At 52.5% G+C, this 47,547-nt stretch carries 42 protein-coding genes and 1 riboswitch; all 42 genes read right to left on the bottom strand.

Annotated features, from left to right (window positions below; all coding sequences use genetic code 11):
- Positions 1 to 576: 576 nt before the first annotated feature.
- Positions 577 to 1,971, bottom strand: coding sequence for a UDP-N-acetylglucosamine 1-carboxyvinyltransferase (gene murA / locus ACFVTB_RS09800; protein WP_387747901.1), 1,395 nt, complete (start codon positions 1,969 to 1,971; stop codon positions 577 to 579).
- A gap of 325 nt (positions 1,972 to 2,296) precedes the next feature.
- Positions 2,297 to 2,560, bottom strand: a complete 264-nt coding sequence (locus ACFVTB_RS09795; protein WP_387747899.1) for a DUF1146 domain-containing protein — start codon at positions 2,558 to 2,560, stop codon at positions 2,297 to 2,299.
- Between the two features lie 65 nt (positions 2,561 to 2,625).
- Positions 2,626 to 5,559 (bottom strand): S8 family peptidase, encoded by a 2,934-nt coding sequence (locus ACFVTB_RS09790; RefSeq protein WP_387747897.1) that lies wholly within the window; start codon positions 5,557 to 5,559, stop codon positions 2,626 to 2,628.
- A 628-nt stretch (positions 5,560 to 6,187) separates the two neighbouring features.
- Positions 6,188 to 7,738 carry an NADH-quinone oxidoreductase subunit N gene (locus ACFVTB_RS09785; protein ID WP_387747895.1) on the bottom strand — a complete coding sequence of 517 codons (1,551 nt, stop codon included), beginning with the start codon at positions 7,736 to 7,738 and terminating at the stop codon, positions 6,188 to 6,190.
- A 3-nt stretch (positions 7,739 to 7,741) separates the two neighbouring features.
- The gene (locus ACFVTB_RS09780; protein ID WP_387747893.1) at positions 7,742 to 9,376 is read right to left on the bottom strand and encodes a complex I subunit 4 family protein; all 1,635 of its coding nucleotides are present in this window, start codon (positions 9,374 to 9,376) and stop codon (positions 7,742 to 7,744) included.
- 1 nt (position 9,377) lies between these two features.
- Positions 9,378 to 11,243: an NADH-quinone oxidoreductase subunit L gene (nuoL, locus tag ACFVTB_RS09775; RefSeq protein WP_387747891.1), complete on the bottom strand. Its 1,866-nt coding sequence runs from the start codon at positions 11,241 to 11,243 to the stop codon at positions 9,378 to 9,380.
- A gap of 6 nt (positions 11,244 to 11,249) precedes the next feature.
- A complete protein-coding gene (nuoK, locus tag ACFVTB_RS09770) occupies positions 11,250 to 11,552 on the bottom strand; it encodes an NADH-quinone oxidoreductase subunit NuoK (RefSeq protein ID WP_387747888.1) in 303 nt (100 codons plus the stop codon).
- 1 nt (position 11,553) lies between these two features.
- Positions 11,554 to 12,255 (bottom strand): NADH-quinone oxidoreductase subunit J, encoded by a 702-nt coding sequence (locus ACFVTB_RS09765; RefSeq protein ID WP_387747886.1) that lies wholly within the window; start codon positions 12,253 to 12,255, stop codon positions 11,554 to 11,556.
- Positions 12,256 to 12,705, bottom strand: coding sequence for an NADH-quinone oxidoreductase subunit NuoI (nuoI, locus tag ACFVTB_RS09760; RefSeq protein WP_387747884.1), 450 nt, complete (start codon positions 12,703 to 12,705; stop codon positions 12,256 to 12,258).
- 422 nt (positions 12,706 to 13,127) lie between these two features.
- Positions 13,128 to 14,141: an NADH-quinone oxidoreductase subunit NuoH gene (gene nuoH / locus ACFVTB_RS09755; protein ID WP_387747882.1), complete on the bottom strand. Its 1,014-nt coding sequence runs from the start codon at positions 14,139 to 14,141 to the stop codon at positions 13,128 to 13,130.
- Positions 14,141 to 15,241 (bottom strand): NADH-quinone oxidoreductase subunit D, encoded by a 1,101-nt coding sequence (locus ACFVTB_RS09750; RefSeq protein ID WP_387747880.1) that lies wholly within the window; start codon positions 15,239 to 15,241, stop codon positions 14,141 to 14,143. Before ACFVTB_RS09750 ends, nuoH begins: the two co-directional genes overlap by 1 nt.
- An 8-nt stretch (positions 15,242 to 15,249) precedes the next feature.
- Complete coding sequence (locus ACFVTB_RS09745; RefSeq protein ID WP_387747878.1) at positions 15,250 to 16,182, bottom strand: NADH-quinone oxidoreductase subunit C; 933 nt, start codon at positions 16,180 to 16,182, stop codon at positions 15,250 to 15,252.
- The gene (locus tag ACFVTB_RS09740; RefSeq protein ID WP_387747876.1) at positions 16,179 to 16,697 is read right to left on the bottom strand and encodes a NuoB/complex I 20 kDa subunit family protein; all 519 of its coding nucleotides are present in this window, start codon (positions 16,695 to 16,697) and stop codon (positions 16,179 to 16,181) included. The genes ACFVTB_RS09745 and ACFVTB_RS09740 overlap by 4 nt, the downstream gene beginning before the upstream one ends.
- On the bottom strand, positions 16,682 to 17,053 hold the full coding sequence (locus ACFVTB_RS09735) for an NADH-quinone oxidoreductase subunit A (protein ID WP_387747874.1): 372 nt from the start codon (positions 17,051 to 17,053) through the stop codon (positions 16,682 to 16,684). Before ACFVTB_RS09735 ends, ACFVTB_RS09740 begins: the two co-directional genes overlap by 16 nt.
- 307 nt (positions 17,054 to 17,360) lie before the next feature.
- A complete protein-coding gene (locus ACFVTB_RS09730; RefSeq protein ID WP_387747872.1) occupies positions 17,361 to 19,586 on the bottom strand; it encodes a methyl-accepting chemotaxis protein in 2,226 nt (741 codons plus the stop codon).
- Positions 19,587 to 19,784: 198 nt separating this feature from the next.
- Positions 19,785 to 20,657, bottom strand: a complete 873-nt coding sequence (locus ACFVTB_RS09725; protein WP_387747870.1) for a tyrosine-protein phosphatase — start codon at positions 20,655 to 20,657, stop codon at positions 19,785 to 19,787.
- A gap of 143 nt (positions 20,658 to 20,800) precedes the next feature.
- Entirely contained in the window at positions 20,801 to 21,199 is a 399-nt protein-coding gene (locus ACFVTB_RS09720) for a F0F1 ATP synthase subunit epsilon (protein ID WP_387747868.1), read from the bottom strand.
- 17 nt (positions 21,200 to 21,216) lie between these two features.
- Positions 21,217 to 22,623, bottom strand: coding sequence for a F0F1 ATP synthase subunit beta (gene atpD, locus ACFVTB_RS09715; protein WP_387747866.1), 1,407 nt, complete (start codon positions 22,621 to 22,623; stop codon positions 21,217 to 21,219).
- A 79-nt stretch (positions 22,624 to 22,702) separates the two neighbouring features.
- Positions 22,703 to 23,563, bottom strand: a complete 861-nt coding sequence (gene atpG, locus ACFVTB_RS09710) for an ATP synthase F1 subunit gamma (protein WP_387747864.1) — start codon at positions 23,561 to 23,563, stop codon at positions 22,703 to 22,705.
- A gap of 116 nt (positions 23,564 to 23,679) precedes the next feature.
- Positions 23,680 to 25,197, bottom strand: coding sequence for a F0F1 ATP synthase subunit alpha (gene atpA, locus ACFVTB_RS09705; protein WP_387747862.1), 1,518 nt, complete (start codon positions 25,195 to 25,197; stop codon positions 23,680 to 23,682).
- A 25-nt stretch (positions 25,198 to 25,222) separates the two neighbouring features.
- A complete protein-coding gene (locus tag ACFVTB_RS09700) occupies positions 25,223 to 25,762 on the bottom strand; it encodes a F0F1 ATP synthase subunit delta (RefSeq protein WP_387747860.1) in 540 nt (179 codons plus the stop codon).
- Positions 25,759 to 26,241, bottom strand: coding sequence for a F0F1 ATP synthase subunit B (atpF, locus tag ACFVTB_RS09695; protein ID WP_387747858.1), 483 nt, complete (start codon positions 26,239 to 26,241; stop codon positions 25,759 to 25,761). Before atpF ends, ACFVTB_RS09700 begins: the two co-directional genes overlap by 4 nt.
- A gap of 92 nt (positions 26,242 to 26,333) precedes the next feature.
- Positions 26,334 to 26,546, bottom strand: coding sequence for a F0F1 ATP synthase subunit C (gene atpE, locus ACFVTB_RS09690; RefSeq protein ID WP_387747856.1), 213 nt, complete (start codon positions 26,544 to 26,546; stop codon positions 26,334 to 26,336).
- 106 nt (positions 26,547 to 26,652) lie between these two features.
- Positions 26,653 to 27,411, bottom strand: a complete 759-nt coding sequence (gene atpB / locus ACFVTB_RS09685) for a F0F1 ATP synthase subunit A (protein WP_387747854.1) — start codon at positions 27,409 to 27,411, stop codon at positions 26,653 to 26,655.
- A 9-nt stretch (positions 27,412 to 27,420) separates the two neighbouring features.
- A complete protein-coding gene (locus ACFVTB_RS09680; protein WP_387747852.1) occupies positions 27,421 to 27,804 on the bottom strand; it encodes an ATP synthase subunit I in 384 nt (127 codons plus the stop codon).
- Positions 27,797 to 28,030, bottom strand: coding sequence for an AtpZ/AtpI family protein (locus ACFVTB_RS09675; protein ID WP_387747850.1), 234 nt, complete (start codon positions 28,028 to 28,030; stop codon positions 27,797 to 27,799). Before ACFVTB_RS09675 ends, ACFVTB_RS09680 begins: the two co-directional genes overlap by 8 nt.
- Positions 28,031 to 28,218: 188 nt before the next feature.
- On the bottom strand, positions 28,219 to 29,367 hold the full coding sequence (wecB, locus tag ACFVTB_RS09670; protein ID WP_387747848.1) for a non-hydrolyzing UDP-N-acetylglucosamine 2-epimerase: 1,149 nt from the start codon (positions 29,365 to 29,367) through the stop codon (positions 28,219 to 28,221).
- Positions 29,368 to 29,397: 30 nt separating this feature from the next.
- The gene (upp, locus tag ACFVTB_RS09665) at positions 29,398 to 30,027 is read right to left on the bottom strand and encodes a uracil phosphoribosyltransferase (protein ID WP_387747846.1); all 630 of its coding nucleotides are present in this window, start codon (positions 30,025 to 30,027) and stop codon (positions 29,398 to 29,400) included.
- Between the two features lie 175 nt (positions 30,028 to 30,202).
- Positions 30,203 to 31,225 (bottom strand): glycine-rich domain-containing protein, encoded by a 1,023-nt coding sequence (locus ACFVTB_RS09660; protein WP_387747844.1) that lies wholly within the window; start codon positions 31,223 to 31,225, stop codon positions 30,203 to 30,205.
- A 200-nt stretch (positions 31,226 to 31,425) separates the two neighbouring features.
- On the bottom strand, positions 31,426 to 32,388 hold the full coding sequence (locus tag ACFVTB_RS09655) for an ABC transporter ATP-binding protein (RefSeq protein WP_387747842.1): 963 nt from the start codon (positions 32,386 to 32,388) through the stop codon (positions 31,426 to 31,428).
- On the bottom strand, positions 32,385 to 33,386 hold the full coding sequence (locus tag ACFVTB_RS09650; RefSeq protein WP_387747840.1) for an ABC transporter ATP-binding protein: 1,002 nt from the start codon (positions 33,384 to 33,386) through the stop codon (positions 32,385 to 32,387). Before ACFVTB_RS09650 ends, ACFVTB_RS09655 begins: the two co-directional genes overlap by 4 nt.
- Before the next feature lie 15 nt (positions 33,387 to 33,401).
- The gene (locus ACFVTB_RS09645; RefSeq protein WP_387747943.1) at positions 33,402 to 34,352 is read right to left on the bottom strand and encodes an ABC transporter permease; all 951 of its coding nucleotides are present in this window, start codon (positions 34,350 to 34,352) and stop codon (positions 33,402 to 33,404) included.
- Positions 34,331 to 35,260, bottom strand: coding sequence for an ABC transporter permease (locus ACFVTB_RS09640; RefSeq protein ID WP_387747838.1), 930 nt, complete (start codon positions 35,258 to 35,260; stop codon positions 34,331 to 34,333). Before ACFVTB_RS09640 ends, ACFVTB_RS09645 begins: the two co-directional genes overlap by 22 nt.
- A gap of 111 nt (positions 35,261 to 35,371) precedes the next feature.
- The gene (locus tag ACFVTB_RS09635; RefSeq protein WP_387747836.1) at positions 35,372 to 37,051 is read right to left on the bottom strand and encodes a peptide ABC transporter substrate-binding protein; all 1,680 of its coding nucleotides are present in this window, start codon (positions 37,049 to 37,051) and stop codon (positions 35,372 to 35,374) included.
- 443 nt (positions 37,052 to 37,494) lie between these two features.
- Entirely contained in the window at positions 37,495 to 38,742 is a 1,248-nt protein-coding gene (locus ACFVTB_RS09630) for a serine hydroxymethyltransferase (protein ID WP_387747834.1), read from the bottom strand.
- 80 nt (positions 38,743 to 38,822) lie between these two features.
- Positions 38,823 to 39,428, bottom strand: a complete 606-nt coding sequence (locus ACFVTB_RS09625; RefSeq protein ID WP_387747832.1) for a TIGR01440 family protein — start codon at positions 39,426 to 39,428, stop codon at positions 38,823 to 38,825.
- Between the two features lie 26 nt (positions 39,429 to 39,454).
- The gene (gene rpiB, locus ACFVTB_RS09620; RefSeq protein ID WP_387747830.1) at positions 39,455 to 39,913 is read right to left on the bottom strand and encodes a ribose 5-phosphate isomerase B; all 459 of its coding nucleotides are present in this window, start codon (positions 39,911 to 39,913) and stop codon (positions 39,455 to 39,457) included.
- Between the two features lie 220 nt (positions 39,914 to 40,133).
- Positions 40,134 to 40,214: riboswitch (ZMP/ZTP riboswitch) on the bottom strand.
- A 71-nt stretch (positions 40,215 to 40,285) separates the two neighbouring features.
- Positions 40,286 to 40,864, bottom strand: coding sequence for a low molecular weight protein arginine phosphatase (locus ACFVTB_RS09615; protein WP_387747828.1), 579 nt, complete (start codon positions 40,862 to 40,864; stop codon positions 40,286 to 40,288).
- A 36-nt stretch (positions 40,865 to 40,900) separates the two neighbouring features.
- The gene (locus ACFVTB_RS09610) at positions 40,901 to 41,413 is read right to left on the bottom strand and encodes a manganese efflux pump MntP (protein WP_387747941.1); all 513 of its coding nucleotides are present in this window, start codon (positions 41,411 to 41,413) and stop codon (positions 40,901 to 40,903) included.
- A 114-nt stretch (positions 41,414 to 41,527) separates the two neighbouring features.
- A complete protein-coding gene (locus ACFVTB_RS09605) occupies positions 41,528 to 42,646 on the bottom strand; it encodes an L-threonylcarbamoyladenylate synthase (protein WP_387747826.1) in 1,119 nt (372 codons plus the stop codon).
- 148 nt (positions 42,647 to 42,794) lie between these two features.
- Positions 42,795 to 45,698: a discoidin domain-containing protein gene (locus ACFVTB_RS09600; RefSeq protein ID WP_387747824.1), complete on the bottom strand. Its 2,904-nt coding sequence runs from the start codon at positions 45,696 to 45,698 to the stop codon at positions 42,795 to 42,797.
- Positions 45,699 to 46,010: 312 nt separating this feature from the next.
- Positions 46,011 to 46,808 (bottom strand): stage II sporulation protein R, encoded by a 798-nt coding sequence (gene spoIIR, locus ACFVTB_RS09595; protein WP_387747822.1) that lies wholly within the window; start codon positions 46,806 to 46,808, stop codon positions 46,011 to 46,013.
- Positions 46,809 to 47,547: the final 739 nt, after the last annotated feature.

Below are 47,547 nucleotides of genomic sequence, written 5' to 3'. Positions count from 1 at the left end.
TTCGAGCCTTACAGCACGGTCGCAGGCTCATTTTCTCCTCTGTAAGGCGCTTTCGAGCCTTACAGCACGGTCGCAGGCTCATTTTCTCCTCTGTAAGGCTCTTTCGAGCCTTACAGCACGGTCACAGGCTCATTTTCTCCTCTGTAAGGCTCTTTCGAGCCTTACAGCACAGTCGCAGGATCATTTTCTCCTCTGTAAGGCTCTTTCGAGCCTTACAGCACGGTAGCAGGCTCATTTTCTCCTCTGTAAGGCGCTTTCGAGCCTTACAGCACGGCCGCAGGCTCATTTTTTCCTCTGTAAGGCTCTTTCGAGCCTTACAGCACGGCAATTTGCGGCGCACTGGCCTCTGTAAGACTTAAAAGCGTCTTACAGATACGCTTTTTCGGTGTGCTGCCCTCTGCAAAGACCGGAACTCCGGCCTAACAAAAACCAGCACACTCCAGACTGCCAGGCACAACACACCCACTCCAAATGAAAAAACCTCCAAACCCGCTGTCCTAGCAGGTTTGGAGGTTTTTCACAAAATACAAGCTGTCGAGACAGCCCTTTTCCATCAAGCCTGTTGTACACGAAAGCTTAAGCCCAAGTAGGCTGCACTTTCAATACAACTTCTTTCTCGCGTTTGTAGCCGGCAGCCGAATCCGTCTCACTGGCAACCGCACTGATCGACGCAACAGCCGCAACAGACTCTTTCGCCGCAACAGCAGGCTTTTCCGCTTCCACCCGGCTAACGTCTGCGCCAAGAGAGGCGAGTTTGCCGGTAATGTTGACATATCCGCGGTCGACATGGTGAATGCCGCCGATTTCCGTCTCTCCATCAGCGCGCAAGGCTGCGCAAATAAGTGCAGCGCCGGCCCGCAGGTCGGTCGCGCTTACTTTTGCGCCTGTAAGCGAGCTGTTGCCGCTGACAATAGCTGAGCGTCCATCCACCTTAATTTGCGCATTCATTTTCCGGAACTCGTCGACATGCATGAAGCGGTTCTCAAATACCGTTTCAGTCACGACGGACGTTCCTTCCGATACGAGCAACAGCGCCATCATTTGCGACTGCATGTCGGTTGGGAAGCCTGGATGCGGCAACGTTTTGACGTCCACCGATTTCAAGTTCCGATCCGCCACGACTCGAATGCCGTTGTCCGACTCCTGCACGCCTACGCCCATCTCTTGCAGCTTCGAAATGACCGGAGTCAGGTGATCCGCGATCGCTCCTTCAATAAACACGTCTCCACCGGTAATAGCCGCGGCAATCATAAACGTACCCGCTTCCACACGATCGGGAATGACGTTGTGATGAGCGCCGTGCATACGGTCTACACCCTCAATTCGGATCAAGCCCGTTCCAGCTCCGCGTACTTTTCCGCCCATTGCATTCAAATAGTTGGCAAGATCGACGATTTCCGGTTCTTTCGCCGCATTCTCGATCGTCGTCGTGCCTTCAGCCAACACGGCAGCCATCATAATATTCTCGGTTGCTCCGACGCTGGCCACGTCCAAATAAATTTTCGCGCCCTTCAAACGGGACTTTACACTCGCTTCGATAAAGCCGTGTCCGAACGTAATATCGGCCCCCATCGCCTCGAAGCCCTTCAAATGCTGGTCGATCGGTCTTGTGCCGATTGCACAGCCGCCAGGAAGCGAAATACGCACTTTCCCGATTCTCGCCAGCAATGGCCCCATTACCAAGAAAGAAGCCCGCATTTTCCGAATAAGCTCGTAAGGAGCTTCGAAAGAATGAATGGAAGCAGCGTTCACTTTCATTGTTTCGTTATCGTAAACCAGTTCTGCGCCAAGAGACGCAAGCACCTGCTGAATAGTCATCACATCATCGAGGAGGGGGACGTCACAGATGACGCTTTCTCCTTCCGCTGCTAGTAAAGAGGCCGCCAATATTGGAAGTACTGCATTTTTAGCGCCGCTGACACGAACCGTTCCGGTCAAGCGCTGGCCTCCGCGGACGATAATTTTGGTCATCTTATAGTTCCCTCCGCGAACTGAATTCGTCGTTTAGCATGTTTCCGCTCCTTCTTAGCTCATTAAGCTTCGAACGGCAGCGGATTATTCATCCAAATTTCATCATAACATCCATTTACACAAATCGACAAGCATTAAATTATTGACAACTTTTACCTAGGCCATTGGACTTTAAAAGTGGCCGGAAACGGGAGCAGATTTGTCGACACCTGCCGAAGGATACGGGAATTTTGCGGTCGAAAACGCTGGCGCTATACAAGGTTCGCAGCTTATTGCGCTTTTCGTACCGTCATATACTATCCATTGTTAACTTAATCGGCGCAGGTTATTCGATAAAGCCCCTTAGCAACACCGTCCACGACCAGTAATCGAGCACAAAAGAAGCGAGGCCGTGCCCAATAACGATGGCTAAAATAACTTGAAAAAGCCTTGCCTTCGGGCTGCGCGGAAATTTAAAAAAGACATCCAGCTTTATTTCCTGCAGGATATACCAGACCAGAATAATGCACAGCAGTGTAACGACAATGGAGAACAGACCGGTCATACCGGACGTCATCGCGATGTTTCTCCATATTTGATCTGTTTCCATCTTATTCTCTCCTTACCATTATTGCTTCACGCTGGGCAAAAAAACTTGGCGCACGCCCAAACGGGCTAGCGTTTGCCATATACGCGATAAAGCAGCATCGCATACTCGGCGCGGCTCGCCTTATCGCCTGGTGCGTAACGATTGCCTTTCCTGCCATTCACATAGCCTTTTTTCTGCATCGCGTAAAGCATCGGCGCCGCCCAATGCGTTCTGTGCACATCGGAAAAGGGCGAAGTGGACGGCTCGATCGGCTTAAGCCCTTCCGCATAACCGATCATAACCGCCATCTCCGCCCGCGTCACAGGCCGATCAGGCTGAAATTGTTGATCCGGAAAACCCTTTACCCACCCATTTGCATTCGCTTTGCGCACAGCCGGATAAGCCCAATGCTTCGCATCCATATCTGTGAACGGGGAACCGCTGGCCGTGCTGACAGACGACGGCTCGTAGGCCTTGACCGCCATGGCAACCGCTTCGGCGCGCGTTATCGAACGGTCCGGCTCAAAGGCGTATTTTCCTGTACCGGACGCTATTCCACTAGAACTCAATTGTACGACCGCATCTCTTGCCCAATGATCGCCGATATCGCGGAAGCCGGCAACGAGCTCGTTGGTATCCACTCGGAATCGGTAGTACTGCTGATCGAAAGGGCGGTTAGATGTAAGTTTAACATAATAAACGCCTGGTTGAAAAAGCTTACTCGTTAGCGCAGCAGACCCTTTATCGTCGGACGATTGGACAAACAGCTGCTTTTGCTTTTTATCGTATACTTCCATTCGCATTCGTACGCCTGCAGGCACACCCGTAAGCTTCATGTCGACGAAGCTCTGTCTCGACAAACGCAGCTGGAACCAATCGACATCGCCGCTTTTGCCGATGAGGCCGATATACTCCGTGCCGGGACTCACCGACAGCGCTTCGTAATATTTATCGTTTGGCTCGTTCGGATCGTCGTATTTCGGCGTGTACTCCAATTTCAACGTATACGTTCCCGTTACCGGGCTAGCTTCGGAAGATATGGCGTTATGAACGCGGAAATAATATCGCCCTGGGGTAACGGTAAGCAGCGGCGACTGCTCCGTCTCCCCTTCATGCAAGTCATCGTAAACAATCAGCTGCTGACCGGCCCTTTGAATGGCAAGAGCCGGATCAATCCGTACCGTATTCGTGCTGAGCCTTGCCCGAAGCGTGCCGCCGGACGTAAATTGAATGGCATACCAGTCCTGATCGGCCGTTTGATGGAAAGTGCCGTAGACGGATTGGCTTTTCGGCTGAAGCAAAAACGCCTGAATGCTTTTATCGTTCGGTTCATGGACATCCGCTGCCATGCGGAAAGAAACCTCGATCAAGTAAGGCGTATCTGTTTTGAAATCCAGATTGAGCGGCTCGATCAACAGCAATTGACGGCCCGCTCCAACCGAAAATTCGAATGTCTTGCTGCCCAGCTTCGTTTCGTCGGCTTGAACAAGCTTATTGTTTTTATAATACGACACTTTGATCGGCGGAGCCGTCCTTCCGCTTGGCACCAGAGCCTCGTAAGCTACGGTAAGCTTACCGTCATATGGTGCTTTAACGGCATACCAGTCCTTGTCGCCGTTTTTGCCGAAAACAGCAGGTACTTGCTTATCGAGTGGCAGAAAAGCCGCTTGTGAAGCTTTGTCGTTCGGCTCGAAGCGATCGGGCGACAATGCCGTTTTTAGCGCCCGGTCTACGCGGAGCAAGCCGTATCCGGTACGGTTGTCAAAGCCGGGTGTCCCCGTATCATTCGTTGTTTGACGCAACAACTCACGGACCTGATAGGGTTTCATATTCGGGTAACGCGCCCATATGAGAGCTGCCGCGGCCGCCACTTGCGGAGCGGCCATTGAAGTCCCTTCCTCTTTCTTGTAACGGCCGCCAATCGCCGTCGTGAATACGTTCCATGGCGCCGCCAGATCGATTTCCGGACCGGAATTAGAGCGCGGGTCCGGTTTATTGTCCGGCCGAACGCCCCCGACCGCCAGAACGGTCGAATAGGCAGCCGGGTATTTAACCGCTGTTTTCTCGCCGAGAGAGAGACCGTCGTTGCCCGCCGCGGCGACGAGCAAAACACCCTTGCTCTCCGCGTATTCTACGATGTCCCGCATGTACGGCGAATAGCGGTAAAGCCCGACGGACAATACAATAATTTTCGCCTCTTTACGGACCGCATACAGAATGGCTTCCCCCAGGTCCTGCTCTGTCCCGTCTCCGCGATAGTCGAGCGCTTTAATTGGCATCAGCTTCGCCTTCCACAAGACACCCGACACGCCTTTGCCGTTATTGCCAACCGCGGCCAGCACTCCGGCAACGCTAGTGCCGTGTCCGTTATCGTCATCCGGCTGTTTGCCGTGCTGCACTAGATTCGTACCTGGCACTAAATTGTCTTTTAGATCAGGGTGGTCGAGATCGATCCCCGTATCGATGACCGCAATCGTCAGATCGGTCTGGTCATGAGCCGTCTTCCACGCTTCTATCGCTCCGATTTGACGAAGATGATTTTGCTTACCCAGTTCCGGATCGTTCGCCTCGGACGCGGCTGGAGCCAGTGCCTGCGCCTTGCTTGCCGATTCATCGGCCTGAGCGGCTGCTCCGGACTGCTCGTTAGTTTCTGGCAAGGCCAATATGCTGACGCGACCGTTCGGTTCCACGTATTCGACGCCGGATTCACTGTGCAGTCTCCCCAGCCAGGCGCAAAGATCGGCATCTGCTTCTTCCGGCTGAACAAGCCAAACAGCCGTCTCGTGCTGACGGCGAATCACCTGGGTCCCGATAAGCTCATGCGCTTCGGCCGGGTCATGCCATTTGAGAAGCCAGCCGTGCGGCTGCGGCTCCTCCTTGCAAGCCATTTCGAGCAAAGCAGCCTCCGTTTGTTCTTCCGCTGCGGACGCGGCCATACTAGCAGAAAACGGTATGCTTCCGCACAGCAGAACCGCAACTAAACAGGCGGCGATAATGATGTTATAGCGGCGATTTGTCATAAGTATCCTCATATTTTTTGCTTCGAATTAGGATGATGGGCTGTACGAGAGGCAGTCGCTGATTCGATTTTGAAGCCCCTCTGTACTAAACTTTGCAACGTCATGCGACTCCAACAAACTGACTCGTCAACGTTAAAAAGTTTCCAAATAGTAGTACGTATGGATACCTATAAAGTTCGCCTTCCATTCGAAAATTTCCTTTCATTTTACAAATTCGGGTCAAAAGACCCAGCGCAAATCGCTCTGTTTTTGTCGACTTATCCCCCTTGCCTCCTGTACCGAGTTTCCTGTGCGCCCTAGACAGCTCCCAGCGCGCAAAGCTGTGAAGCCTAAGACGGATAACGTTTCATTTTTACTCTTAACGATGATGTGCGGACCGCCTCCGTCGCGCTTCGCCCTGACCACGGCGCCTTAGGCGCCATAACACGCGCCAAGAGAGACTTGCAACGGTCACCACGACGAAAAAAATTCTCCACTCGGTATATATGCGAATGCATTCTCATTTTGAACTGATTTTACAGATTTGACATACGTGGACGTGGGGAGAACGTTACGCGACGGCAAAAAAGCGGCGCCTCCATTCTCAGCGCCGCTTCCATTTGTGCGATTCCGCCTATTTTTCGTTTCGTCAGCCCGGCATCAAGAACAAGTCGCCGCGAATCGTAAAGACCGCTTCGATCCAGTTCAGCAACGGCTCCGGCCATAAACCGAGCGCCACTGTAGCAATAGCGCACAGCCATATGACCGTACCGATCGCCGCCGGCACTCTTACCGGTTTATCCTCGCTGCTTGAACGCATAAACATCTGACGAATAACCGCAAAGTAAAAATAATAAGAAATGACGCTGCTGATCGCCATGATGGCAACCATCCAATACGCTTTCGCGCTGGCCGCTCCGAATAAAATAAACAGCTTGCCGAAAAATCCTGCGCTGATCGGAAGCCCGGCTAAGGACAGCAGGAAGACGACCATCGCCGCTGCCGTCCAAGGCGCCCGGTAATACAAACCGGAGAAACCACTCAATTCCTCGTTCCCTTCCGCTTGCCCAATTACGGTCACGACTGCGAAAGCGCCGATATTCATTAGCAGATAGGCAACGAGATAGAATATAAACTCCGCTACATTGTTGCTGTGCAGCACTGTAAAGTTAAGCGCGATCGGCACCAGCAAATAACCCGCATTCGCGACGCCGGACAAGGCCAGCAGCCGTTTCATTTGATACTGTCTAAGCGCGGCGATGTTGCCTATAATCATGGCGGCTGCAGCAATCGCCATCAAAGCGGTAAAAACATCATCGCCGACCTTCAGTCCGCTTCCTCCCGACGCGCTGAAGGCGGTGTTATATACAATCCGCAGCAGCGCGGCCAAGGCTGCGCCTTTAACAACAACGGCTAGAAAAGCCGATACCGGTGCAGGCGCACCCTGATAAACGTCTGGAGCCCAGGCGTGAAACGGAGCTGCGGCGATTTTAACCGCAAAGCCTGTCAGCAGCATGAAAAACCCGACATAGACAAGCGCCGGATAGCTCGAAGCCGCCTCTGGAAGCGCCGTCCGAAAGACGCTAAGGTCGACGGTGCCTGTCACTCCGTACAAGTAGGAAATACCGAACAGGATGAAAGCCGAAGAAATGCCGCCCGTTACCACATATTTGAATGCTGCTTCCGCAGATTGCGAGGACCGCTTGCGCAGCGCTACAAGAACGTAACTCGTAATGCTGAGCAGTTCCAGGCCGATGTACAAAGTAACGAGATTGCCCGAGGAAGCCATAATCATAGCTCCCGCAGCAGCCGGCAAAAGCAAATAATACAATTCTCCTTTTGCCGTTATCGTATCGTCCCGTTTAACCGAGGAAAGGGCCATCAGGACAATCAGCGACGTCGCTCCTAAAAAGGCGAGCTTCAGCAGACTGCCGAAATCGTCCACTACATAGCTGTAGTTCAGCCATTGATAGGAATGAGCCGCGGCCTCCCCGGCAGGATTCATCTCGACGATACGATAAATGGTCAATCCAGCCGCCGCAAGCAGTCCAAGCAAAGCGCCCCAGCCGATTACTTGACGGCTCTCGCTTTTCAAAAACAGATCAATCACGACCAGTACGAGGAAAAAAGCAGCTAAACACAGCTCAGGCGAGAGCAGCATATCCGTCCAAGTCATAGGAACTGTCGTCCATAGGCTCATCGCTTATCCCCCCGTCCTAGTCGCTAGAATAGATTGGATCATCGTTCCCGTGCTATAACCGAGCGCATCCGTTAGAATCGACGGGAAGCAGCCAAGCAGCACAATGCAAGCAAGCAGGAGGATCATCGGAATCGCCTCAATTAGACGAGCATCCTTAAGAGCTGCATATTTTTCATCCAGAGGACCGAAGGTCGTTCGCAATACGCTGCGTAAAATATAGACGGCCGCTAAAATAATCCCGATTACAGATGCGGCTGCAATGCCCGGATAGGCATCGAACAAACCGAGCAGCGATAAAAACTCTCCGACAAAGCCCGATAGACCCGGAAGTCCGAGAGAAGCCAAACCAGCCGCCAGCATGACGCCTGCGATAAATGGCAACGGACGGGCAAGACCGCCGAGCTCTTTCAGATCGGTCGTTTTCGTCCTTTCGTACAAGCTGCCGACAATAAGGAACAACAAAGCTGAGATGAGACCGTGCGATACGAGCTGAAAGACTGCCCCTTGCAACCCCGTCTCGTTAAAAGCCGCAAGCCCCAGCAGCGCGATTCCCATATGACTGATCGAGGAATACGCCAGCACAAGCTTTAGTTCCGTTTGCCTGAAAGCAATGACGGCACCGTACAGCAAATTGATAAGTCCAAGAACGGCCAGCACTGCCGCCCAGCTCTTTGCCTGCTCCGGGAATAGCAAGATGCCGAAACGGATCATCCCGTAAGCGCCCATTTTCAACAAAATGCCGGAGTGGATCATCACGATCGACGGCGGAGCTTCCGCATGCACTTTTAACATCCACGTATGGAACGGAAACAACGGAAGCTTGATCGCAAAAGTCGTCATGAGCAAAATAAACAGCGTCCAGCCCATTGCGTCTGACATTAGAAACGGGTTGACCCCTCCCGTAAGCTCGGGCGATAGGTTCACCCATGCCGAAGGGTCGGCGAGATTTCGCGTTATGTCGCTGTAGCTTCCGCTATAAATAAACGACAGTGCGTCCCCTGACTGCTCGATGCGAAATCCGGCCGTATTTATGAGAATCACGAAAGCGATTAGCATCAATGCCGAGCCAAGACCGTTATAAAGCAGGAACTGATTGGCGGCCCTTTCCCGATTGTAAAAGCCCCATATTCCGATTAAAAAATACATCGCAATGATCGTCAGCTCGAAACCGACGAAAAATAGCATGAGATCTCGGGCTAGAAAAACGGCTAGCATGCCGGTTTCCAATACTAGAAACCATGCATAAAACGCCTTCCATCTCTTTTTGACAAAAACCGAAGCCAGTGCGGCCATCGCCGTAATAAGCGAAGTGAGAAGGACAAGCGCCAGCGACAAACCGTCTATGCCGAGCGCGTATTGCAATATCAGCTTATACTCCGTCGGATTGCTTTGCTGGGCCTCCTTATTTAAAGGCATCTCGACCCAAGTCGCTTGCTCTTCGTAAGACGAATCTCCGTGATGATTCAAAAAATCGGCGTAAAGCCAGCAAGAAAGAACAAGCGGGATAAGCGTCGTCACGACGGCCGCCGTTTGCAGCCAGCGATTTCGTTGTTTGGGCAGCAGCATGACGATCAATAGACCGACAAGCGGCGATAATAATATGATCGATAAAATAGGAAACGCGGAGGGGATCGCCATTTTACCAGAACCTCCTTCCGACGAACGCGACAATCAAAACGATACAACCGATCAACGCAGCAAGGCCATACGTCTGAACCTGTCCGTTGCTCAGCCTGGCGGCAGCGCGACCGGAGGCTCGTACCGCGCCGCCGACAAGCCGTACTGCACCACCTACGACAAACTCGTCAAACACGGCCAGCGAGGAAGCAAGACCACGGAGCGGTTTTACTATGACCAAGCGATAGAACGCGTCGACATAATAGCCGTTCTCCAATAATCGCGGCAGCCAAGCCTCTTTTCTGTTTCCGCTTCCTCTCGCATATAGCCGCCAACCGAAAAACAGCCCGAGCGCTCCCGCTGCGATAGATGCAACAATGATGACCGCATTAACGTGCGCTTCCGCCGTCCCGCCTGCCCCGAGCCATTCGTTCAGCCACCCTTTCCACGGCGTCTCTATAAACCCGGCTAGTACGGACACGGCCGCTAGCGCAACGAGCGGAATCGTCATGCTAATCGGCGCTTTAGGCTTAGGCGAGTCTGCCAACGAAGCACGTGGCTTGCCCAGAAAGACGAGAATATAAAGCCTCGCCATATAGAGCGCTGTGCAGAAAGCAGCCGCCAGCCCGATCGCAAACAGAAGCGGATTGGCCTCCCATGCAGCCGATAAAATAACATCCTTCGACCAGAAGCCCGAGAAAGGCGGTATGCCGGCAAGCGCCAGCGCCCCAATCCCGAACGTCCAGGACGTCAAGCGCATCCTGCCGTGCAGGCCTCCCATTTGGCGAATATCTTGCGTATGTACAGCGTGTATAACAGCTCCCGCTCCCAAGAACAGCAGCGCCTTGAAGAAAGCGTGAGTAAACAGATGGAACAAGCTGCCGGTTACCGAGCCCAGACCGATTGCCATCACCATGTAACCAAGCTGGCTTATCGTAGAGTAAGCGAGTATTCGCTTTATGTCGTGCTGAGCGAGTGCGATTGTAGCAGCAAAGATAGCTGTAAAGCCGCCGACGTACGCGACCGTGTGCATTGCAGTCTCGGATGCGCTAAAAATATCGAAAGTGCGGGCCAGCAGGAAGACGCCAGCCGCCACCATCGTTGCCGCATGAATCAACGCACTGATCGGCGTAGGTCCTTCCATCGCGTCGGGAAGCCATACATGAAGCGGGAATTGACCCGATTTGCCCATCGCGCCCAGAAAGAGAAGAAGCGCGATCAACGTCGTAATGCCAGCAGCCATAGCGCCGGTCTGGCCTTCGTGGAACACATTGTGGATCGTCGTGAAGTCCAGTGCATGCCCTGGCATATACCAGAATAAGAGAAAGATCGCGATCAGCAGGCCAACGTCCCCGATCCGGGTGACGATGAACGCTTTTTTAGCCGCTGCCTTCGCTTCGGGTTTCGCGTACCAGAAACCAATTAAGAGGAAGGAGCATACCCCGACAAGCTCCCAGAACAAGTACAGCGAGAGCATATTGTCGGACAAAACGAGTCCAAGCATGGAAAACGAAAATAAAGAAATATAGCTATAAAATACCGTTATTCTTTCGTCGTTCTTCATATATCCGGCCGAATAGACGTGAACGGCAAAACTGACAGCCGTTACAATAACGAGCATAAGCGTCGTCAGGTTGGTGACCTCGAAGCCTATCCGCAGTGTATAATCGCCGATGGAAATCCATTTAAAGCTGTTGCTGTAATCCACCGCTTCGGCGCTAAGCCGCTCGAACAGCACGAGCAGCGACATGATGAGCGACGCCAGCGAGCCTAGCGAGCCGATCAGCACAGCCGTGTTTCGATAGCTTCGGCCTAACGCAAGAAGCACGAGGAAAGCCGCTAACGGAAAGATCGGAATCAGCCATGCCGATTGGGTGTACATATCCATGTCGCGCTACCTCCTCATTTCATCATATTCGTCCACGTTCACCGTACCTCGCGCGCGGAACAGTGCGATCAGCACGGCAACGCCGACTGCCGCTTCGGCAGCCGCTACTGTAATGGCGAACAGTGAAAACAGCTGTCCTGTCAGCGAGGGGATGACGCCATACTTAGAAAAAGCGATCAAGTTCAAATTGACCGCATTCAGCATAAGCTCGATCGACAGTAATACGACCACTGCATTTCGTTTGACCAACGCCCCATACAAACCAAGGCAAAACAAAATCGCGGCCATCGTCAAATAAGAGGGAAGCATCTTATTTCGCCTCCTTGTCATCTTGATCCGGCACTTGTTCCTCATGCCCTGCAGGGTTCTCGCCTTGGCGGCCTGATGCCCGCTCCGGTTCAGCCGCATCGGACGCTTGAGGCACTTCTTCCGGGACTGCCAGACTATTGCCAGCGGTATGTGCGGAAACCGCCGTTTCGAGTCCCGGCTTGTCGCGACCTTCACTGCGCTTAGCAATTGCGATCGCGCCGATAAAAGCGACAGTTAGCAGAACCGAAAGCAGTTCGAACGGCACCACGTAATCGGTGTACAACAACTTACCGATTTGCATCGTATTGTCGTCTCCGCCTTGGAACGGCTGTGGATCAGGAAACTCGGTCGTCCGAATCGCGAAAAACAACAAGCCAAACAAGGCGAGCGCCGCCACAGCGGCCAGTCCTTCATGGAGCGGTTTGACCTTCTCGTCCTTGCCGTCTTCACGGTGATTGGTCATCATAATCCCGAAAACCATCAAAATTGAGACCGCACCGGCATAGATCAGCACTTGTACGAAGGCGACGAACTCTGCCTCCAACAACACGAACATGCCGGCCAGCCCAAGAAATACACCGGCCATCGACAATACCATATGCACGACCCGCTGAAGACTGATCATCAGTACCGCGCCGCAAATAATAATGGCAGCGAAAAAAAAGAAAGCGACAAACTCGCCGGTAAAATCAATCTTAAACAATTATTTGGCGCCCCCTTTAGCCGGTGCCCCGATGTTATTGTTATCCTTTCGAACGAGCGTATTGTTGTCGGTCAGCCAGCCGGCATCCTTGAATAAATCGTCGCGGCTATATGCCGACAGCTCGAAATGATTCGTCATGACGATCGCCTCGGTCGGACATACCTCTGTACATAGATCGCATAATATACAAATTTCAAAGTTGATATCGAACGTATCGATTACTTTTCCTTTTTTGTCCGGATCGGGATTGGGCTTGCCCGTAAGCGTTATGCAATCGGTCGGACAAATTCTGGCGCATTGATTGCAAACGATGCATAGATCGGGAATGAAATGCTGGATGCCCCGGAAACGGTCCGGCATTTCGAACGGCACATCGGGATAGGAAGTGGTTACTTTTTCCGACGTCAATGATTTGAGCGTAACACCTAAACCACGGAACAGTCCATTCATTTCTGATTCCTCCTAAGAGTTTTACGAAGTAAAACTTACTTCGAAAGCATAAGCTTAAAGTTTTGCGAAGCAAAACTTACTTCGAAAGCATAAGCTTAAATTTTTGTGGGCTCCAATCAGTGCATGACTTGAAGTGAGGGGAAGCGCTGCGGGTCAGAGGGTTCTTCCGATCGCCATTAAAGCCTGATTCCTTTCTTTTATAGTTGTCTGCGGGAGGAATCATGCTTTAAAAGCGACCACTTTCGTTTCTCCAGAATCCCTCTGACCCTCCACTTTTTCTCCTTTCCGCCAAGCACTGATTTAAGTGGAGCCGAAAAATCATATATATTGAAACCACACATCGAATGAGAAGAAACAAATCCGTCGTTATTGAAATCGACGAGTGTTCTTCAACAAATCTGAGTTTTGCAGAGCCAGACTCCTCATTTTACGAATACCTCAAGATAAACGGCCGTCAGAAATACGTTGAGCAGAGACACGGGCAGCAGCACCTTCCAGCCCAGCCCCATGAGCTGATCGACCCTGATGCGCGGGAACGTCGCCCGAATCCAGAACAGAAAGAAAACGATAAACGCGAATTTGAGCATGAACCAAATAATGCCCGGCACAAAATCGAGAAACGGCGCGGGAGCATGCCAGCCGCCTAGAAACAACACCGTCGTCAATGCGGCGATCGCATACACGTACACATATTCGGTGAGCATGAAGAACGCGAAACGGAAGCCGCTGTACTCGACATGATAACCGGCCACTAGTTCCGATTCAGCCTCCGGCAAATCGAAAGGCGTCCGATTCAACTCGGATACCGCCGCGATTATGAACACGACAAAGCCGATAATTTGCGGGAGGAAGTTCCAGTTCCAGAACCATCCGCCATCCTGGGCCGCAACGATGTCGCGCAGGTTGAGACTGCCGCTGAGCAGAATGACGCCGACAACCGAGATGACAAGCGGCACCTCGTAGCTAATCATTTGCGCAGCCGAGCGCATGCCTCCGAGCAGCGCGTATTTATTGTTGGACGCCCATCCGCCAATCACGATCGCAAGCGTCGAAATGCCGGACAAGGCCACGTAATACAACAACCCGACGTTCAGGTCGGCAAAATACAGCTTTTGCGTATAGGGGATTACGGCGAGCACAGTGAATGCCGGTATGTAAGCCAATACGGGAGCGAGAACGAACAGCGCCCGATCAGCCTTCCGCGGAATGGTGTCTTCCTTGATCAGCAGCTTGAAAATATCGGCCACAGTCTGCAGCAGCCCAAGCGGCCCAACCCGGTTAGGCCCTTGACGAAGCTGCATCCATCCAATGACTTTTCGCTCGAAATAAATCGCATAAGTCACGAAGCCCAGCACGATTACGAGAAACAAAACGCCCCATAAAAAAAGGATCAGTGCGTTCCCCCAAGTCATCGGTCCGTTCAGCCAAGCTCCCATCAGCAATCGACCTCCCCGACCACAATATCGACCCCGCCGAGTATCGTAATTAGATTCGTCATCGTTTCTCCGACAAGCAGCTTGGGCAGTATTTGCAAATTGACGAATGAAGGCCTTCGGAATTTAAGCCGGTATGGCTCCGCCTTGCCCTTCGAGACAATATGGCAGCCGATCTCGCCGCGCGGCGACTCAATTCGGACGTACACCTCGCCTGCTGGCGGGCGAATGACGCGCGGCGCTTTGCCCATCGTCTCGCCGCCTTGAGGAAACTGTTCCAACGCCTGCTTCAATATCCGCAAGCTTTGCTGGATCTCCTCCAGCCGAATGCGGTAACGGTCGTAGCAATCGCCGTTTTTTCCCAGCGGGACGTCGAATTCGAACCGGTCATATAAGCTGTATGGCTCGGCCTTCCGCAAGTCCCAATCGACGCCAGTGCAGCGAAGATTTGCGCCTGACAGCCCATAGTCGATCGCCGTCTCCGCATCGTATTGGCCGATTCCTTTTATTCTGGCGAGAAAGATTTCGTTGCCGCTGACCAGTTTGTCGTATTCCTTCAACTTGCTTTCCATATAAGGGATGAACTCTCGTACTTTATCGAGCCAGCCGGGAGGCGCATCCCACTTCACGCCGCCCACCCGCATATAGTTGTAGGTAAGCCGGGCGCCGCACAGCTCGTTAAATAAGTTAATAATCGTTTCTCTGTCGCGAAACGCGTACAGAAACGGACTCATCGCGCCAATATCAAGCAAATAAGTACCCCACCAGACTAGATGGCTCGCCACTCTCTGAAGCTCCATCACGACTAATCGCAAAAACTCCGCCCTTTCGGGCACTTCGAGCCCCATCATCGTCTCTACGGCATGAACGAGCACATAATTGTTTGTCATGGCGGACACATAGTCCATTCGGTCGGTATAAGGAATAATTTGCGTATAATTCAAGTCTTCGGCGAGCTTCTCGGTACCGCGATGCAAGTAGCCCATGACCGGCTTCGCTTCGGTTATCACTTCTCCATCCAGCTTGACGACCAGCCGAAAGACGCCGTGCGTGCTAGGATGCTGGGGTCCGACATTAAGCAGCAGTTCTTCTGTACGAATCACGGCGCAGCTTACACCTCCGAGTCCAACGGTTCGTAATCTTTGCGCAGCGGGTGTCCAACCCAATCGTCGGGCATCATGATGCGGCGCAAATCGGGATGTCCCGTAAACGTAATTCCGAGCAAATCGTATATTTCGCGCTCATTCCAGTTGGCCGTCGACCATACGGATGTGACGGAGTCGAGCGCCGGCGCTTCGCGCTCTACTTTTACTTTGACCGCCAGCTCTTTTCGGCTTGTCAGCGATACTAGATGATAGACGGTTTCCAGATGAGTCTCGTAATCGACGCCGGATACGTTTCGCAAATAATGAAACCCAAACGCTTCATGTCCCTTCAACGCTTTTGCAGTCGACAGCCAAGCATCCTTCTTTATAACCAGCGTTGGCATATGTCCGTTCAGCTCGTTAATATAAGCTTCCTCGACCGCTTCTGAGCCGACAAGCTGTTTCAGGAGCGCAGCCGCAGCTTCCACCTCCGGCTGCTTCGGGGACGGCTCCGGCGGAGCAGCCTGCGCCGCTTCCGCATCCGCCTTCTCCTTCGCCGCCTGCCGTGCTGCGCGCGCTTCTGCCGCCGCTTTCAGCTTCGCTTCGCGCTCCGGGTCGGCTGCGGCTCCTTCTGGCGCGACGCTTCCGACCGCTTCCGCCTTCGCTGCCTGCCGCGCCGCTCGTGCTTCTGCCGCCGCTTTCAGCTTCGCTTCGCGCTCCGAGTCGGCTGCGGTCCCTTCCGGCGCAACGCCTCCGACCGCTTCCGCCTTCGCCGCCTGCCTCGCCGCTCGCGCTTCTGCCGCCGCTTTCAGCTTCGCTTCGCGCTCCGGGTCTGCTGCGGTCCCTTCCAGCGCAACGCCTCCGACCGCTTCCGCCTTTGCTGCCTGCTCTTCCTCTTGCCCTCGTTCTTCTCTCTGCTCTTCCCCCTGCCTCAGATCCTTCTTTTCTTCCTCGCTCATCGCCCAGTCACCCGCTTCCCGGTTTTCGCCTCGTAGCGGATCTTCTCCTGCAGCTTGTTGATGCCGTAGATTAATGCGGCCGGGTTTGGCGGGCAGCCTGGGATGTAGACATCCACCGGTACGATTTGATCAACGCCCTTAATAACGGCGTACGATTTCACGTACGGACCGCCTGCTGTTGCACAGGAGCCCATCGCGATCACCCATTTCGGCTCCGGCATTTGATCGTATAGTCTGCGCAGCAGCGGGCCCATTTTCTTCGTCACCGTGCCCGCTACGATCATAACGTCGGATTGTCTGGGCGACGTACGGAACATGACGCCAAACCGGTCCAAATCGTAATGCGACGCTCCGGTTCCCATCATCTCGATGGCGCAGCAAGCCAGTCCGAACGTCAGCGGCCACAATGAATTGCTTCTCGCCCACGCCTTCAACTGTTCCAGCGTACCCATAAATACGTTCCGTTCCAGCTCGCGGCGTTCCTCCAGCGTAATTGATTCTAAACCGAATTCCATTGCAGCACCTTCTTCTTCCAGGCATATAGAAGACCGATTAGCAGCATGCCGGCAAAAATAAGCATTTCGACCAGCACAAAAAGGCCGAGCTTGTTATACGCAACGGCCCAAGGGTATAAGAAAACGGTTTCCACATCAAAAATGACAAACATCAGCGCGAAAATATAATACCGGATGTTAAAACGAACTTGCCCTTCTCCGACCGGCTCATTGCCGCTCTCGTAGGTTGTCTGCTTCGGGTCGGTCGGTTTGTGCGGCCTGAGCAGCCGGCCGGCGGTCAAAGCCGCGACAGGCAGCAAAATGCCAAGCACAATAAAAATAGCCACAACGACATACTGGTTAACGTAGTGATCCACGCAATCGCCTCCGTCATTTGTGAGGATGGGCTGACCCTTTTGCTTGTTTAATTTTCCTCACAATTATAACAAATGCTTCCACACTCGTCTATGACCAGCCTTCTCCCGCTTGTCCTTGCCAGGCGGGCGATTCGGCCGCTTTTTAGCCTCAGACGGGCACGGCTACTATTAAACCTATTCCAGCCTCCTCTCTGTCATTCCGTTTTACCGCCTGGACGCTAAAAAGAGGAGAAAACGAAGCGCGGCGCCGCCACCCTCGTCTCCTCCCCTCTTCCCAAGCCTCTTCTATAACCACGTCAGCAGCGTTCTACCGCAGCCTGGACTCGGTCAGCTTGAACTGCCCGACCAGCTGTCGCAAAAGCGTCGTAATCGACTCCACGCTCTCCGACGATTGACGCATATTGCCCATCTCGCCGATCAGCTCCTGCACTCTCTTTTCCACGTTGGATGACACTTTGCGGTTTTCCATACTGACGAGCGCGATTTTCTCCATCAGACCAACTACCTCGTCGACGACCTGCGTCTTCCGGCTGTCTCCGCTTTGCGCTGTTCTGAGCGTCTGCGCTGCAGCCGCGACAAGCTGATTGCCTTCCTCGACAACCTTCGTCCCTTCATCCATAGACGAGTAGGCCTGCTTCGCTTCTTCATAAATATGATGCGTTATTCCTTGCACTTCTTCCGCTTGCTTGCGTGTCATATCAGCCAGCTTGCGAATTTCTGAAGCCACGACGGCGAAGCCTTTGCCCTGTTCACCGACGCGCGCCGCTTCGATCGACGCGTTAAGCGCCAGCAAATTCGTTTGCGAAGATATTCCTTCGATCACCTGCAAAACGTCTCTGATTTCGTCTACCGTACTCATGAAATTGCGAATCGTATCGTTCGTCTCGCCGACCTTGAGCGAAATATGATGCATTTTATCGCCAATGCGATCAACCTCCGATTGCGCCACCGAGATTTGCTCCGCCGCTTGGCTCTCCAGCGTCCGCAGCGTATCCCTCATCGTGCCCGCAGCGTCCTTCGCTGTGTCGATATCTTTAAGCTGCAGCAGGATGCTGCCGATCATCTCTCCGACTTGACCGCTCATCCGCTCCGTCGACCTCGCCGTTACCGCTGCCGATTCATTCATATCATTTTGGCTGGCAAGCACGTCCGAGGCAGCCAGCTTCACTTGCAGCATAATGCCTTCAAGAGAATCAATCATATTGTTAATCCATTTCGCAAGTTCTCTCATTTCATCGTTCTCGAACTCGGACGGCGTCAATCGCTGCGTCAAATCGCCTTTACCTTCGGCATTGATTCGAATAAAACGATTGATGCCGTTCAAGCGGCGAACCACCCGATCAGACTCCTTCCGCTGCAAGGGACCGGTCAGCAGAAACCCAAACATCAATACCAAAAGACCGATGGCTCCCCCCAATATCCATGGCGGCAAATAACTGCCCAGCAATCCGACTAAAGCGACAGCCAAGAGCGACTGCAGGACAGTCATGCTAATATGAAGTTTGCTCTGCCTCCAGCTCAGGCTTCGAATGCGGTATACCTCTTCCAAGTCTCCTTCACACATCATTCCCCACACATCAGGGCAGTGCGGCAGTTGGAACGTAACTCCTTTCCCGATAACGGGAATATGGCGGTAATCCGAATAGCCGGGAAATTCTACAAACAAATTACTTCCGTTGCGGATCGTATTCGTTACGCCTGGATGCAGTTCTCCGGTAGCTGGGTCAGTAAACACGATTTCCAGCTCGGTGTGCTCTTTAATCGACACAGTCCCCCAGTCCGTCGTCACACCGTCCTTCAGGTTCTCGCCATGCGTAAATGTTCGGTCTTCAAAACGGCTTCGCGACAACGCCGTTCCGAGAGTAATATGCGTATTCAGTACCGATTTAGCCATAAACAAGTAATTGTCTCCCGAATCGGGATATACATGTCCCGACTCGCGTTGGATCAAATCGCCGAGCACATCGTTAGGCACCCGTCCGCATAAAACGCCTCTATATTCACCGTTGATTACAAGCGGCTGCATGAACATCAGCGTCATTTTATCGTGAAAGGATGACGTTCTCGGCCCAAGCGTCAGCGTAATCGGATCGCCGAACGGCCCGAATAAGCACGGGCGAGGTTTATTATCGTTCCTTACATATTGCAGACCGGCGTATAGCGCGCTTCCTTCGCCGTATACCGTCCCGCAATGTTGAGCGTATGTAGATAAGGTAACACGGCTTTGCGAGTCGATAAGAAAGAGCTCGGTAAAATCATTGCCTCTTAGATGCGTTCTTTCGATGATGCGGGCGATTGCTTGATCTCGTTCTTCCGGTTTGTCCGTGCCGTTGTAGGCTTGGAGAGCAGCGGCCGTCTGTTCAGCCAAACGCCCCATATGTCCCCAATACTCCATAGCCCACGAAGTCAGCAGCTCCTTGCGGGTGTCCGCTATACCTTCAAAAATGTGTTCTGTATCTTCCTTCAGACCTCGGTTCAGCCTCCAGGATATCCAAAGAGGCAGCCCTTTTTTCGCACCCAGCCAATCAAACATCACGCATTCCCCCACATCCGCTATACATCTCTCTATGTCAGATATACTAACATATATTACATGTTAAGATTATCGATTATTTCACAATATTTCAATCGTTTTTTTATAAAAATACTTTAAATGACATAAAAAAATCGACCAATCCGCCTATTGCTTGTAACGGAATGATCGATTTATTCATAAAATTGACTATATGTATCATTTTGGATAGAACAACGACTTGATTGCCCGCCACCCTGTCTTTTGCTTCAGCGCATCGCTTGCCGGCGGTAGGCCAATCTCCTGGCCTCTCAACAGCCTCTTGGCGTTATCCGCATAATAGTCGGCCCACTCTCGGCCAAGCGTTTCAGCAGCCTTCTCGTAAGCCTCCGCTAGACGAAAACCCCGCCAATCGAGATGATGCGCGTCTGAAGCGATAAAATGAATGAGTCCTCTGCCGCACAGCATCCATGCCGATCGCTCAATGCCCCGACCAAAGCCGCCTAGTAAGGAATGACTGGTTACCTGCGCATAAGCCCCCAGCTCGACCAGCTCCTCCAGCCGTTCCGGGTGCCTCACTACCTCGGCATTACGCTCCGGATGCGCAATGACTGCCCGCACCCCCAGCAAGTGCAGCTCATAGACGAACTCCTTCATATCCGTCGGTATTCTTGACGACGGCATTTCAAGCAGCGCATAGCGCTTGCCCGCAAGACCAAGCAAAGAACGGCTGTCCTGCCATTGCTCCAGCAGATCTTGCCGCACATGAATTTCTTGACCGCTATGCACCTTGATCGGAAGCGCTTCTTCGACCAGCTTCAAGTTCATTTCATCAACCAGCGCGGTAACCGCCCCAGCCGGATTCACATAGGTTCCGTCGCCATGGTGTGGAGTGGCAATCAGATCGGTTATGCCTTCGGCTGCAGCGGCTCTGGCAAGGCCCAACGCCTCATCCCAATTGGCCGCTCCATCGTCAATGCCCGGCAGCACATGCGTATGAATATCGATCATGAACCGAATCTCTCCTTCCCACCCGCTTAACAGCAGCAGCATGCTTTCACAATTGCCAATATACCAAAATATAAAGTTCAAGTTATCTATGCCTTCATTGTGAGAGATCGCCACAGCGAAGTCAAACGGACGAACGGCCTAATTTATTAGGCAGAGACTTATCAGAAGACAATAAAAAAGCACCGTTAAGCTCTCAACAGAGAACTTAACGGTGCTTGTTGGCTTTATTTCTGAGAAATGTTGATCCGGTTCATCGCGCGTTGCAGAGAAAGCTCTGCACGGCGATAATCGATCTCGTCGCGTTTTGCGTTGAGGCGCTGTTGGGCGCGCTCCTTCGCAGCTTGCGCGCGAGCCAGATCAATGCCAGTGGCCAATTCTGCGCTTTCAGCGAGGATCACGACTTTGTCCTTGCGGACTTCGATGAAACCGCCGCTTGCAGCGATAACGTCGACCTTACCGTCGCGTTTGATCGTAATCGGTGCAATGCGCAGCGTCGTCACGAGCGGAATGTGGTTCGGCAAAATGCCGAGCGAGCCTTCCGCGCCCGTTACGGTTACCATATTGGCCGTTTCAGCATAAACCTTGCGCTCCGGCGTAACGATTTCAACTAAAAAGGTGCTCATGTGGATTCTCCTCCCCGCTATACAAGCGTTTTGGCTTTCTCCACGGCCTCTTCAATCGTACCTACATACCGGAAAGCTTCTTCCGGAAGGTCGTCATGTTTGCCCTCGAGAATTTCTTTGAAGCTGCGTACCGATTCTTTAACCGGCACGTATTTGCCTGCCAGGCCTGTGAACGGCTCGGCAACGTGGAACGGCTGGGACAAGAACAATTGGATGCGGCGTGCGCGCGAAACAGTCAACTTGTCCTCCTCGCTCAACTCGTCCATACCGAGGATCGCGATAATATCTTGAAGCTCTTTATAGCGTTGCAAAATTTGCTTAACGCCTTGAGCGACATTGTAATGCTCTTCACCCAGAACTTCTGGGTTCAGGATACGGGACGACGACGCGAGCGGATCAACCGCTGGGAAGATACCCATCTCGGAGATTTTACGCTCCAAGTTGGTCGTTGCGTCCAAGTGGGCAAACGTCGTAGCAGGAGCCGGGTCGGTGTAGTCATCGGCAGGTACGTAGATCGCTTGGATCGAAGTAACCGAGCCTTTTTTCGTCGACGTAATACGCTCTTGCAGTTGACCCATTTCAGTTGCCAGCGTTGGCTGGTAACCTACCGCGGAAGGCATACGGCCAAGAAGGGCCGATACCTCGGAGCCTGCTTGCGTGAAACGGAAGATGTTGTCGACGAACAACAGTACGTCGCGGCCTTCTGTGTCACGGAAGTATTCCGCCATTGTCAAGCCAGTCAAAGCAACGCGTTGACGCGCGCCTGGAGGCTCGTTCATTTGGCCGAATACCATCGCTGTTTTGCTCAGTACGCCGGAGTCTTTCATCTCGTGGTACAAGTCGTTGCCCTCACGGGTACGCTCGCCTACGCCGGCGAATACGGAAATACCGCCGTGCTCCTGTGCGATGTTGTTGATCAGCTCTTGGATCGTAACCGTTTTACCTACGCCCGCGCCGCCGAACAGGCCGATTTTACCGCCTTTCGCGTAAGGAGCAAGCAAGTCGATTACTTTGATGCCTGTTTCGAGAATTTCCGATTGCGTGGACAATTCGTCGAATGCCGGAGCCGGACGGTGAATCGGCAAATTAACTTCCGATTTTGCGTCGCCAGCTTGGTCAATCGGCTCGCCCAATACGTTGAATACACGACCCAACGTAGGTGCGCCAACTGGAATAGTAATAGGTGCGCCTGTGTCAATCGCGTCCATGCCGCGAACGAGACCGTCAGTCGTGCTCATCGCTACGGCACGAACCAGATTGTCTCCCAGATGAAGAGCTACTTCAAGCGTCAGATCGATTGGTACGCCGCCTGCTTCACCCTTCTCCTTGATTTTGACAGCGTTCAAAATTTCCGGCAGGTTGCCGCGTTCGAACTCTAAGTCGACGACCGGACCCATGACGGATACAACGCGTCCTTTTTTCATGGTTTTCCCTCCTGGTTCCTTATTCCCGCATGCCGGCCGGCTCCCCTTGCGGCGGAGCGCCGGCTTATGCGGACTAGTCTTACGATTGTGCGTTAGCTCCCGCAACGATCTCGGAAATTTCCTGCGTAATCGCCGCTTGACGAGCTCGGTTATAAGTCAGCGTCAGCTGGTTAATCATTTTGTTAGCGTTCTTCGTCGCGCTGCCCATAGCGGTCATCCGCGCGCCGAACTCGCTCGCTTTTCCGTCCAGTACCGCGCTGTAAATAAGCGTTTCCGCATATTTCGGCAGCAGCACTTCAAGCACGCCTTCCGGCGACGGCTCGTACTCGTATGCCGTTACCGCCGTGTTGCTCGTTACATCGTCGAGCGGCAGCAGACGCGTTTCGGTTGGAATTTGCGTGATGGCATTGACGAATTGATTATAGAACAAGTACAACTCATCATACGTTCCTTCCGCAAAGTTTTTCACTGCGGAGAAGGATACCGATTTAATATCGGCAAACGTTGGGGAATCGGAAAGACCGATAACCTCTTCCGTGATCGGCATATTGCGGCGGCGGAAATACTCCGCGCCTTTGCGGCCGATAACGAACAACGTGTATTCGTCGGCCGACTTGTGCTTCTCGCGAATCGTTTGCGTCACTTTGCGAAGAATGTTCGAGTTGTAGCCGCCTGCAAGACCGCGGTCGGACGTAATAACGAGGTAACCCGTTTTTTTGACCGGACGCGATTCCAGCATCGGATGCTTCACATCCTTAGTGCCGGCTGCGATGCTCGCAACAACTTCTTTCAGCTTATCCGCGTAAGGACGGGATGCAACGGCTGCTTCCTGTGCTCTTCTCAGCTTGGAAGCGGCGACCATCTCCATCGCTTTCGTGATTTGCTTCATATTTTGTTTACTTTTAATCTCGCGTTTTATCTCGCGCATGCTTGTAGCCATTTCTTTTCACCCGCCTTTATTGCCCGGTCCCCGCGAAACGCGCATGACCTAAGCCTGGTGTTGAGTATGGAACCTACGCCCGTACAATGCAGGACGGGCGTCAGGAGTAATCTCTTTTAAGCTTGCGATACAGCAAAGCTTTTCTTGAATTTGTTCAGAGCTTCCACAAGCGCTTTTTCCGTGTCCGCAACCATTTCCTTCTTCGCGCGAATCGATTCGCCGATTTCAGGCTGGCTAGCGTCGAGGAACGCATGGAATTCTTTTTCGAAGCGAAGAACGTCCCCAACAGGGATATCGTCCAGATGGCCTTTAACAGCCGAGTAGATCGAGATAACTTGCTTCTCAACCGGCATTGGCTGGTTAACGCCTTGCTTCAAGATTTCCATCGTGCGCGCGCCGCGGTTCAGACGAGCTTGCGTCGATTTATCGAGATCGGAGCCAAACTGCGAGAACGCTTGAAGCTCGCGGTATGCCGCAAGGTCCAGACGGAGCGTACCGGCAACCTTTTTCATCGCTTTAATTTGTGCGGAACCGCCTACGCGGGATACCGAAATACCGACGTTAACCGCCGGACGTTGGCCGGAGTAGAACAGATCGGATTCCAGGAAGATTTGTCCGTCCGTAATCGAGATTACGTTCGTCGGAATGTAAGCCGATACGTCGGATGCTTGCGTTTCGATGAACGGCAAAGCGGTCAAGGAACCGCCGCCCAGCTCGTCGCTGAGTTTAGCCGCGCGCTCAAGCAAGCGGGAGTGGATGTAGAATACGTCGCCCGGATAAGCTTCCCGGCCTGGAGGACGGCGAAGCAACAAGGACAATTCGCGGTATGCTGCCGCTTGTTTCGACAAGTCATCGTAAATAACGAGAACATGCTCGCCTTTGTACATGAAATATTCGCCCATCGAGCAGCCTGCATAAGGAGCCAGGTACAAGAGCGGAGCTGGATCGGACGCGCCTGCCGTAACGACGATGGTGTATTCCAGCGCGCCGTGCTTGCGAAGCGTTTCCACTACGCCGGCTACGGTCGATTGCTTCTGACCGATCGCAACGTAGATACATTTCACGCCGTTGCCTTTTTGGTTGATGATCGCGTCGATTGCGATCGACGTTTTACCCGTTTGACGGTCACCGATGATCAGCTCGCGTTGGCCGCGGCCGATTGGCACCATCGCGTCAATCGCTTTAATACCCGTTTGCATTGGCTCATGAACCGATTTACGGTCGATAACGCCTGGAGCCGGGGATTCGATTGGACGCGTCTGCTTCGTATTGATCGGACCTTTGCCGTCAAGCGGCTGGCCGAGCGGGTTAACGACGCGGCCCAGCAGCTCTTCGCCAACTGGTACGTCCATGATGCGGCCCGTACGTTTTACTTGGTCGCCTTCTTTAATGTCCTTGTAAGGACCCAGGATAACGACACCAACGTTGCTTTCCTCCAAATTAAGCGCCATACCTACAACGCCATTTGCGAATTCGAGCAACTCGCCTTGCATCGCATTCTCCAAACCGTGAACGCGGGCGATACCGTCACCGACATTGATTACGGTGCCGACGTCTACGACTTGAATTTCGGATTTATATTGTTCGATCTGTTGTTTAATCAGCGTGCTGATTTCATCAGGTCTGATACTCAATTCGTTCACCCCTATCTACCGTACATTAGTTTTTAAACGCTTTTTGTAAACGATCCAGCTTACCGGACAGGCTGCCGTCGTAAAGACGGTCGCCGATGCGGACTTGTACGCCGCCGAGCAATTCCGGCTCGACAACTTGCTGAGCGATAATTTTTTTGCCGGAAATTTGGCTAAACTGCGCCACCACTTCAGCAAATTCGCTGACTGTGAGCTGCGAAGCCGAATATATCGTTGCGTGAGCTTGGCCGAGGGCTTCTCCCGCAATTTTCGTATAAGCGATGTAAATGCTTCCAATCGCATCTTGGCGTCCGCGAGCGACGAGCAACTCAAGCGTATTCAATACAATAGAGGACACGCGATCGCTGTACGCCTCTTTGAGCACGGCTACTTTCTTCGCCGGATCAATGCTCGGGAACGATAAAAATTTGCTGAAATTCTCGTCGGCTTCAAGCGTCTGGACGATCAGCTTAAGCTGCTCCTCCACTTCGGCTACGATGCCGTCTTGCTGAGCGAGGTCGAACAGTGCTTTGGCGTAGCGCTTCGCTACGACGATGTCCCGGCTCATTTGCTGCCAACTTCTTTCAGGTATTGATTAACCAGCTGCTCTTGCGATTTCTCGTCGATTTGCTTCTCGATGATCTTCGAAGCGATTTTAACGGAAATGCCGCCAACTTCAGTGCGAAGAGCCGTGATTGCTTTGTTTTTCTCGCTCTCGATATCTTTCAGCGCGTCGTCCTTCACGCGGCCTGCTTCCGCTTTTGCCGCTTGAACGATTTCGTCCGCCGTTTTCGTGCTTGTATTTCTTGCTTGCTCGATGATCTCGTAAGCTTCTTTGCGCGCTTGCTCAAGCGCCGCTTTCTGCTCAGCCATGTTCGCTTCTGCTGCTTTACGGCTTGATTCAGCCGTATTCATTTGTTCAAGCACAAGCTGTCTGCGCTTTTCCATGATAGCGAACAATGGACCGAATGCCCATTTATTCAAACCCCAGTATAAAAGCAGGAATGAAAGGATCGTAATAACGGTTGATGACCATACAAAATCCAAATTTGACACTCCTTTCCATGCACATAGATCCTTTTAATCAAAATAAAGGCGAAGAGGGCTAGGCCTTCCCCGCCATTCATCTATAGTACCTATTAGCTGAAGAACGCCAGGAAGCCGATAACTACGCCAATGATAGGTACTACTTCTACGATACCAGCGCCGATGAACATAGTAGTTTGAAGAGCCGCTTTTTGCTCTGGTTGACGAGCGATGCCCTCAACAGTTTTACTTACGATCATACCGTTACCAATACCAGCGCCGATCGCGCCCAAGCCTACTGCAATTGCTGCTGCTAATACTGTCATTTAAAAATCCTCCTCGATATTTATCATTCTTTGAATCTTGTACTCATTATTAAACTTCACCGCCGGCTAATGAAAGACAGCCTAAGCGAAGGATAACGCACCGACATTAATGTTCTTCATCATGGACAGTTGCCTGCGAGATATAAACCATGGTCAGAACGGTAAACAGGAACGCCTGGATGGCGCCGATGAAAATACTGAAGCCTTGCCATGCAACCATGAATGGTATGCCTGCGAAACCTAGCATCAGAATCGTCGAGATCAGTACCTCGCCCGCGTAAATGTTGGCGAATAGACGAAGCGCCAGCGTAACCGGTTTGGCGATTGTCTCGATCAGGTTGACCGGGAAGAATACCGGATAAGGATGTAAATAATGCTTCAGATAATGCTTGCGATTCAGTCTCATGCCCAGGAAGTGCACGAGTACGAATACGATGATCGCCAGCCCCGCCGTTACAGAAAGATCGGCCGTCGGCGATTTCCACCATGCGACGTGAGCCGCACCGCCGTGTGCGTCGAGATACTCTTGCGTAATGCCGATACCCGGCATTGCGTGATGAATATCGGTTATAACAAGCAGCGGCAGACCGAGCAGGTTGGAAATGAAGATAAACATAATCAGCGTCATACCGAGCGACAGATAATGTTTAACTTTCTCAACCGGCATCGAGCTTGCAATGGTAGAATGCATGAAATCGAGCGCCCACTCCATGAAGTTCTGGACTTTGGACGGATTCTCTACCGAAAGCTTGCGCGTTGCCAAGCGGGCTACCAGAACCGTGATGGCAATCGATACGAAAATCGTAATGATCGCGGCAAGATCAAAGCTTATGCCATTCCACTCCGCAATAGGAAACAAATGCATTGAACTATTTCACCCCTTTCCGCTATTATCTTCTTTTACATTGTGAATAATACCTGATACTAAGATCACAAACGGCATGACCATACTGCCGATTAAAGCAGCTGGCATATTTAGAATTTCCGGATAGCGGTATGCGAACATCGCCACCATCAGAACCGTTGCAATGCGACTGCCGAAGCCTAATCCGCGGCGCTTTGCGCCTTCCTCCGTCGCAGCCTGCGCAAGCATGCCTACTCTTCGTTGCAAAAAGAAAGCGTTTAACGCACTCGCCGCAAAGCCTACAACCAAGCCTAGCATGACCGGCCTCCACGTTGGCAACAGAGCCCATAAAACGAGACTCGCCGCCGCCATGACAAGCATAATCCGCACAGCTAAGCTCATTATCCTATCCATCAGTTTCCTCCATAACCTTCTTAACAACCAGAATGGCTGAGAGAATTCCGACAGCCAGACCAACTAGTATGCCCCCGACCGTCCAACTCCGTCCGTCGCCGAAGCGTCCGTCCAGAGAGGAACCGATCCAATAGCCTAAAAAGATACATACGGCAACTTGCAAGCCGAGCGCTCCGACAAGGCCGGCAGCGAACAGCGGGTTGTCCTTTCTGCTCTTTTTATCCATGATCATACCCCTGTCAATCCTCATATATTTTATCGAAGCGCTTAAAGGTTTGTCAATTGATATAACTGCAAACTTTTAGTGACGAAACCGTCAAAAGCCTTGATAAATCAAGGTTTTACCATAGGCAAAACCGTACAGTACCACTGTATGCTGTATATAAGGCCTGCTTACATTTAAAGCGATGTCATTTATGAACTTTGTGTGAACGGATCGGGACGTTGCGATTTCTTCCCAAAATGATGCAAAATCGCTTCTACAATGCGCACCGAAGCTTGTCCGTCGCCATATGGATTAGCCGCTTTGCTCATCCGGTCATAGAGCGTGACGTCGTTCAAAAGCGCCTTCGCTCGGCTGTACACCGTCTCCTCGTCCGTTCCGACCAATTCAAGCGTTCCGGCGTCGATGCCTTCCGGACGTTCCGTCGTATCGCGCAGCACCAGCGTAGGCACGCCGAACGAAGGAGCCTCTTCTTGCAAACCTCCGGAATCGGTCATAATCATATAAGCGTGCGGATAGAAATTATGGAATTCGAACACATCGAGCGGTTCAATCAATTGAATGCGCGGATGTCCGCCCAGAATCTCATTGGCCGGTTCCCGAACAGCAGGATTCGGATGAACCGCATATACGATAGCCACATCTTCATGCTCGTCTGCAATTCGCTTTACTGCACGGAAAATGTTGCGATGAGGCTCGCCAAGCGCTTCGCGGCGATGCGCCGTCATCAGGATCATCCGCTTGCCTTTAGCCCATTCAATAACCGAATGGGAGAAGCTCGGATCAACCGTGTACTGGAATACATCGGTTGCCGTATTACCGGTTACATAAATCGTTTGTTCCGATTTGTTCTCTTTGCGCAAATTGTTCGCGGACCATTCCGTCGGCGCAAAGTGAACATCGGATAAAACGCCGGCCAACTGCCGGTTCATTTCTTCCGGGTACGGGGAAAGCTTGTTCCAAGTACGTAAGCCGGCTTCCACATGCCCGACCTTAATCTGCTTCAGGAAAGCGGCATAGCTTGCTAGAAACGTCGTTTGCGTATCGCCGTGCACGAGCACGATATCGGGCTTCGCCTCGGCAAGCACCGGGTCTAGCCCTTCCAATACGCGCACTGTCGTCTCCGTCAGCGTCTGACGGTCTTTCATCACGTTCAGATCGTAATCGGGCTGGATTTCGAAAAACTCCAGCACCTGATCGAGAATTTGCCGATGCTGGGCGGTTACGCATACGATCGAATCGATCTGATCGGCATGCCTGTTCAGCTCCAACACTAACGGCGCCATCTTAACCGCCTCCGGACGCGTGCCGAAGATGGTCATTACCTTCAGTTTAGACAAAACCTTTCACTCCTATAATGAATTGGCAGGTTAATTGGTGCCGAACATGCGGTCGCCTGCGTCGCCGAGACCTGGAACGATATAACCCTTTTCATTCAGACGCTCGTCCAACGCAGCCAAGTAAATCTCGACGTCGGGATGAGCTTCTTGAACGGCTTTTACGCCTTCTGGAGCGGCAATCAGGCACATCAGCTTGATATGCTCGCAATCGCGTTTTTTCAGCGCGTCGATCGCAGCAATGGCCGATCCGCCCGTCGCAAGCATCGGATCGATGACAATAAGCAGGCGGTTAGGCGCGTCCGTTGGCAAGTTGATGTAGTACTCGGTCGGCTTCAACGTCTCATGATCGCGGAACAGTCCGATATGACCGACCTTTGCAGCCGGAACGAGCTTCAGAATGCCTTCAACCATACCAAGCCCAGCGCGCAAAATCGGCACCAGCCCAAGCATGCGGCCGGATACGACTTTAGCGTCAGTCTCAGCGACTGGCGTTTGCACTTTGATCGTATCTAACGGAATATTTCTTGTAATCTCATACGCCATTAATGTCGCGACTTCATCGACCAGTTCACGAAAATCTTTCGTGTTCGTTTCTTTATTACGAATAAATGTCAGTTTGTGCTGGATCAACGGATGGTCGCAGATGACCAATTTACTCATGAAAGCTTAATTCCTCCTGTGTGTTGCCTGTTTTCTTATTTGGGCATAATCCCGTTTATTATATCACTGTAAACAGCGCCTTGCATCAAGCATTTAAACCCTGCGGCAATTCGGCAAAATGAAAGAACTGCCGCCGCACCTTTGGCCGCCAAGCCTCGCTGGGCTTCAGCCGTCGCTATTCGCCGCCTCCGCCGCAGCCGCCCCCGCAGGACGAGCCGCCGCCATCACTTCCGGAGCCGCTATCATGCCCGCCGCCTCCATCGTGTGAAGAGTGATCCGAGGTTCCGCCGCAGACGGACACCGGATAGCCACTGCCGTTCGCTTCGCGCTGCTCTTCGGTCTGGATCCCGTCCATCGCGTTATCGAACTGATCCTGCGACATGAAAGAATTCGTCAGCAAAGCTGCCGTCAATACACCCGTCATGCCAATCGCCGGATCATATCCCCAGCGGTCTGCTCCCGGCTCTTGATACGCCGCATTTCCGGCTTTCGGGGACAACTGCGACTTGGCGCGGCCAATCAAATAGTCAGCAACGTCGCGTAAATCCGCGAACTGTTCAGCGGCTTTCCGGTTAAACAAATCCGTGCGCAGTTGATCGGCATCGCCTGTCGTCAACCGTTCAAGCCTCGCTCCGTCCATTCTCGTCCTGTAAAAGGCGCCCCATATTCGGCCGCTGGCCGGTGTTTGCACAAACAACTCGCCATATACCCAATCGAACCATGCCCGTTCGCCCGGTTCTGGGCTCTCGTCTTGCCCGTGAGGGGCATGATGGATCTGATCCCCGCAAAAGCGGATGCAGGACTGTTCATATTCTCTCGTAAACAACAGCAGCTCATGCCACACCGCGTCAGCTTGACGGCTGTACATTGGCACTCCCTTTAGTATGCCGCACATTAGAAAAAAACGTTTTAGCTCGAACCAAGTCCAATTCCATTCCGCGTCCGTCATATGCGGCCGTTCGCTCAGCAAGCGTTGCTTCACTTTGTTCTCCAATTCATAGCCAAAGCTGGCTTCTAACCGTTCGGCGGCCGAGCGCGCAGGATGCCCTTCCGGTACACCGAGCGCCTGAGGCGGCGCATCTTGAGACCAGCCGCGAGAAGACTGGAATCTTCCCGATTGGCCTGTGCGGCGTCCAGCGGCAACCGAGATCGCAATTACAATAATAGCAATAGCGACAAAGACAACTAAAATCGTCATCGCGTATTCCTCCCCATTTTCTTGTCATATAGTTCCATCTTAACATGATGGGGGGATGGAAGGGGAAGCATTTTACATCGACAGAATCGGATGCTTACCCGAAAGCGGCAAGGCCAGCGCTTATGCAAAAAGCCGCACCGCCTTTTCCCGCAAAGGGACCGGCAGCGCGGCTCCAGCTATAACGTGCATGCGTAAGTCGATTAAACCTCCGCGTAATGGCAGGAAGCGAAGTGGCCCTTCCTGATTTCCAACAGAGCCGGTTCAACCGTTTTGCATTTTTCCGTCGCGATCGGACAGCGCGTGTGGAACTGACAGCCGCTCGGCGGGTTGATCGGACTTGGCAGATCGCCCGTAAGAACGATCCGCTCGCGAGTCTCCTCTACTTCTGGATCAGGGATCGGTATAGCCGACAACAGAGCGCGCGTATACGGATGCGCCGGACTGTTGTACAGCTCGCTGCTTTCCGCGAACTCGACAATTTTGCCAAGATACATAACGGCAACGCGATCACTTATATGCTTAACCATCGACAGGTCATGCGCGATGAACAAGTAAGTCAGACCCATTTTGCGCTGCAAATCCTGCAGCAGATTGACGACCTGCGCCTGGATGGATACGTCCAGCGCCGAGATCGGTTCGTCGGCAATAATGAACTTCGGATCGACTGCGAGTGCGCGGGCGATACCGATCCGTTGACGCTGGCCGCCCGAGAATTCGTGCGGATAGCGGGTCGCGTGATCGGGGTTCAAACCTACCAGATCAAGCAGCCCCTCTACCTTGCGCTTGCGTTCGGTGCGGCTGCCCGCCAAATTATGAATATCGAGCGCCTCTCCGATTACGTCTGTAATCGTCATTCTCGGATTCAACGACGCGTACGGATCTTGGAAAATCATCTGCATATTGCGGCGCAAAGCTTTCAGCTTGGCGCCTTTCATTTTGTAGATGTCTTCTCCTTCGAACGTAACGCCTCCGCTCGTCGGCTCGTATAAGCGAAGAATCGTGCGTCCAGCTGTCGACTTCCCGCAGCCGGATTCGCCTACGACGCCGACGGTTTCGCCCTTCATGATCGAAAAGTCGATATCGTTGACCGCTTTCAGTACATTGCCCCCGCCTAAATTAAAAAACTTGCGAAGGTGATTTACTTGAACCAACGGCTCGCTCATACGGACACCTCCCGTTTCGTCGCATACGGGTGTGCCATCCAGCACGCCGATTTATGCGATTCGTTGCCGTCCACCGCTAGCAGCTCTGGGTCGTTGTCGACACAGACGCGCATCGCTTCGTCGCAACGGGCGCAGAAGCTGCAGCCAGCCGGAGGCTTAATCAAATCCGGCGGCATGCCGTAAATCGGAATAAGCGGCTCGTCCTTCTTCTGGTCGAGACGAGGCACCGAGCGCAGCAAGCCCTTTGTATACGGATGCTTCGGATTTTTGAAAATTTCCCACTTCGTGCCGGTCTCTACAACTTTGCCGGCATACATAACGATTACCCGGTCGCAAACGTCAGCAACAACGCCGAGGTCATGCGTAATCAGAATAATCGAAGTGCCCAGCTTCTGCTGCAGGTCCTTCATGACGCGAAGGATTTGCGCTTGAATCGTTACGTCAAGCGCCGTTGTCGGTTCGTCAGCAATCAACAGAGAAGGATTGCAGGCGAGCGCAATCGCGATCATGGCGCGCTGACGCATACCGCCGGAAAATTCATGCGGATATTGTTTGAACCGCGCTTGCGGATTCGGAATACCGACCAAATCGAGCATTTCGATCGCTCTTGCGTGAGCTTTCTCCTTGCTCATGCCCTGATGCTTGATCAGCCCTTCCGTAATTTGACGGCCGATCGTCAGTGTCGGGTTCAACGAGGTCATCGGATCTTGGAAAATCATCCCCATTTCCTTGCCTCGAATATCCTCCATCTGCTTCATCGATTTATCCAAAATTTGTTCGCCTTTGAACAAGATCGAACCGGTCGTAATGGCCGGAGGGGACGGAATTAGACGCATCAGCGACTGAGCGGTAACGCTTTTGCCGCAGCCGGATTCGCCTACGATCGCTACCGCCTCTCCTTTATTAACATGAAAGTTGACGCCGCGAACCGCTTGCACGGTGCCGCCGCGAACTTTGAAATTGACTTTGAGGTCTTTCACTTCAAGCAAACGTTCCATTCGTCGCACCTCCTACTACTTCTTCATTTTCGGATCGAGCGCGTCGCGCAGACCGTCACCAAAAATATTAAAGCAAAGCATCGTCAAGCTGATCAGTACGGCCGGGAAAATCATTCTCCACGGATAGACTGTCATCGCTTTTAACGCGTCATTGATGAGTGTACCAAGCGAAGCAGCCGGCGATTGCACGCCAAGGCCGAGGAAGCTGAGGAACGCCTCCGCGAAAATCGCGCTCGGAACGGTCATCGTGATCGTCACGATGATAGCGCCCATTGCATTCGGCACCAAATGCTTGAACATGATGCGTGCGGGACTTGCCCCAAGGGAACGGGCAGCAAGCACATATTCCTGGTTTTTCAGCTGCATGATTTGGCCGCGGACAATCCACGCCATATTAATCCATCCGGTTATGCTCAATGCCAAAATGATCGTGAACATACTCGGTTCCAATACAACAATGAGCAAGATGACCACCAGCAAGCTCGGAATCGAATACAAAATCTCGCAAAATCGATTCAGTATTTCGTCCACACGGCCGCCATAGTAACCCATAATGCCGCCAATAATGACGCCGATGATCAAATCAACCAAAGCGGCGTAAATGCCGACCTGCAGCGAGATGCCAGCGCCCATCCACGTTCTGGCGAACATGTCACGTCCGAGCGCGTCGGTGCCGAACCAATGCTCCGCCGATGGCGGCTGGTTGATCGCATTGTAATCATTGGTCGAGTAGTCGTGAGGCGTCAGCCATTGACCAATGATCGCCATAATAATAATTAAGACAAGTATGCCGAGGCTGACCATCGACATTTTGCTCGAACGCAGACGGATCCACGCGTCTTTCCAAGCCGATATACTTTCTCGGACAACCGTCTCTGGAACCTTCTCTTCTTTGCTCAGCTTGGCGAAATCGCCCTTCTGCAGCGTTTGCTCTGCCACTTCGGTCAGCCTCCTTTCCTGCTCAATTTAATACGCGGATCGACGAAGCCGTACGCGATATCGGTCAAAAATCTCGCGACCATCAAAATGACCGCATAGAACAACGTAACGCCCATAATAAGCGTATAGTCGCGATTCGTGATACTGTTGACAAAGTCTTTGCCCAACCCGCCAATACCGAAGATTTGCTCGATAATGACAGAACCGGTAATGATGTTCGCCGTCATTGGACCGACGTAGGTTACAACCGGCAGAATCGCGTTGCGCAGCGCATGCCGTACGAGAATGACGCGTCCGGAAAGACCTTTCGCCCGAGCCGTCTTGATGTAATCGGCCGTAAGCACCTCCAGCATGCTCGACCTTGTCAGCCGTGCGATGAACGCGGCGGGAAGGAAGCTTAAAGCAAGCACCGGCAGCACGAAATCACTCGGTTGTTTAAGGCCGGCTACGCTGAACCATCCCAGCTTTTCGCCTAATATGAACTGCAAGCCGGTCGCGACGACGAAGTTCGGGATCGAGACGCCGAGAACCGCTATGAAGATTGTGAAGCCGTCAAGAAACTTACGGTGGTTGAGCGCCGCAATCAGACCGAGTACAAGACCGGCGGCTATTGCCAATATAATTGCGAACACGCCGAGTTGAAGCGAGTAGACGAACCCGTTCTTGATGACATCGACAACGGAAGTATATTGCTGCTTCATCGACAAGCCCAAGTCGAAATGGAGCAAGTTATTCATGTAGCGTAAGTACTGCTCGAACAGCGGGTCATTCAAACCGTACTGCTCGTTAAGCCTTTCCTGGATCGCGGGCGGGACGTTTTTCTCCGATTGAAACGGATTGCCCGGTATCGCTTTCATGAGAAAGAAAGTGGCCGAAGCCAGCACAAGAATCGACACGATCATGAACAGCAGCTTTTGAAGAACATAGCGAACCAATCTTAATGGCACCCCCTCGGGTTGAATAATTTAGCTCTGCAAGCCATTTTTAACGGAAAAGGGATATATGCAGTCAAAGCTGCATATATCCCGCAAACCATGGCGCATTAATTATTCCGCTGCACCTTCAATGTAACCGCGGTTATAATCGACGTCTCCTTTGTAGTCCATGAAGACACCTTTAACGCCCGGCTTAACCATAAACACGCTGCTGTAGTAGTACAGCGGCATAATCGCACGGGAATCGATCAGCAATTTTTCGGCACTCGCCATTGCTTCCATACGCACGGATTGATCGTCAGTGCTGTACGCTTTCTTCACGAGAGCGTCGTATTCCGGCGATTTGAAGCCAGTGTTGTTGTTGCCGCTGTTCGAAGTGAACAGGTCGATAAACGTCATTGGATCGTTGTAGTCAGCGCCGTTGCCGCCGCGAGCGACGGAGAAGTTCAGACGGTTGCGGTTATCGATGAACACGCCCCACTCTTGGTTCTCGATGCTGGTTTCAACGCCAAGGTTGACTTTCCACATGTTTGCGATCGCTTCAGCGATTTTTTGGTGTCTTTCGTTCGTGTTGTAAGCTACTTTGATTGCAGGCATTTTATCAAGTCCAAGTTCTTTAAGACCTTCAGCCAGCAATTTTTTCGCTTCTTCGATATCTTCTTTGAAGTAGTCGTCTTTTACTTCTTTACGGTACTCGTCTTTCTCGCCTTTGATGCCTGGAGGAACGAGACCATAGGCAGGCTGTTCGCCGCCGAGAGCGATTTTTTCCGTAATGTCCTGACGGCTTACAGCCATCGAGAGCGCTTGACGGATTTTTTCATTCGTGAACGGCTCTTGCGTCGTGTTGAACATGTAGTAGTAAATGCTCGCCGTACCTTGGACGTGGAATTCGTCCGCATTGCTTTTCTTCAAGCTTTCGTATTGCTCAGTAGGGATCAGACCCGTAGGCATGCCCGCATAGTCAAGCTCGTTGGTTTTGTACATGCTAAGCTCCGTGCCGGAGTCATTAACCATCGTGAAGTAAACTTTGCTCAGTTTCACTTCGTCTTTGGCATAGTAGTTTTCGTTAGGAACGAGCGTAATAGAAGTGTTTTTCTTCCATTCCGTCATTTTGAACGAACCGTTTGTAATGATCGTGGAAGCGTCAGTTGCCCAAGCTTCGTTATCCTTCACCGATTGGTGAACCGGGAAGAAGATCGAGAACGACATCAGGCTCAAGAAGTAAGGAGTCGGAGCGTTCAGCGTCACTTCCAGCGTATGCTCATCAACCGCTTTCACCGCTACGTCGTCAGCTGTTGCGCCAGCTTCGCCCATGTTGTATTTCTCAGCGTTTTTGATGTAGTAGAGCTGGTAAGCGTAAGCCGCCACTTCCGGCTTCAGGTTCGGATCGAGCGCGCGTTTCCAAGCAAATTCGAAATCGCCGGCTGTTACCGGGTCGCCATTGCTCCATTTTGCGTCGTCGCGAAGCGTAAATGTATATGTCAGACCGTCGTCAGAGATTTTCCATTCTTTTGCGATACCAGCAACGTCGTTGCCGTGTTCATCCTTGCGCAGCAAGCCTTCGTAAATTCCGTTCAAAACGGTTGCCGAGACTTGGTCTTGCACTTGCGCCGGGTCAAGCGTTGGCGGTTGCGAAGCCAGATTCATGCGGAACTCGCTCTTTTTCGCGCCTGCAGCACCGTTGTTTCCGCCGGAGTTGCCGGACTCATTCTTCGGCGTGCAGCCTACCGCAACAAGCGCTAAAGCAAGAAGTACTGAAACGAAAGTAAAGCCATATTTCTTCTTGTTCACCTTAAGTATCCTCCCCTGTTGTCAGTTCATAAAATAGTCATAATTTACCATTAATAACATAGAAATAATTACCAATCCGTTTAAATTTTTAGAAAATTCAAATTCTGAAAACGGATTCAGACTATATTCGAATTATTAATCGTAAATATCACTATTTTAGTAACGATAAACAATATACAATTTTATTGACTTCGTTGTCAATTCCACATATTTGCACTTTCCCTTGCTTCCCGCTAAGCGTAGGTATAGCATGCTGCAACAGCTTTTTGTTCATGCATCTTTCTCCGTTCATTCCTCGATTTGCCTTATTTAATGCGGAATTTCCGATCCTAATTCTGTGATTAGCGAGAACGAAGTCTCGAACTCGATCACCGCGCTCAGCTATTTCAGAAAACACAAAAAACCGGCCCGGGGTTGCCCCGGGCCGGTTATCAAAAAGCCGATTAGTATTTCAGGTTTGGATAAAGCGGGTATTGAGCAGTCAGATCGCGAACGATTCCGCGCGCTTTCGTCAGCGTCGCTTCGTCTTCCGGATTTTTCAGCGTCAAGGCAATCACTTCGCCGATTGTTTTCATCGCTTTTTCATCCATGCCGCGGGAAGTCGCCGCTGGCGTACCGAGACGGATGCCGCTAGTTACAAACGGGCTGGTTGGATCGAACGGAATCGCATTTTTGTTCGCCGTAATGCCGATGGAATCAAGGACATGCTCAGCCGTTCTGCCTGTAATGTTCAAGCTGCGAGTATCGATCAGCATCAAGTGGTTGTCCGTTCCGCCGGAAACGATATTGATGCCTTCGGCAGTCAGCGTATCGGCCAATACTTTTGCGTTGTTGATCACTTGTTGTGCATACTGCTTCCAAGAAGGCTGAAGCACTTCACCGAATGCAACGGCTTTAGCCGCGATAACATTCATCAGAGGACCGCCTTGCGTACCTGGGAATACAGCTTTGTCGATAGCAGCCGCCCATGGTTTACGGCAAAGAATCAAGCCGCCGCGAGGGCCGCGAAGCGTTTTGTGCGTCGTAGTCGTTACGAAGTGCGCATGAGGCACTGGGTTCGGATGCAGACCTGCCGCAACGAGACCTGCGATATGCGCCATATCGACCATGAACAATGCGCCTACGTCTTCTGCGATTTTACCCAGTTTCTCGAAATCGATCGTGCGCGGATATGCGCTTGCGCCGGCTACGATCAGACGAGGACGGTGTTTGAACGCTGCTTTGCGAACTTCTTCATAGTCAATCGTGAACGTGTCTTCGTTTACGCCGTAAGCGACGAAGTTGTACAAGAGACCGGATGCGTTAACCGGGCTGCCATGCGTCAAGTGACCGCCGTGCGCCAGGTTCATGCCAAGCACTGTGTCGCCAGGCTTCAAAACAGCCAAGTAGACAGCCATGTTCGCTTGTGCGCCGGAGTGAGGCTGTACGTTCGCATGCTCAGCACCGAAAATTTCTTTCGCGCGATCGCGAGCGATGTCTTCAACGATGTCGACATGCTCACAGCCGCCGTAGAAGCGTTTGCCCGGGTAGCCTTCGGCATATTTGTTCGTGAGAACGGAGCCCAGTGCTTCGATAACGGCTTCGGAGACGATGTTTTCAGATGCAATCAGTTCGATGTTGTCGCGCTGGCGCTGCAATTCCAGCCCCATTGCCTTCAATACTTCAGGGTCTTGCTGACGTAGATTTTCCATGGTTTGCTGCCTCCCAGAATGTAATTAAAAAATGTGTTTCTTCATTAGATGTATACTTAAAAGCGTTAAAGCGTTGCGGTCTAACCGCATGTTCCCGGCGACTGCTCTGACGCCGGGCCGCCGCCTTCCGATTCCAGCTCGTATACAGCTCTGACTCCGCCGATCAATTTCGGCCTTGTATAGGCCATTGTCACGTGTGCCGAGCCTATCGAACGGACGGTCGGACGAACCGGCACTGCTACCCGCCGCAGATGCATGCCGATGAACGTATCCCCGATATCGACGCCGGCATGCGCGGCAACCGTTTCAACCAGCACCGCCTCTTGCAAATGACGGAAGGCGTAAGCTGCCATCGAGCCGCCCGCTTTCGGAACGGGCACCGCCGCCACCTCGTCGAGGCCGTACTTTAGCGCCGCCTCCCGCTCAATGACGAGCGCGCGGTTGAGATGCTCACAGCATTGATAGATTGGATAAAAACCGATGTCGCCGCGCGCCGACTCGACGCCGCGATAAATTTGTTCCGCGATTTCAAGCGTACCCGACGTACCGATCCGCTCTCCGAGCACCTCGCTTGTGCTGGTGCCAATTACAAGCAGCTGGCCCTTACTTAGGCCACCCGCCTGCGCCAGCTCGCGAACGATCCGCTCGACTTGCCCTGCAATCGCTTCAAGATTGTCCTGGACCATACGGTTCGCTCCCTTCCTTGCGACAGCTAAGCGCGCTCTGCGTACTGCTCTTCAATCTGCGTCACTTTGCCAATGCGGTTCACGTGCCGCTCACCGTTGGAGAACGGCGTTTCCAGCCAAATGCGCACAATTTCAAGCGCCAGGCCGGGGCCGATAACCCGCTCGCCAAGAGCTAGTACGTTCGTATCGTTATGATCGCGTGTGGCTTGAGCCGTAAACATATCGTGAACAAGCGCGCAGCGAATGCCTTTTACTTTATTCGCGGCGATCGACATGCCGATGCCCGTTCCGCAGATGAGAATGCCGCGTTCAGCTTGACCGCTTGCCACTCTCTCAGCTACCGGCAGCGCGTAATCCGGATAATCGACCGATTGGGCGCAATCACAGCCCAGATCTTCAACTTCATGGCCGAGCGATAAGAGAAAAGGAACGATTTCATCCTTGAGGCGATAGCCTCCGTGATCGGCGCCGATTGCAATTTTCATGTTGGAATCCTCCTAAAAGGTATGGTATTTCGTAGGGCAGATGATACCTTCATCTTTGCTATTATACCTAATTCCGGCGTTTCAAGCATAAATGATCGAAACAAGGCGGAACGGCCATACCCGCTAGTCTCCGATAATGAAAACGGGACAACGAGCATTCGGCAAGACCGTACGCAGCATGAAGACAAAAAAAGAGCATGACATGCTTCATCAGCATGCTGCTCTTTGCCCAGGCGACCGGCCGTATGTTCCGATGCTCCACCGTGGTTACCCACTTCCGTCGCCAGTTACACCGGAATCCTTCTTTGTGTCCTAATCATAGCTGATTCGGACGGTAAAATCAATCATTTAACCGTTTTTTCCAAGCCCAATTCATTCCTGCCTCAGCTTGTCTAAAAGCTTAAGCAAGGCCCGTTCGATTTCGTTCGCACAGGACCGGTACAGATCTAATGGACCGCCGTAGGGATCGGCAATATCAAAGCTCGGAATTTCCCGCTCCAGCGCAAGCAATCGGCTCCTCTCCGCAGCCGACAGCTGCTGGCCGAGCGCCTGCTTCACATGCATTTCGCTGTACAGTTGTTCCAGTTCGTGAATATGCTCAATGACGGTTTCGTCCTGATTGACGTATTCCATAAGCGTATGGGTTTTTTCCACCGCCTGCGGGAACCACTGCAGCAGTCCTCTTTTATGACCGGAAGTCATGGTCAGAATGAGATCTGCCCAACCGATCGCATCGCCGGTAAGCGATTGCGACTGACCCGTATGCGCAATTCCTTTCCGCCGCAGCGTTTCCGCCGCATGAGGGGATACCGGCAACCCGTTCACCGTCGATACGCCGGCCGAACGAACCTCAAGTGACACGCCGTTGCGCGCCGCAAGCTCCCTCAGCATCGCTTCCGCCATGGGAGAGCGGCAAGTATTGCCGGTACATACGAACAAGATGCGTTTCAAGCTGCATTCCCCTTTCCGAAAGTTATTCTATGATGATCATATGATAAACAATATGCCGAATACAAACAATATGGCTCCTCCCAGCGCCTCGCCGTACTCGCCCAGATTACGGCTCACTTTGCGTCCAAGCAGCAAGCCAAGGATAGACATAAGACCGCCCGCAATCCCAAAAAGCACGACCGTAAGCAGCAAATCAGCCGAGAACATACCCAGCGTGACGCCAACGGAGAAGGAGTCGATACTGACGCTAAGGGCAAACAACAGCGTTCCCCAGGACGAACGATAGTCGAATCCTTGAACCACTCCGCCTTTGAAAGAGCTGTATATCATATGGCCTCCAAGCAGCACAAGCAGCACGCCGGCGGCTGTGGTCGCTACATGCCCGAGCAAACCGCTGACGAACTGTCCGGCAAAAATGCCCGCAAGCGGCATCAGAACATGAAATAATGCAATAATCGAGCTCAGCTTTAAAATATGAAGCAGTCTTATTCCTCTCAAACCAATGCCGATGCCCAGCGAAAAAGCGTCCATGCCGAGCGCTGCCGCCATAATGAGCAGCGTAATCCATTGACCCGCATGCAAGCTGGCTTCCACTCCGATACCCCTCCTTGTCCCGCCCTCTACCCCAACATATGCGGACAAGGAGACAAACATACAAACAAACTAAACGCGAATGATTCGATGACCAGCGGCTTTAGCAAGCCGGTTCATGAGCGCTTGTCCGATCCCCGTCTCATCGCAGCCTTCGGCCCAAATGCACGACACCCCTTCGGCATCGAACCGGCGAAGCGCTCCGTACAGCCGATGAGCCGCTTGCTCCAGCTTTTGTTCACTTCCAAAAGCGAGCACAATATCGGCTTCATAGGCGGACAGCCGTTCGTCGAAGGCGAGCACCCCGCTTTTTTCGCCAGCCTTTCGCGCTTCTTCCGTCCGTTCGTTGATATAAGCAGAGACCGCTTCCGGCGTTCCTTGAACGATCTCCAGGACGCCGCGCGGCGCATAATGCGTGTATTTCATGCCGGGAGAACGGGGCGTTTCCGCAGGAGACGCTTCCTCGGCGGGAGGCGCGTCTACAACGGCGTCCGGGGCGGCTTCCCGCAGCTGCTCCGCCGTTACTCCGCCCGGCCGCAGAATCCGAATCGTACGCGGTCCTGTTAGCTCCACGACCGTCGACTCCAAACCAACCCCGGTCTCTCCTCCGTCGACGATTCCTTCGATTTTTCCGTCCAAATCCTCCAGTACATGCCCCGCTTCCGTCGGGCTCGGCCGTCCGGAACGATTGGCGCTTGGCGCCGCGACCGGACAGCCTGCAAGTCGCAGCAACTCCAGCGCGACAGGGTGATCCGGCATCCGCACTCCTACGGTTTCAAGCCCCGCCGTTACAAGCGGCGAAACTGCATTCGCTTTCGCTCGCATCACGATCGTTAGCGGCCCGGGCCAGAAGCGCTCCATCAAGCTGCCCGCAAGCTCCGAATAAGGCTCAACAATCGCTTCAAGCTGAGCCTTATGTGCAATATGGACGATGAGGGGATTGTCCGAAGGTCTGCCCTTGGCTTCGAAAATACGCTGTACAGCGGCCGTATTCGTTGCGTCTGCGCCAAGTCCGTACACCGTTTCGGTCGGAAAAGCGATCAGCTTGCCCGCTTTCAGCAGCTCGGCGGCTTCGGTCAGGTCCGTCTTCTCTTCCAAGTTCCCTTTAGCCGTGCCGACTGGGTCCTTCGTTGCTTCCCGTACCCCGCCAGTTCCTTTGTCAGCCGCATGCCATACGTTTGTCTTCGTCATCTATTCTTCAATCCTTGCTCTATGTTATGGCTATCTTATTTGGTCATTATACCACAGCGATTCAACCGCAAATAAGAAGAAGAACGGGCCGGATGCTTCTCTTTTCAGAGAAAGTCCGGCCCGTTCTTTTGACATTTTTTACTAATCGTTACGCATACACATTCAACTCTCTTGCCGACCACCAGTTGGAGGCCGTTCCGGTCTGAACGATTTTAATATATCTGGCGTTTTGCACGGAGAATTGAGCGGTTAGTACTGGTCCGCTTCCCGTCCCCGAGGTAATCGCCGTCCCCCAGTTCGTTCCGTCGGCGGACACATACACTTCATAGCCTCTCGCATAATCGTCGTTGCTTCCGGTCGAGTCCAGCACCACTTTGCTGAAAGACTGTTGGCTGCCCATGTCCAGCGTCAGCGTTTGGCCCGGCGCCATGGCTGCACCCGTGCTCCAACGCGTGCTCATGCTGCCGTCCAATAAATTAGCTGCTGCGTCGCCGCTAACCGGAGAGGATGCGACCGCCCAACCAACACGGCTTAGCGCCGTATTCCCGCCGCCACCGCTGCCTTGAGAGCCGAATACGTTCAATTCCCGGATGGACCACCAGCTGGAATCCGTGCCAGTTTGGACGATTTTTATATATCTCGCACTCTGGGCTGGGAAAGTCGCCGTGACGATCGGACCTGTTCCGCTGCCGCTGGCGACGACACCGCCCCAGTTCGCGCCGTCTGCCGAGACGTATACCTCGTAGCCGCGAGCGTAGTCGCTGTTGCTTCCGGTCGAGTCCATGACGACTTTCTGAACCGATTTCGACGACTTCATATCGATAATAAGCTCTTGTCCCGGCTGCATAGGAGCTCCGGTTGTCCAGCGAGTCGCAAGACTTCCGTCAAACAGGTTCGACGTCGGCTCGCCGCTGGACGGATTCGATGTCGCTGTCCAGCCTGTGCGGTCCAGCGCCGTTTCCGTGCCGCCGCCTGACTGCGTCGTTGCCGTTGCTGGACTGCTGGCTGCCGAGCTGTTCCCTGCGCCATCCTTCGCGACGACGGTATACGTATAGGACGTCGAAGGAGTCAAACCATTGTCCGCATAAGACGTTTGCGCCGTTGATGCAATAAGCGCTCCGTTCCGATAAATGTCGTAGCCGGTCACGCCGACATTATCCGTCGATGGCTGCCAGGCCAAATTGATTAGACTGCTTGATGCCGCTGTTGCCGTTAATCCGGCCGGTATGCTCGGAGGCTGCGTATCGACCGCACCGTCGCCTACGAACTCGGACCATGTCTGTCTCATCGCTTCGGCCGGAGAATTGGCGTACACTTTTCCGCCGAGATTGTTGATGATATGTGTAATTTCGCTGCCGCTCGTACCTGATAACCATATCGTTGTCGCATGATGAATTTTTACGCCTGGCACGTTCGGCACTTCGATCGCGCTGTTCAGCTTGACCGCCGCGTCCCGGAAAAACGAGTAGACGCCAAGTCCCCACGCTTCATGACTCGTGACGGAATCCGCCACTTTGTAGGAAGCATAACCGTTTACCGTACCGTTATGGCTCATCCAACCCGACTGGTTCGGCACGTCATATGGAATTTCCGATTGATAGAAATAAAGTCGTCCGCCATTGCCGTTCCAAATCGTCTGATATTCGTTGTGATGCTCGTTAAACAACCCGTAGATCGTTACATTATTGCCATTGACGACAAGGCCGTTTTTCGAAACATTCGTTGTCCATGCGGCGCCTGCTCCATGATCCGCTCGCCATAGCCAGAAATGGTCGGCGATTGTGTCGTTGCTGTTGATTTCAACGCTTGTGCCGTTCGTGCCTGATACTGCTCCGCCCGTGCGGACCGTGATGTCATGGAGCGACACCGGATTCGATGCGTGCGAGACGGCACTGCCTGTCGTGCCTACTTTGACCAATACTGGCGAGTAGACAGGACCTGCGTCGACCATAATGCTCGCGATCTTCACGCCGTCCACGTCAGCCACCGAAATCGCCGCCGTTCCTTGGTCGGGAATAAGCGTTGGCTGCCCGATGCCAAGCAATATCGTATTCGGATTATTGACTTGAATCGCTTGGTTCAAGTGGTAAATGCCTGGCGTGAAAATAACGTGCTTGCCGGCGCTCAAAGCCGCGTTGATGCTTGCCGCTGTTGAAGTATCCGATCTGGCGATGTAGAAATCGTCGATCGAGAGCGACTGTCCCGGCGTAGCGCCTCCGCTCCAGCTGGCCCCTTGCGTATTCGTTTGCAGGGATGGAACAAAGACGCGGTATTGACCTTGGGCATCTACGTAGAGATAAGGCTTCTCTCGCATGATCGGCGTTTTCTCGACCACCGTGTAAGGCGGGTCTGGGAAGTTGCCTGCAGGCGCGGTCGTATTGCCGACAAACACCATATTCCATACGCCGTTTGTCCAATTCGACCACTTACTGTTACGCGAGAACCACTGCTGCTGCGAAGCCGGAACGATCTGACCGTCTACGATCGAATCGGCCAAGAAGCCGCCGCTCGCCCAGCCTGCGTTCCAGTTATTGTCGAAATCGAATAAGTGCAGCTCTCCTTTAATATGCAAACGCCGCAGCGGAGCCGATTGCGATACGGCAATTTGCGTCGTGCCGCTTGCAGGCGTGATCGTTAAGTTCTCCATGCTGCGCCAGAAATTGCGCGTCGCATTGCCGTTATCCCAATCGGCGTTGACGTTTAATCCGCCTGTGATGTTGACGTCGCCCGGGTTTTGTCCCAGTCCGGCGACATGCGTATAAAAACCGACGTTGGTATTGATGTTATACGTGCCCGGCTTGAACAGGAACGCGTATCGATCACTCGAGAACTCGTTCGATTCCAGTGCGGTAAACGCCGCGTTCGTAATACCTTGAATGTCCGAGACGGACATCGACGGATCGAACACATACACATTAGGACCAAAGATGGTGGAGTTGGCGGCCGTAATTACCGGAGCTGCTTCCGCTTGGGACGGCGGCACCGCCGCAACGCTTGCTGCAATGGCAAGCGTCGAGAGCAAAGCTATTGCTTTTTTATTGAATCGAATCATTATTAGCCTCCTTCAATCTTTTTTTGTTTTGGGTACAGGCGCGTTCTTCGCGCGTCTTGCGTCTCTCTAGCCTCCCATTCCAAAACGCCGGGCCTATTGATCTGTGTGGCGCCTCCCTCCTTTCCCTCTTTCGTGTACGTTTTTTTGAAATCGCTTTCAAAAAAGATCATAGCCGAAAACTATTCAAGAGAGTGATGGAATTATTTAGGGAAAAAGGTGTGTTTTTTATATATTTATTCATAAAGAAAACAACGATTGAAGAGACTTCAACCGTTGTTTAATCGTTTTCGCATCGCATTCGCTAATTGCCGCTTAGGCGAACAGCCCTTTTAACCAGTGCCACACCTTTTGCAGCATTTCACCTAAAAAGAACTTCGCTTCAGGCGCTTTCGCGGCGCTGCCGTTATCGGTCTTGTCCGCCACCGCAGCTTTGGCCTGCGATTCGGCTTTTTCTGCTTTATGAACCGTTTGTTCGGATTTGGTTTGATCGGAGGACTTGTCGGCTTTGTTTGCTTTAACTGCTTTGGCAGGTGTTTTGCCGCTTTCCGAGACGGTAGCAGCTTTGTCGTTTCGTTCTGCGTCCGCAGGAGCCGCTTCGCCTGTAACGGCATCTACGAAGCACAATGGCGGGAAGAGCACGCACCACCAGTTTTGTCCCTGGCCTTCGCCTAGCGTAATGAGCAGCGCTTCGTAATTGCCGGCCGGATAAACCTCGTTGCCGTAAAGCTTCGTCGGAAAAGGTACCAATCCAAGCTCTGCTTTGTAGCTATACTCGAATCCGCGGCTTTGGAGGACATCCTCCACGAGCTTTTCGATTTCACTCATATGGCTGTTGATGGTTGTGCGAGCTTGCTCAATCGTTTGCGGACCGGAAGCCCAGTCTTCCATTACGTCTACGATTGCGTCGCGAACCACTCGTTTTACAGCTTGGTCAGCGGGAGAATCGGAATTTGCTAATATGCGAAGCCGGATCGATTCCTCGGGAATTTGCCCGCTTGCTAAAGCGGCATCCGTCCGTTGGAGCTCCCAGCTCATAATCAACATAACAAGAACGAACAAAATAAATCCATGAGACCTACGGAAAGAAAAACGGGAATAATTGCGGGACATATAACACAAGCTCCTCTCATTCGCACCCGTCGGCGCGTCGGCTTGCGTTCCGGAACGTATCTATCCGTCATTATGTCCCGCAGACGAAATCTATAAACCTCGCCTATTAAATTTTGTTTGTTTTGAGATTGCTAGAGTGATAGGAAGTGAGCGAATTGCCACGTTTAACATTTGAAAAGCTAGGTGTGGGTAGGCGGCGTATGTTACCAATGAGCAGCTAGGTTCGGGTAGCAGGGTATGTTACGGATGAGCAGCTAGGTTCGGGTAGACGGGGTATGTTACGGATGAGCAGCTAGGTGTGGGTAGGCAGTTCATGTTACAGATGAGAAGCTAGGTTCGGGTAGGCGGGGTATGTTACGGATGAGCAGCTAGGTTCGGGTAGCAGGGTATGTTACGGATGAGCAGCTAGGTTGAGGTAGGCAGGGTATGTTATGCACGTTGTACTTTTTGTTTGCAATGTGGCACGTTCTGATTAGGATGACTCATCGTCACGGCAATGAGGCAACCCACTAAATAACTGCATAATTGCAGTTATTTTCTCAACAAAATACGATTTTTAGAAAATAAATGCCAAAATGCAGTTATTTCCTTCTTCATATCCTTTTTCGGAAAGAGTTGATTCGAATAACTGCCTTTTTGCAGTTATTGCCCTTCCGAATGGCCAATTCACTCGAAATAACTGCCTTTTGCAGCTATTTCAAGTTCATCACCTTTTGTGCGCCTGTTGAAAGTGCGGATG

Origin of the sequence: Paenibacillus sp. NPDC058071, assembly GCF_042885235.1 — a bacterium.
Taxonomy (GTDB): domain Bacteria; phylum Bacillota; class Bacilli; order Paenibacillales; family Paenibacillaceae; genus Pristimantibacillus.
This window is presented reverse-complemented; position numbering and strand designations above follow the sequence as displayed.

Coding starts and splice junctions, on each gene's coding strand:
- murA (WP_387747901.1), bottom strand. CDS start 1,971: ATGACCAAAATTATCGTCCGCGGAGGCCAGCGCTTGACCGGAACGGTT.
- ACFVTB_RS09795 (WP_387747899.1), bottom strand. CDS start 2,560: ATGGAAACAGATCAAATATGGAGAAACATCGCGATGACGTCCGGTATG.
- ACFVTB_RS09790 (WP_387747897.1), bottom strand. CDS start 5,559: ATGACAAATCGCCGCTATAACATCATTATCGCCGCCTGTTTAGTTGCG.
- ACFVTB_RS09785 (WP_387747895.1), bottom strand. CDS start 7,738: ATGAGCCTATGGACGACAGTTCCTATGACTTGGACGGATATGCTGCTC.
- ACFVTB_RS09780 (WP_387747893.1), bottom strand. CDS start 9,376: ATGGCGATCCCCTCCGCGTTTCCTATTTTATCGATCATATTATTATCG.
- nuoL (WP_387747891.1), bottom strand. CDS start 11,243: ATGGATATGTACACCCAATCGGCATGGCTGATTCCGATCTTTCCGTTA.
- nuoK (WP_387747888.1), bottom strand. CDS start 11,552: ATGCTTCCCTCTTATTTGACGATGGCCGCGATTTTGTTTTGCCTTGGT.
- nuoI (WP_387747884.1), bottom strand. CDS start 12,705: ATGAATGGACTGTTCCGTGGTTTAGGTGTTACGCTCAAATCATTGACG.
- nuoH (WP_387747882.1), bottom strand. CDS start 14,141: ATGGGAGCTTGGCTGAACGGACCGATGACTTGGGGGAACGCACTGATC.
- ACFVTB_RS09745 (WP_387747878.1), bottom strand. CDS start 16,182: ATGAGCGAGGAAGAAAAGAAGGATCTGAGGCAGGGGGAAGAGCAGAGA.
- ACFVTB_RS09740 (WP_387747876.1), bottom strand. CDS start 16,697: ATGGAATTCGGTTTAGAATCAATTACGCTGGAGGAACGCCGCGAGCTG.
- ACFVTB_RS09730 (WP_387747872.1), bottom strand. CDS start 19,586: ATGTTTGATTGGCTGGGTGCGAAAAAAGGGCTGCCTCTTTGGATATCC.
- ACFVTB_RS09720 (WP_387747868.1), bottom strand. CDS start 21,199: ATGAGCACCTTTTTAGTTGAAATCGTTACGCCGGAGCGCAAGGTTTAT.
- atpD (WP_387747866.1), bottom strand. CDS start 22,623: ATGAAAAAAGGACGCGTTGTATCCGTCATGGGTCCGGTCGTCGACTTA.
- atpG (WP_387747864.1), bottom strand. CDS start 23,563: ATGGCTACAAGCATGCGCGAGATAAAACGCGAGATTAAAAGTAAACAA.
- ACFVTB_RS09700 (WP_387747860.1), bottom strand. CDS start 25,762: ATGAGCCGGGACATCGTCGTAGCGAAGCGCTACGCCAAAGCACTGTTC.
- atpE (WP_387747856.1), bottom strand. CDS start 26,546: ATGACAGTATTAGCAGCAGCAATTGCAGTAGGCTTGGGCGCGATCGGC.
- atpB (WP_387747854.1), bottom strand. CDS start 27,411: ATGCATTTGTTTCCTATTGCGGAGTGGAATGGCATAAGCTTTGATCTT.
- ACFVTB_RS09680 (WP_387747852.1), bottom strand. CDS start 27,804: ATGGATAGGATAATGAGCTTAGCTGTGCGGATTATGCTTGTCATGGCG.
- ACFVTB_RS09675 (WP_387747850.1), bottom strand. CDS start 28,030: ATGGATAAAAAGAGCAGAAAGGACAACCCGCTGTTCGCTGCCGGCCTT.
- upp (WP_387747846.1), bottom strand. CDS start 30,027: ATGAGTAAATTGGTCATCTGCGACCATCCGTTGATCCAGCACAAACTG.
- ACFVTB_RS09660 (WP_387747844.1), bottom strand. CDS start 31,225: ATGACGATTTTAGTTGTCTTTGTCGCTATTGCTATTATTGTAATTGCG.
- ACFVTB_RS09655 (WP_387747842.1), bottom strand. CDS start 32,388: ATGAGCGAGCCGTTGGTTCAAGTAAATCACCTTCGCAAGTTTTTTAAT.
- ACFVTB_RS09650 (WP_387747840.1), bottom strand. CDS start 33,386: ATGGAACGTTTGCTTGAAGTGAAAGACCTCAAAGTCAATTTCAAAGTT.
- ACFVTB_RS09630 (WP_387747834.1), bottom strand. CDS start 38,742: ATGGAAAATCTACGTCAGCAAGACCCTGAAGTATTGAAGGCAATGGGG.
- ACFVTB_RS09625 (WP_387747832.1), bottom strand. CDS start 39,428: ATGGTCCAGGACAATCTTGAAGCGATTGCAGGGCAAGTCGAGCGGATC.
- rpiB (WP_387747830.1), bottom strand. CDS start 39,913: ATGAAAATTGCAATCGGCGCCGATCACGGAGGCTATCGCCTCAAGGAT.
- ACFVTB_RS09610 (WP_387747941.1), bottom strand. CDS start 41,413: ATGGCGGCAGCGCTCGGCATGGACGCTTTTTCGCTGGGCATCGGCATT.
- ACFVTB_RS09605 (WP_387747826.1), bottom strand. CDS start 42,646: ATGACGAAGACAAACGTATGGCATGCGGCTGACAAAGGAACTGGCGGG.
- ACFVTB_RS09600 (WP_387747824.1), bottom strand. CDS start 45,698: ATGATTCGATTCAATAAAAAAGCAATAGCTTTGCTCTCGACGCTTGCC.
- spoIIR (WP_387747822.1), bottom strand. CDS start 46,808: ATGTCCCGCAATTATTCCCGTTTTTCTTTCCGTAGGTCTCATGGATTT.